48 protein-coding genes and 8 pseudogenes (2 of these 56 running past the window's edge) are annotated in these 55,782 nt (G+C 70.0%); 27 read left to right on the top strand and 29 right to left on the bottom strand.

The genetic code is table 11. The annotated features are described in order from the left end of the window. The 7 genes and pseudogenes from ACE1OC_RS36730 to ACE1OC_RS36760 all read right to left on the bottom strand — a co-directional run. Window positions 1-119 (bottom strand): annotated as a pseudogene (locus ACE1OC_RS36730) (NAD-dependent epimerase/dehydratase family protein) (it extends 995 nt beyond the left edge of the window). Between the two features lie 248 nt (window positions 120-367). Beyond that, window positions 368-2,590 (bottom strand): catalase, encoded by a 2,223-nt coding sequence (locus ACE1OC_RS36735; protein ID WP_407840634.1) that lies wholly within the window; start codon window positions 2,588-2,590, stop codon window positions 368-370. Between the two features lie 149 nt (window positions 2,591-2,739). Then, window positions 2,740-4,104, bottom strand: a complete 1,365-nt coding sequence (locus tag ACE1OC_RS36740) for an NAD(P)/FAD-dependent oxidoreductase (protein WP_407840635.1) — start codon at window positions 4,102-4,104, stop codon at window positions 2,740-2,742. Between the two features lie 75 nt (window positions 4,105-4,179). Beyond that, on the bottom strand, window positions 4,180-5,994 hold the full coding sequence (locus ACE1OC_RS36745) for a thiamine pyrophosphate-requiring protein (RefSeq protein ID WP_407840636.1): 1,815 nt from the start codon (window positions 5,992-5,994) through the stop codon (window positions 4,180-4,182). Window positions 5,995-6,034: 40 nt separating this feature from the next. Further along, window positions 6,035-7,324 (bottom strand): cytochrome P450, encoded by a 1,290-nt coding sequence (locus tag ACE1OC_RS36750; RefSeq protein ID WP_407840637.1) that lies wholly within the window; start codon window positions 7,322-7,324, stop codon window positions 6,035-6,037. 50 nt (window positions 7,325-7,374) lie between these two features. Continuing rightward, complete coding sequence (locus tag ACE1OC_RS36755; RefSeq protein WP_407841795.1) at window positions 7,375-8,352, bottom strand: DNA topoisomerase IB; 978 nt, start codon at window positions 8,350-8,352, stop codon at window positions 7,375-7,377. Window positions 8,353-8,406: 54 nt separating this feature from the next. Further along, window positions 8,407-8,598, bottom strand: a complete 192-nt coding sequence (locus ACE1OC_RS36760; protein ID WP_407840638.1) for a hypothetical protein — start codon at window positions 8,596-8,598, stop codon at window positions 8,407-8,409. 167 nt (window positions 8,599-8,765) lie between these two features. Between ACE1OC_RS36760 and ACE1OC_RS36765 the strand changes: the two genes are divergently transcribed. From ACE1OC_RS36765 to ACE1OC_RS36780, 4 genes and pseudogenes are all read left to right on the top strand, one after another. Further along, complete coding sequence (locus tag ACE1OC_RS36765; RefSeq protein WP_407840639.1) at window positions 8,766-9,332, top strand: hypothetical protein; 567 nt, start codon at window positions 8,766-8,768, stop codon at window positions 9,330-9,332. Between the two features lie 399 nt (window positions 9,333-9,731). Continuing rightward, window positions 9,732-10,070, top strand: a complete 339-nt coding sequence (locus ACE1OC_RS36770; RefSeq protein ID WP_407840640.1) for a hypothetical protein — start codon at window positions 9,732-9,734, stop codon at window positions 10,068-10,070. 353 nt (window positions 10,071-10,423) lie between these two features. After that, window positions 10,424-11,000, top strand: a pseudogene (locus ACE1OC_RS36775) (transposase family protein); the annotation flags it as partial. 130 nt (window positions 11,001-11,130) lie between these two features. Then, window positions 11,131-11,682 carry a hypothetical protein gene (locus ACE1OC_RS36780; protein WP_407840641.1) on the top strand — a complete coding sequence of 184 codons (552 nt, stop codon included), beginning with the start codon at window positions 11,131-11,133 and terminating at the stop codon, window positions 11,680-11,682. 421 nt (window positions 11,683-12,103) lie between these two features. Here the strand turns inward: ACE1OC_RS36780 and ACE1OC_RS36785 are convergent, their stop codons facing one another. Together ACE1OC_RS36785 and ACE1OC_RS36790 are read right to left on the bottom strand one after the other, a co-directional pair. Further along, window positions 12,104-12,442 carry an NHLP-related RiPP peptide gene (locus ACE1OC_RS36785; RefSeq protein WP_407840642.1) on the bottom strand — a complete coding sequence of 113 codons (339 nt, stop codon included), beginning with the start codon at window positions 12,440-12,442 and terminating at the stop codon, window positions 12,104-12,106. Between the two features lie 43 nt (window positions 12,443-12,485). Then, complete coding sequence (locus ACE1OC_RS36790; protein WP_407841796.1) at window positions 12,486-12,749, bottom strand: NHLP-related RiPP peptide; 264 nt, start codon at window positions 12,747-12,749, stop codon at window positions 12,486-12,488. Window positions 12,750-12,921: 172 nt separating this feature from the next. On the opposite strand from ACE1OC_RS36790, the gene ACE1OC_RS36795 reads away from it, so the two are divergent. Continuing rightward, entirely contained in the window at window positions 12,922-14,112 is a 1,191-nt protein-coding gene (locus ACE1OC_RS36795; RefSeq protein WP_407840643.1) for a putative peptide maturation dehydrogenase, read from the top strand. A gap of 509 nt (window positions 14,113-14,621) precedes the next feature. Here the strand turns inward: ACE1OC_RS36795 and ACE1OC_RS36800 are convergent. Then, on the bottom strand, window positions 14,622-14,918 hold the full coding sequence (locus ACE1OC_RS36800) for a hypothetical protein (RefSeq protein WP_407840644.1): 297 nt from the start codon (window positions 14,916-14,918) through the stop codon (window positions 14,622-14,624). Window positions 14,919-15,098: 180 nt separating this feature from the next. Between ACE1OC_RS36800 and ACE1OC_RS36805 the strand changes: the two genes are divergently transcribed. Then, window positions 15,099-15,242, top strand: a complete 144-nt coding sequence (locus ACE1OC_RS36805; RefSeq protein ID WP_407840645.1) for a hypothetical protein — start codon at window positions 15,099-15,101, stop codon at window positions 15,240-15,242. 175 nt (window positions 15,243-15,417) lie between these two features. After that, complete coding sequence (locus tag ACE1OC_RS36810) at window positions 15,418-15,669, top strand: hypothetical protein (RefSeq protein ID WP_407840646.1); 252 nt, start codon at window positions 15,418-15,420, stop codon at window positions 15,667-15,669. Between the two features lie 117 nt (window positions 15,670-15,786). Here the strand turns inward: ACE1OC_RS36810 and ACE1OC_RS36815 are convergent. Next, window positions 15,787-16,173, bottom strand: a pseudogene (locus ACE1OC_RS36815) (transposase); the annotation flags it as partial. A gap of 181 nt (window positions 16,174-16,354) precedes the next feature. After that, a pseudogene (locus ACE1OC_RS36820) lies at window positions 16,355-17,049 on the bottom strand (IS5 family transposase); the annotation flags it as partial. A 392-nt stretch (window positions 17,050-17,441) separates the two neighbouring features. On the opposite strand from ACE1OC_RS36820, the gene ACE1OC_RS36825 reads away from it, so the two are divergent. Beyond that, window positions 17,442-18,308 (top strand): helix-turn-helix domain-containing protein, encoded by an 867-nt coding sequence (locus ACE1OC_RS36825; protein ID WP_407840647.1) that lies wholly within the window; start codon window positions 17,442-17,444, stop codon window positions 18,306-18,308. Between the two features lie 37 nt (window positions 18,309-18,345). On the opposite strand, the gene ACE1OC_RS36830 is transcribed toward ACE1OC_RS36825, so the two are convergent. Continuing rightward, window positions 18,346-18,594 (bottom strand): hypothetical protein, encoded by a 249-nt coding sequence (locus ACE1OC_RS36830; protein ID WP_407840648.1) that lies wholly within the window; start codon window positions 18,592-18,594, stop codon window positions 18,346-18,348. Window positions 18,595-19,250: 656 nt separating this feature from the next. On the opposite strand from ACE1OC_RS36830, the gene ACE1OC_RS36835 reads away from it, so the two are divergent. Continuing rightward, the gene (locus tag ACE1OC_RS36835; protein WP_407840649.1) at window positions 19,251-20,705 is read left to right on the top strand and encodes an alpha/beta hydrolase domain-containing protein; all 1,455 of its coding nucleotides are present in this window, start codon (window positions 19,251-19,253) and stop codon (window positions 20,703-20,705) included. Between the two features lie 537 nt (window positions 20,706-21,242). Here the strand turns inward: ACE1OC_RS36835 and ACE1OC_RS36840 are convergent. Then, window positions 21,243-22,259: a hypothetical protein gene (locus tag ACE1OC_RS36840; RefSeq protein WP_407840650.1), complete on the bottom strand. Its 1,017-nt coding sequence runs from the start codon at window positions 22,257-22,259 to the stop codon at window positions 21,243-21,245. Between the two features lie 1,197 nt (window positions 22,260-23,456). Continuing rightward, window positions 23,457-24,032, bottom strand: coding sequence for a Gfo/Idh/MocA family protein (locus ACE1OC_RS36845; protein WP_407840651.1), 576 nt, complete (start codon window positions 24,030-24,032; stop codon window positions 23,457-23,459). A gap of 837 nt (window positions 24,033-24,869) precedes the next feature. Between ACE1OC_RS36845 and ACE1OC_RS36850 the strand changes: the two genes are divergently transcribed. Next, window positions 24,870-25,100 carry a hypothetical protein gene (locus ACE1OC_RS36850; RefSeq protein ID WP_407840652.1) on the top strand — a complete coding sequence of 77 codons (231 nt, stop codon included), beginning with the start codon at window positions 24,870-24,872 and terminating at the stop codon, window positions 25,098-25,100. 658 nt (window positions 25,101-25,758) lie between these two features. On the opposite strand, the pseudogene ACE1OC_RS36855 reads toward ACE1OC_RS36850, so the two are convergent. After that, window positions 25,759-25,953 (bottom strand): annotated as a pseudogene (locus ACE1OC_RS36855) (Na+/H+ antiporter); the annotation flags it as partial. A 223-nt stretch (window positions 25,954-26,176) separates the two neighbouring features. On the opposite strand from ACE1OC_RS36855, the gene ACE1OC_RS36860 reads away from it, so the two are divergent. The 3 genes from ACE1OC_RS36860 to ACE1OC_RS36870 all read left to right on the top strand — a co-directional run bounded on the left by ACE1OC_RS36860 (window position 26,177) and on the right by ACE1OC_RS36870 (window position 28,912). Continuing rightward, the gene (locus ACE1OC_RS36860) at window positions 26,177-27,085 is read left to right on the top strand and encodes a universal stress protein (protein ID WP_407840653.1); all 909 of its coding nucleotides are present in this window, start codon (window positions 26,177-26,179) and stop codon (window positions 27,083-27,085) included. After that, window positions 27,082-27,351: a hypothetical protein gene (locus ACE1OC_RS36865; protein WP_407840654.1), complete on the top strand. Its 270-nt coding sequence runs from the start codon at window positions 27,082-27,084 to the stop codon at window positions 27,349-27,351. The genes ACE1OC_RS36860 and ACE1OC_RS36865 overlap by 4 nt, the downstream gene beginning before the upstream one ends. A gap of 427 nt (window positions 27,352-27,778) precedes the next feature. After that, window positions 27,779-28,912: an MFS transporter gene (locus tag ACE1OC_RS36870; protein ID WP_407840655.1), complete on the top strand. Its 1,134-nt coding sequence runs from the start codon at window positions 27,779-27,781 to the stop codon at window positions 28,910-28,912. A 162-nt stretch (window positions 28,913-29,074) separates the two neighbouring features. Here ACE1OC_RS36870 and ACE1OC_RS36875 read toward each other — a convergent pair whose 3' ends face one another. Then, the gene (locus ACE1OC_RS36875; RefSeq protein ID WP_407840656.1) at window positions 29,075-29,986 is read right to left on the bottom strand and encodes a universal stress protein; all 912 of its coding nucleotides are present in this window, start codon (window positions 29,984-29,986) and stop codon (window positions 29,075-29,077) included. A 259-nt stretch (window positions 29,987-30,245) separates the two neighbouring features. Next, on the bottom strand, window positions 30,246-30,992 hold the full coding sequence (locus ACE1OC_RS36880; RefSeq protein ID WP_407840657.1) for a ribosome hibernation promotion factor: 747 nt from the start codon (window positions 30,990-30,992) through the stop codon (window positions 30,246-30,248). 284 nt (window positions 30,993-31,276) lie between these two features. Between ACE1OC_RS36880 and ACE1OC_RS36885 the strand changes: the two genes are divergently transcribed. Then, window positions 31,277-31,900 (top strand): hypothetical protein, encoded by a 624-nt coding sequence (locus ACE1OC_RS36885; RefSeq protein ID WP_407840658.1) that lies wholly within the window; start codon window positions 31,277-31,279, stop codon window positions 31,898-31,900. Window positions 31,901-32,174: 274 nt separating this feature from the next. Continuing rightward, window positions 32,175-33,050: a universal stress protein gene (locus ACE1OC_RS36890; protein ID WP_407840659.1), complete on the top strand. Its 876-nt coding sequence runs from the start codon at window positions 32,175-32,177 to the stop codon at window positions 33,048-33,050. A gap of 77 nt (window positions 33,051-33,127) precedes the next feature. Here ACE1OC_RS36890 and ACE1OC_RS36895 read toward each other — a convergent pair whose 3' ends face one another. Then, window positions 33,128-33,835: a response regulator gene (locus ACE1OC_RS36895; RefSeq protein ID WP_407840660.1), complete on the bottom strand. Its 708-nt coding sequence runs from the start codon at window positions 33,833-33,835 to the stop codon at window positions 33,128-33,130. 255 nt (window positions 33,836-34,090) lie between these two features. On the opposite strand from ACE1OC_RS36895, the gene ACE1OC_RS36900 reads away from it, so the two are divergent. After that, on the top strand, window positions 34,091-34,417 hold the full coding sequence (locus ACE1OC_RS36900) for an STAS domain-containing protein (protein WP_407840661.1): 327 nt from the start codon (window positions 34,091-34,093) through the stop codon (window positions 34,415-34,417). A gap of 124 nt (window positions 34,418-34,541) precedes the next feature. Beyond that, entirely contained in the window at window positions 34,542-35,036 is a 495-nt protein-coding gene (locus ACE1OC_RS36905) for a pyridoxamine 5'-phosphate oxidase family protein (protein WP_407840662.1), read from the top strand. Window positions 35,037-35,050: 14 nt separating this feature from the next. Here the strand turns inward: ACE1OC_RS36905 and ACE1OC_RS36910 are convergent, their stop codons facing one another. Beyond that, window positions 35,051-36,733, bottom strand: a complete 1,683-nt coding sequence (locus tag ACE1OC_RS36910) for a GAF domain-containing protein (protein WP_407840663.1) — start codon at window positions 36,731-36,733, stop codon at window positions 35,051-35,053. Between the two features lie 273 nt (window positions 36,734-37,006). Between ACE1OC_RS36910 and ppk2 the strand changes: the two genes are divergently transcribed. The 3 genes and pseudogenes from ppk2 (at window position 37,007) to ppdK (ending at window position 42,740) form a co-directional block, all read left to right on the top strand. Continuing rightward, complete coding sequence (ppk2, locus tag ACE1OC_RS36915) at window positions 37,007-37,801, top strand: polyphosphate kinase 2 (RefSeq protein ID WP_407840664.1); 795 nt, start codon at window positions 37,007-37,009, stop codon at window positions 37,799-37,801. A 52-nt stretch (window positions 37,802-37,853) separates the two neighbouring features. Continuing rightward, window positions 37,854-39,553 (top strand): annotated as a pseudogene (locus tag ACE1OC_RS36920) (SulP family inorganic anion transporter). A gap of 487 nt (window positions 39,554-40,040) precedes the next feature. Next, window positions 40,041-42,740: a pyruvate, phosphate dikinase gene (gene ppdK, locus ACE1OC_RS36925; protein ID WP_407840665.1), complete on the top strand. Its 2,700-nt coding sequence runs from the start codon at window positions 40,041-40,043 to the stop codon at window positions 42,738-42,740. 129 nt (window positions 42,741-42,869) lie between these two features. On the opposite strand, the gene ACE1OC_RS36930 is transcribed toward ppdK, so the two are convergent. Further along, window positions 42,870-43,109, bottom strand: coding sequence for an SHOCT domain-containing protein (locus ACE1OC_RS36930; protein WP_407840666.1), 240 nt, complete (start codon window positions 43,107-43,109; stop codon window positions 42,870-42,872). Between the two features lie 549 nt (window positions 43,110-43,658). On the opposite strand from ACE1OC_RS36930, the gene ACE1OC_RS36935 reads away from it, so the two are divergent. Next, window positions 43,659-44,297: a CBS domain-containing protein gene (locus ACE1OC_RS36935; RefSeq protein WP_407840667.1), complete on the top strand. Its 639-nt coding sequence runs from the start codon at window positions 43,659-43,661 to the stop codon at window positions 44,295-44,297. A gap of 93 nt (window positions 44,298-44,390) precedes the next feature. Beyond that, window positions 44,391-45,089: a response regulator gene (locus tag ACE1OC_RS36940; protein WP_407840668.1), complete on the top strand. Its 699-nt coding sequence runs from the start codon at window positions 44,391-44,393 to the stop codon at window positions 45,087-45,089. Window positions 45,090-45,105: 16 nt separating this feature from the next. Here ACE1OC_RS36940 and ACE1OC_RS36945 read toward each other — a convergent pair whose 3' ends face one another. The 7 genes and pseudogenes from ACE1OC_RS36945 to ACE1OC_RS36975 form a co-directional block, all read right to left on the bottom strand. After that, entirely contained in the window at window positions 45,106-46,836 is a 1,731-nt protein-coding gene (locus ACE1OC_RS36945) for a GAF domain-containing protein (RefSeq protein ID WP_407840669.1), read from the bottom strand. 79 nt (window positions 46,837-46,915) lie between these two features. Further along, window positions 46,916-47,194, bottom strand: coding sequence for a DUF1918 domain-containing protein (locus ACE1OC_RS36950; protein ID WP_407841797.1), 279 nt, complete (start codon window positions 47,192-47,194; stop codon window positions 46,916-46,918). A gap of 2 nt (window positions 47,195-47,196) precedes the next feature. Continuing rightward, window positions 47,197-47,937 carry a cation transporting ATPase C-terminal domain-containing protein gene (locus ACE1OC_RS36955; protein WP_407840670.1) on the bottom strand — a complete coding sequence of 247 codons (741 nt, stop codon included), beginning with the start codon at window positions 47,935-47,937 and terminating at the stop codon, window positions 47,197-47,199. Window positions 47,938-48,052: 115 nt separating this feature from the next. Then, window positions 48,053-49,126 (bottom strand): annotated as a pseudogene (locus ACE1OC_RS36960) (HAD-IC family P-type ATPase); the annotation flags it as partial. Between the two features lie 10 nt (window positions 49,127-49,136). Beyond that, window positions 49,137-49,298 (bottom strand): cation-transporting P-type ATPase, encoded by a 162-nt coding sequence (locus ACE1OC_RS36965; protein WP_407840671.1) that lies wholly within the window; start codon window positions 49,296-49,298, stop codon window positions 49,137-49,139. 7 nt (window positions 49,299-49,305) lie between these two features. Then, window positions 49,306-50,169: a universal stress protein gene (locus ACE1OC_RS36970; protein ID WP_407840672.1), complete on the bottom strand. Its 864-nt coding sequence runs from the start codon at window positions 50,167-50,169 to the stop codon at window positions 49,306-49,308. Next, the gene (locus ACE1OC_RS36975; RefSeq protein WP_407840673.1) at window positions 50,166-51,074 is read right to left on the bottom strand and encodes a universal stress protein; all 909 of its coding nucleotides are present in this window, start codon (window positions 51,072-51,074) and stop codon (window positions 50,166-50,168) included. The genes ACE1OC_RS36970 and ACE1OC_RS36975 overlap by 4 nt, the downstream gene beginning before the upstream one ends. Before the next feature lie 266 nt (window positions 51,075-51,340). On the opposite strand from ACE1OC_RS36975, the gene ACE1OC_RS36980 reads away from it, so the two are divergent. The 5 genes and pseudogenes from ACE1OC_RS36980 to ACE1OC_RS37000 all read left to right on the top strand — a co-directional run bounded on the left by ACE1OC_RS36980 (window position 51,341) and on the right by ACE1OC_RS37000 (window position 55,512). After that, window positions 51,341-52,009: a CBS domain-containing protein gene (locus ACE1OC_RS36980; protein ID WP_407840674.1), complete on the top strand. Its 669-nt coding sequence runs from the start codon at window positions 51,341-51,343 to the stop codon at window positions 52,007-52,009. Window positions 52,010-52,042: 33 nt separating this feature from the next. Then, complete coding sequence (locus ACE1OC_RS36985; RefSeq protein WP_407840675.1) at window positions 52,043-52,912, top strand: universal stress protein; 870 nt, start codon at window positions 52,043-52,045, stop codon at window positions 52,910-52,912. A gap of 109 nt (window positions 52,913-53,021) precedes the next feature. After that, window positions 53,022-53,654, top strand: a complete 633-nt coding sequence (locus ACE1OC_RS36990; protein WP_407840676.1) for a CBS domain-containing protein — start codon at window positions 53,022-53,024, stop codon at window positions 53,652-53,654. 13 nt (window positions 53,655-53,667) lie between these two features. Beyond that, a pseudogene (locus ACE1OC_RS36995) lies at window positions 53,668-54,105 on the top strand (CBS domain-containing protein); the annotation flags it as partial. 414 nt (window positions 54,106-54,519) lie between these two features. After that, on the top strand, window positions 54,520-55,512 hold the full coding sequence (locus ACE1OC_RS37000) for an Acg family FMN-binding oxidoreductase (protein WP_407840677.1): 993 nt from the start codon (window positions 54,520-54,522) through the stop codon (window positions 55,510-55,512). A gap of 259 nt (window positions 55,513-55,771) precedes the next feature. On the opposite strand, the gene ACE1OC_RS37005 is transcribed toward ACE1OC_RS37000, so the two are convergent. Next, window positions 55,772-55,782: the 3' portion of a dsRBD fold-containing protein gene (locus tag ACE1OC_RS37005; protein ID WP_407840678.1), read on the bottom strand. The gene runs 274 nt beyond the window's last position; the window shows 11 of its 285 coding nt (coding positions 275-285); its start codon lies off the right edge, out of view — the gene reads right to left on this strand; it ends in the stop codon at window positions 55,772-55,774.

The raw sequence follows: 55,782 nt of genomic DNA on the forward strand, positions 1-55,782 counted from the left end.
TACACCGCCGGGTCGTCGGACAATGCCTGCACGACGCTGGTACCCACGTTTCCGGTCGCCCCGACGACCACCACGCGCACCGCGCCCGTCTCACGCAAGGACTCCGGATGCCGTGTCATCTTCGGCTCCTCCCTTCACGGGGCCGAGCGCGCACGTCGGCTCGGCCCGGTTCGGTTCCACCCGGTCCGCAGGGCCGGCAGGAGTTCGCCCCGGCCCATTTCTACGCCGCGCCTGCCCGGCTCGGCTCACTTCATTCCGGTGGCGGGCCCGGCGTGGTCCGCCCGATCGCCGTAACGCAGCATGCTGATCCGCCCCCGTGCACCGTCATGACCAGCGCCGCGTTCCCGGCCGGGACAGCGGGCTGCGTTCAGATCGCGGTGGGGAACCTGTTCCAGGCGCGGTGTTCCGCGAGGGAGGCGGTGACGTGCTTGAGGGCAGCGGCGGGGGTGTCGGCCAGCGCCACGCCTGGATCGTCCTCCGCGATCCCGGCGGCTTCGAGAGCGGGGGCTGAGCCGTTCCATCCGCCGATGGCTTTGCCGTGGCGGTAGGCCTCGGCGAGTAGGAGCAGCACCCGGGGGTCGCAGTCACCCGGCTGGGGTGTGCCGGCCTTCGCGTCCCGGGTGCCGTGGGCATCGGCCGCGACCGCGCGGGTACCGGCGAGCAGAAGGGCGTCGAACTCGATGGAACGCGCGGCCGCGAACGTCCGCTGCACGGCGACCGGACTCTTGCCGGTACCGAGGGAGCCCCCGGTGGGAGCGATCACCAAGGGGACCATGCCGGCCTTCACGATGGCGGCCCGTAGGGATTTCACCCCCCTCAGGTCGGCGTCGGGGCCGGCGACGATGCCGATGACCCGCCCGTCGAGCGGCCAGGTACCGCGGATCTGGGTCAAGGCGGGGCTCGGGTCCGGTTCCGTGAGCGGTTGCGTGGCTGCCGGAGCGGTGAGCCCGAGTCCGGCGGCGACCTCTCCGCACAGGTGCGGGTCGATGTTGGCGAGGACCGCGAGGACGCGCTCCCTGACAACTTGCTCCTCGCACTTGCCGAGTTCGAAGGTGTAGGCGGCGATGATGTGTTCGCGCTCGACCACGGTCATGCTCAGCCAGAACAGACGGGGCTGGCTGAAGTGGTCGTCGAAGGAGGCGGAGGCGTCGCGGACCTTCGCGGCCGCGGGCAGCGCGACGGGCGCCTCGATGAACGCGCCGGTGTCGGCTCCGGCGAGGAAGGGGCAGCCGCCATCGAGGCTGTTGGGGCGGTAAGGGGCCGTCCCGGTGTGGACGGCGGTCTGGTGCATGCCGTCGCGGAGCATGTCGTTGACAGGGGCGTGCGGGCGGTTGATGGGGAGCTGGCCGAAGTTCGGGCCGCCGAGCCTGCTGATCTGCGTGTCGAGGTAGGAGAAGAGCCGTCCGGCGAGCAGCGGGTCGTCGGTGACGTCGATGCCGGGGACGAGGTGTCCGGGGTGAAAGGCGACTTGCTCGGTCTCGGCGAAGTAGTTGGCCGGGTTGGCGTTCAGTGTCATCAGTCCGATGGGCCGTACGGGGGCCAGTTCCTCCGGAACGATCTTGGTGGGGTCGAGGAGGTCGATCCCCTCGAAGGACTGCTCCGGGGTGTCGGGGAAGGTCTGGATGCCGAGCTCCCACTGGGGGTGCGCGCCCGCCTCGATCGCGTCGGCCAGGTCACGGCGGTGGAAGTCGGGGTCCATGCCGCCCGTGAGCTGGGCCTCCTCCCACACCATGGAGTGGACGCCGAGCTTCGGCTTCCAGTGGAACTTCACCAGCGTGGTGGCGCCCTTGGCGTTGACGAGGCGGAACGTGTGGACGCCGAAGCCCTCCATCATCCGGAAGGAGCGCGGGATCGCCCGGTCGGACATGTTCCACAGGGTGTGGTGGGTCGCTTCGGTGTGCAGGGACACGAAGTCCCAGAACGTGTCGTGGGCGCTCTGGGCCTGCGGGATCTCCCGGTCGGGGTGCGGCTTCCCGGCGTGGATGACGTCGGGGAACTTCACGGCGTCCTGGATGAAGAAGACCGGGATGTTGTTGCCGACCAGATCGAAGGTGCCTTCCCCGGTGTAGAACTTCGTGGCGAACCCGCGCGTGTCCCGCACCGTGTCCGCCGATCCCCGCGAGCCGAGGACGGTGGAGAACCGTACGAAGACCGGCGTTTCCACCCCCTTGGCCAGGAACGCGGCTTTGGTGATTTTTGCCGCTGTGCCGTAGCCCTGGAACACCCCGTGGGCGGCGGCCCCGCGCGCGTGGACGACCCGCTCGGGAATGCGCTCGTGGTCGAAGTGGGTGATCTTCTCCCGCAGGTGGTGGTCCTGCAGCAGCACCGGCCCCCGCGCCCCGGCCTTCAGCGAATGGTCGCTCTCGTACAGCCGGGCTCCCTGCGCCGTCGTGAAATAGGCGCCGGACTGCGCCACGGCGGCTCGGGGCGCGCCGGTGGGCCGGCCCGTCGGGGTGAGCGTTTCCGGGCCCTGCTGGTCCGGCTTCGCAGGAAGGGGCTCACGGGGTACGGCCGGCTCGGCAGCCTTACCGGCCCGCTTCTTCCCAGTGGCCTTCTTGGCCGCCGCTTTGGTCGCCTTCTTCTGAACCATCTCTGAAGTCTCCTCTTGACCGGACTTGGTGCCCTGCGCGATCTGCTGCTGAAACCGGGGGCGGCCCCTGAGGCCCCGGGTGCAACCCTTCCGTCCGTCGTCGGCAACGGCATCCTGGGTACGCCCATACCGGCTGCCCGCCGGAACCGTCAGGCTCCGTCCCCCGCCGTGCGGGCCCGCACCTGCTCCGCGGTGAGGTACTGGTCGGCGTACTCGAAGTCGCGCAGCGTCCCCGGCTTGTACGTCTGGAAGCCGGTCCGGACGAAGTCGTCGCCGGCCACGGCGTTCAGGAGCCAGTTCGTCATCACCCGGGTCTTCGCGGCGCCGGTGCGCAGCGCCGCCCAGTGGTAGCCGCGGGCGACGGCCTGGGCGGGCATGCCGCGCAGGTCGATGCCGAGCGGGCGGGAGACGCCATCGCGGCCGCCGAGGTCCACGACCAGTCCGAGGTCCTTGTGGACGTAGGAACGCAGCGGTGTGCCCCGCAGCGTGGCGACGACGTTGTCGGCGGCGACCTTGCCCTGGCGTTCGGCGTGCTGCGCGGTGGGCGGGCACACCGCACCGTCTCCGCCGCCGGCCAGGTCGGGCACGGCGGCGGCGTCGCCGAGTGCGAACGCGCCGTCGGCGCCCGGCACCCTCAGATCGGGAGTGACGACGAGGCGGCCGCTCTTGGCGGTCTCGGTGCCCAGCGTGGCGATGAGCGGGCTCGCGGCGACGCCGGCCGTCCAGACGAGGGTGCGGCAGGGCAGCACGCGCCCGTCGGTGAGCGTGACGTCTTCGGGGCCCGCCTTCGCGACGGAGACGCCGAGCGAGACTTCGATGCCGCGGTGGCGCAGCACGTCAAGGGCGGCCCGGCTCAGCCGGTCGCCGAGCTCGGGCATCAACTTCGGGGCCACGTCCACGAGGTGCCAGGTGATCTCGCGCCGTTCCAGGCGGGGGTAGCGGCTGACGGCGTTCTTGGTGAGCCGCTCCAGGGAGGCGGCCGTCTCGGTGCCCGCGTAGCCGCCGCCCACCACGACGAAGCCGAGCCGTGAGGCCCGCTCCGCCGAGTCCGGTGCGGCGGCGTCGGCCAGGTCGAGCTGGGCGGTGACGTGGTCGCGCAGGTGGGCCGCCTCGGCCAGCGTCTTCATGCCGCGGCCGTGCTCCGCCAGGCCCGGGATGTCGAAGGTGCGAGTGACGCTCCCCGGGGCGAGCACGAGGTGGTCGTACGGCTGGTCGAGCAGTTCCCCGGTGATCTTCCGGATGACGCAGACCTTGGCCCGGGTGTCGACGCCGACGGCCCCGCCGGGCACGATCCGGGTCCGGTGGCGGCGGCTGCGGCGCAGCGACACGGCCACGGACTGGGGGGTGAGCACCCCGGAGGCCACCTGCGGGAGCAGGGGGAGGTAGAGCTGGTAGGAGAACGGGGTGACCAGCAGGATCTCCGCCTCCCCGGGTGACAGCGTCCGCTCCAGGCGGCGTACGCAGGCGACGCCGGCGAAGCCCGCGCCGACGACCAGGATCCTCGGTCGTGTCATGGTGTCCGTCCCTTCTCAGGTGTACGGGTTTCCAGCGCGCGCCAGCGGTGAAGAAGCCCCCTGGCCCGGCGCCCTTCACGTTCCTTCGTCACCGTGCCGGGAGCGCCCGCGCCCCGGCAGGATCTCCTGGATCTTGGCCTTGAGGCCCTGGCGGACCATCCCGGCGCGGTCGCTGTCGCCCTTGAGGATCGAGGCGGCGGTCGCTTCGATCTGGTCGAGGTCGGCGTGCGGAGGGATCGGCGGGACGGCCGGGTCGGTGCGGAAGTCGATGACGAAGGGGCGGTCGGCCGCCAGGGCCTGCTTCCAGGCCGACTCCACGCCGCCCGGCTCCTCCACCCGTACGCCGCCCAGCCCGATCGACCGCGCGAAGTCCGCGTAGCGGACGTCGGGCAGGGCCTGCGAGGGCAGGAACTGGGGAGCACCCGACATGGCCCGCATCTCCCAGGTGACCTGGTTGAGGTCCTGGTTGTTGAGCACGGCCACGACCAGCCGCGGATCCTCCCAGTCCCGGCAGTACTTGGCGGCGGTGATGAGCTCGGCCATGCCGTTCATCTGCATGGCGCCGTCACCGACGATCGCCACCGCCGGCCGGTCGGGATGGGCGAACTTCGCGCCGATGGCGTACGGGACGCCCGGCCCCATGGTCGCCAGCGTGCCGGACAGCGAGCCGCGCATGGTTCCGCGCATCCGCAGGTGACGGGCGTACCAGTTGGCCGCCGAACCGGAGTCGGCCGAGAGCATCACGTCGTCGGGCAGCAGCGCGTCGAGGGCGTGCACGACGTACTCGGGATTGACCGGATGGGCGTCGACGTCCGCACGGCGCTCCATGACCTGCCACCACCGCACCACGTCCTTCTCGATCTTCTTGCGCCAGGAGCCGTGCTTCTTGCGCTTCAGCTGCGGCAGCAGCGCCTTCAGCGTCTCCCCGGCGTCCCCGACGAGGTTCACCTCGAAGGGGTAGCGCAGGCCGACCATGAAGGGGTCGATGTCGATCTGGACGGCGCGTGCCCGGTCGAAGTCCGGGAGGAACTGGCTGTACGGGAAGCTGGAACCCACCACGAGGAGGGTGTCGCAGTCGCGCATCATCTCGTAGGAGGGGCGGGTGCCCAGCAACCCGATGGAGCCGGTGACGTATGGCAGGTCGTCGGGCAGGGCGTCCTTGCCGAGGAGCGCCTTGGCCACCCCGGCGCCGAGGACGTCCGCCAGTGCCTCGACCTTGGCCCGGGCGTGGCGCGCGCCCTGGCCGATCAGTACGGCGACCTTCTCGCCCTCGTTCAGCACGGCGGCGGCCCGCGCGAGGTCGCCGGCGGCGGGGACCGGCGCGTAGGAGGGGCTGCCGAGACTGGAGGGGACCATCTTGAAGGCGTGCGCCGGCGGGGAGTAGCCCAGCTCCTGCACGTCGGCGGGGACGATGACGGCGGTCACGGTGCGCTTGGCGTACGCGGTGCGCATGGCCCGGTCGATGACGTTCGGCAGCTGCTCGGGGACGGTGACCATCTCGCAGTAGTCCGAGGCCACGTCCTTGTAGAGGCTGAGCAGGTCGACTTCCTGCTGGTAGGAGCCGCCCATGGCGCTGCGGTTGGTCTGGCCCACGATGGCGACGACCGGCACGTGGTCCAGTTTGGCGTCGTACAGGCCGTTGAGCAGGTGGATGGCGCCCGGGCCGGAGGTTGCCGCGCAGACACCGACGCGGCCGGAGAACTTGGCGTAGCCGACCGCTTGGAGCGCCGACATCTCCTCGTGGCGCGACTGGATGAACCGGGGTTCGTCGTCGGCCCGGCCCCAAGCGGCCAGCAGCCCGTTGATGCCGTCACCGGGGTAGGCGAAGACGTGTTCCACGTCCCACTCGCGCAGGCGCTGGAGGACGAAGTCGGACACCTTGATCGACATGGTGTTCCTTCCCGTAGGGGTACTAGCGGTCGGGCGCGGGCTACTTCCGGGGCGCGTCGGGGCTCGGCCTCAGCTCGAAGCCGCTGCGCGGGCGGGTCGGCATGCGGGAGAGGGGGATGGTCAGATCCTGCGCGGGGACGTCGTACTCCATCCGCGCCAGCTCCCCGGCGATGGTCGCGAGCGCGGTCACGGTGATGTCCTCGCCGGGGCAGCGGTGGCCGCTGGTGGGGTCCCCGCCGCCCTGCGGGACGAGGTGGACCAGCAGCGGGCTGTCGGGGCCTTCGGGGACGGAGAACCGCTGCGGGTCGAAACGGTCCGGATCGAAGCGGTACGGGTGCTCGAACAGGGTGGCGTCGTGGTTCTGGCCGTACAGGTCGAGCAGGACGAGGGTGTCCTTCGCGACGTCCTCGCCCCGCCAGGTCAGGTCCTGTGCCGCGAGTCCGGAGACGAAGGGGGCGAAGGGGTAGAAGCGCCGTACTTCGTGGGCGAACGCCGTGGCGTAGGTGTCGTCGGGGTCGGAGCGCAGCAGGTTCCGGTGGTGGGGCCAGCGGTGCAAGGCGTGGGCGGCGAAGGCCGCGAACCAGGCGACGGCGACGGTCGGCCTGATGATGTTCAGCAGTTCCACCGCCGCCGTGTGGACGTCCAGGAGGTTCCCGCCCGCCTCCCGGTGCCACGCCACCGTCTCCAGGGCCGTCTGCTTGGTCTCCGCCTCCGGGGCCCGGCGTATCTCGGTGATCAGCGCGGCCATGGCCACCTCCTGGCGGCGACGGGCCTGGCGGGCGCGCAGATGGCGCGGGCCCGGCGTCGCGAAGCCGTCGACCATGGCCGTGCAGTCCCGCGCCAGCCGGGCCACTCCCGCGTCGGAGAGCGGGACACCCGCCCAGTCGCAGACCGCCTGGGCGAGCACCCCGGCCGCCTCGTCGAAGAGCACCACGGAGTCGCCCCGCCGACGGGGCATCGCCTCGCGCCACCGCCAGCTGACGTGTCCGCCCAGAGTGGCGACGCCGGTGCCGTCCTGGAGGAGGGTGACGAACATGGCCTTGCGGATCCGGTGCCGGTCCCCGTCGAGGGTGTGCACGGCTCCCTGCCCGAACAGGGTGTCCAGGACGGGGTCGGGCAGGGCCCCGGCACGGACGACGTGCTTCTCGTCGTAGAAGAAGGCCACGGCCTCGGGCCCCCGCAGCGCGATGGTGGGGCGGCCGAGCAGCCGGGTTCTGACCGTGCCGTCGATCGTCCCGCGCATGCGGTTGGGGAGCCAGGCGTACCCGTGGGTCAGCAGGCCGAGCGTGCCGTCGCTCCACCGGGTCGCGGAATTCTTGGAGGGCGTCATGGTGCGCGGCTACCCGCTGCCGCCAAACGGACACATCCGGGCGGAATCCGTCAGGCGCGGCCGGGGCGCAGGAGTTCCAGGACGGCGGTTTCGACCCCGCCGTGCGTGGACGGCCACCCGAACAGGCCGTCCTCGCCCAGCTTGCCCAAGGCGGGAGCGATGGTTTCGCCGCCCTCGTAGAGCTCGATGACCCGGGGGTCGATGTAGGAGGCACGGCACACGGCCGGCGTGTTCCCGAGGTACTCGCTGACCTCGCGCACGGCGCGGGCCACGACCCGGGAACGCCGGGCGGGGGAGGCGTCGGCGGTGTTCTCGGAAACGGCCAGGGCGACCGCGGCCAGGACGGTGGCGTACCAGGTCCTGAAGTCCTTCGCTGTGACGTCCTGCCCCGACCGGTCCCGCAGGTACGCGTTCAGATCCTCGGCGTGGACCTCGTGCCAGGCCCCGTGCTCCCAGTGGGCGAAGAGCCTCGGCCCGGGGTCCTTGCGCCTGAGGAGCGCGCGGACCACGGCATGGGCCTGCTCGTCTATGAGCGTACGGGTCACGGTCCTGCCGGATTTGGCTGGGAAGTCGAGCCGGATCTCGCCGTTCCGGCAGGAGGCGTGTTCGCGCAGCAAGGTGGTGAGCCCGTAGCTCCCGTTGTCCCGGGCGTAACGCTCGCCCCCGATCCGCAGGAATCCCAGGTCCAGCAGCCGGGTCAGACAGGCCAGGACGCGGGTGCGGGTCAAGCCGCGGCCGTCGAGGTCGTCCGTTACGTGCTCGCGCAGTCGCGGCAGCGATCGGGCCACCAGGCGCACGTGCTCGTGTTTGGCGGTGTCCTGCTGCTCGCGGAAGGCCGGGTGGTAGAGGTACTGGCGCCGGCCCGCGGCGTCGGTTCCCACCGCCTGGATGTGCCCGTTGGGCCAAGGACAGATCCATACGTCCTGCCACGCCGGCGGGATCGCGAGGGCTCGGACCCGCCCCCGGTCCGCCGCGGACAGGCGCGTTCCGTACGCGTCCAGGTACCGGAATCCGCGGCCGTGGCGGATCCGGCTCCAGCCGGGCGCGTGGGGGGGCGCTGGTCCGCAGGCGCACGGCGGCCTTCAGCCGGTGTCGGGGTGGGCCTGCGTGCGCAGGGTCCAGGCCTGGCCGGAACAGTCGTACGGCAGGGGCGGGAACCGGTGCCCGCGCATGTCGGTGCTCTTGCTCCAGAGGTGCTCCTTGCCGCAGTCACAGGCGTATATGCCGCTCTGTGGAACGATTTCACCTGGTTTCCAGCGATTGATCCCGTTCATGTTGAGGGTCTACCCCCTCTGCGTGCTGCACACCCCCGGGCTCTACGTGCCACCCACCCCCGGGGCGGGCCGATCGAGGGGGAGGGCATCAGGCGTTTTGGCGGGAGCAAACGGGTCAGACGCCTGGCGTGCGGACCAGTGGTCCCCTTTCGGCGAAGGAGCGGTTTGTGGATACCGACGCGGTTCTGCCCCTGGACCTCGGAGCCCCGCGGGAGGTGCTCGGAAGGGTCACCCCGGACGGGAGCCTGCCGCAGGACCACACCCAGGCGATCCTGCAGACCACCAAACGGGTGGCCGCGCTCCTCAAGGCATCGGGTCTGCCGTTCGCCCTGGCCGGCAGCGTGGCTGCCTTCGCCCACGGGCTGCCGGCGAACTTCCAGCACGACACCGATTTCTGCGTGCGTCCCGAGGAGGCCGACGCGGCGATCGAGGCGCTGGAGGCCGGAGGGATCGCGATGCGGCGCGCCCCTGAGGACTGGCTGGTGAAGGGCCGTTCCGGAGGTGAGGAGATCGACCTGATCTTCGAGCTGGCCCGCCGCCCCGTCAGCGGTGAACTCCTGGAGCGGGCCGAGGCAAGGGTGGTCGACTCGGTATGGATGCCGGTGCTTGCCCCCACGGACCGCCCCCCCCCGCATCGCGCGATGACGAAGGGCCACCAGATCCGCTGGTGCACGCCGCCGCGCGAGCGAGCGGATCCGCTGGGAACGCAGAGTCGAAGGCAACTCCAGTCATAGTGTTAGCCGCTCTTGGAGGGGCCTTCGTGTGACCTGTCTGCATCGTCTTCGTCTGGCGCGGAGTCGAGTGACCGGATTGCCTCACCCAACCCCCACGGCGCGGATATCGATCCGTCCTCGTCCCATCCGTACTGTTGGAGCTGCTGTGCTGTGTCCTTCAGCCCTGCATGGCGCAGAGCGAAGGCCGCGTCCTCACGGGCGAAGGGCACACCAGCGGCGGAAGCTTTCTGGTACCAGTCCAGCGCTTCCTCGAGTTGGCCCTCTGATGCCAGCCGTTCTGCCGTCACTAGCAGTGCGCTGAAGTGGCCGTGGTCGGTGACACGTTCGTACATTGCCTTGGCTTCGGCCGGCCTGACGCCCCGCAGCGGTCAGATAGTCGGCAGCTGTCCACGGGGCGCTGTGATCGCCCTGCTTGAAGGCCCGCTCCAACCACTCGAGCGCCGTGTCCAGTTCGCCCAGAGCTGCGAGTTGTGCGCCAGCTACGGTCAGAGCATCGCGTTCGCCCTTCTCGGCCGCGAGCTCATACCAGTGCAGTGCCTCGTTCAGCCTTCCTCCGGCGACCAAGTGGTCCGCCGCGGCGTGCAGAGCTTGGCTATCGCCTCGGCCGGCAGCCAACTCGAACCATTCCAGTGCACGGTCCAGTTCTCCGTGAAAGGCAAGTTGTTCCGCTGCGCTGCGGGTAGCGCCCGCGTCGCCGCGTTCATCAGCTTGCTGGTACCACCGAAGTCCGTCTTCTAGCTGCCCGTCCCACATCAATGCATAGGCGCCGCACGACCATGCGCCGGTCTCTCCTCGCCTGCGCGCTTGTACCGCTGGAGGGCTCCTCCAGCTGGCCTGCGTGCATCAGGTGATCGGCTGCCCTGCATAGAGCCTGAGAGTAGCCGTCGGTCGACTGTGACGGCGACACGAGCGCTCGGCAGATCCAGGCGCTTCCTGCCGACGAAATCCGAACATGACGCCTTTGCCTCCAACGGCACCCAATGAGCCTTTTCCAACCTGCTGGGTGGGCTGGGCAGTTGGGCTGACAGGCGGGTGAAGCCCCTGGTAGATGAGTTTTCGACCAAGAGAACCATCTCCACCAGGGGCTTCATGTGCTTGTCTACCCGTCCGGTATTGACGTGTCCACATCGACCCTGCGCCTGCTGTCCGAGCAGCTGCGCGCTCGGCGCCACGAGCGCGGGACCCGATGGCGGCGCCTGACCGCTGGACGCCAGGCGCTGCTCGCCCTCGCCCATCTGCGGTGCGGGCACACCTACGCCCAACTCGCGGCCGGGTTCGGAGTCGGCACCACCACCGCCTACCGGTATGTGGTCGAGGCCGTCGAGCTGCTGGCTGCGCTCGCCCCCACCCTGGCCGAGGCGGTCCGCGCCGCGGCGAGGAAGGCGTACGTCATCCTCGACGGCACCTTGCTGCCGATCGACCGGATCGCCGCCGACCGGCCCTTCTACAGCGGCAAGCACAAGAAGCACGGCATGAACGTCCAAGCCCTCACCGATCCGTTCGGCCGCCTGCTGTGCGCCTCGGCCGCGCTGCCCGGCGCTATCCACGACATCAAGGCCGCCCGCACCCACGGGATCATCGACGCCCTGGCCAAGGTCGACCTGGCCTGCTGGGCTGACAAGGGCTACCAGGGCGCCGGCGGCACCGTACGGGTGCCCTTCCGCGGCAAGCACCGCAACCACCGCAGTCATCGCCCAGTACACCCGCGACTCCGAACTGCGGTGCAGATGCTCGTAGTCGCGTACCAGCCTGCGGTGCAGCATCAAGGATGCCTCTTCCAACCCCAGGCTGGCGCAAGGTGAAGCGCGAGGATGGCCTGGACGATGCCGGTGATGCGGGTGGTGCTGCAGCGGAGTTTCAGGCTTGGCGCCTCCTGCGGGATACTGCGCCGGTTGACCGGCGCGACCTCACCGGCCTGGCGCACCGCGTGAGTGGCGGGGAACGGACGCTCGGCGCGGTGCTGGTCCGGCTGGAGGAGCGGGAACGAGAGCTCAGCGAGCAGGCCGAGACGGTGCGGGAGCAGATCACGCGGCTGACCGCGCAGCTCGGCGAACTCGGCCGGGCCGCCGAGGAGGTACGTATCACCCGCAAGACCCTGTTGGGGCTGCCCGACCCGCAACCGCCCGCGCCGCCGACACCGAAGTTGGCGGACCATCCGGCCTACCAGCAGATCATGGCGGTGTTCGCCGAGGCCGACCATCCGCTGCGGGCGCGGCAGATCTGCGAGGCGATGGATCTGACGACCGCGTCCAACAACATCAACAACGTCCGCCTGAAACTCAAGCGGCTGACCGGCCGCGGAATCCTGGCCGAGACCGAGCCGGGCTTGTTCACCCAGCCGCGCCCATAGCCCACCGACGTCGCCACGACCTGCCCGCACCCTCAGGACGAAACGAAGAATCGGATATCAGCTCTCATACCGCCCTCTTAACTTCGTGGCATTGGCCGAGCATCTGCCGGTGGCAGTAGCTCTCCGGCCGACCGCCCTGGCTCTCCGGCCAGGGCGGCGCCGGCAACAACTCGCGCGCCACCTGTCACTCCCCGTCGCACACGTCCGACGGGGAGACCCGTTCCCGGTCGGGGTGGCCGACCGTGTTCCCGAACTCGTGACCGTGACCTCAGGGCCTCCTGGAACGCTCCTGGCTTCAGCAACCTCGAGCTACTCAGGAGGCCCTGCCTTCATGCGACCCGTCGGCCGAGATCGCCCGGCCAGGCTTCTCACTCGATCAGAACACCCTCGTGATCGACGGAACGGCTTCTCAGCGATACGTTCAGGCGAGGTGTCGATCCGGTTGGCTGGTGCGCAGCACCGTGTGGATCGAGTTGGCGTCCAGGAGGAATACGACGGTGTGCGTCCCGTCAGCCAACAGGTGGGCGCGCAGCTGGTCGCGGGCGTCGGCGATGGTCGCCTTGCTGGCCAGCCCCCACACGATCAGGCAGCTGAACGGCGAGCCCGCGCGCAGCTGCTCTTCAGACAGCTCGTAACCGGCCTGAACCAGGGCGGCATGGCGGTTGTGCTGGAACAGCTCGCGGAAGGCGTCGTCGGTGGCGAGAAGGTCGAGCAGCCGATCGACGACCTTCGGCGGGATCCGCAGCTTGGTGTCATGCACGGTTGATGACATGGTGTTCCCCCAGACAAGTAAGTGCGGCGCGTCAGTTCTGGCGCAGTACCGCGTGCATCGCCCCGCCTTCGAGGGCATGCGGGTTGGTGTGGCTGGCACTTGACGTCAGGTGCGCTTTGAGTGCTTCGCGTGCGGCGGCGATGTCGCTCCTGCTCGCCAGCTTGTCCACGGACAAACAGCTGAACGGCCGGGTCGCGCGCTGCTGCTCATCGGACAGCTTGCAACCGGCCTGGACCAAGGCCGCGTGGCGGTTGTGCGTGAACAGCGGGCGGAAGCGATCGTTTGTGCTCAGCAGATCAAGCGCCGATCGACGACGTCAGCTGGAAGGTGCAGCTTCTCGTTCCCCAGTGCCTGAGTCTGCATGGTAAAAAACCATAGCTGACCATCGTGTGGCACGGGAGCCTTTCCGTGGCGCCGCCGATACCGGGTCCCGCACTCTGGATCCGCCGTCTGCCGAACGGATCCCGATGCGTGTTCGCCGTTGTGCCGTGCTGTTTCTGGAGCCACGCGAAGATGTGGAATTCGACTTGGAATCGCTGCTGACCGGCGGTGCCGGTCTGAGTCGCACCCGGCGCTGGCTCGCCTTGGCCGCGCATCTCGACGCGGAGGTCGAGGTCGACGCGCCGCACCGCGAGTTGCTCGGCCGGCTGAGCCCCGGCGAATGGCATGAGACCGACTCACTGGACGCCGAAGAATCAGCCCTGGTGGCCGAGCTGATCGATAGCGGCCTGGTGATCGCCGACGACGAACGTCATACCGCTCATCGCGAACGCGACGACGTACTACGCGCCGGTCATTGGTGGCCGCCCGCAGCGATGTTCCACCGGCTCGCGCGATGGGAGGGCCTGGACAGCGTCAGCAGCATGGAAGCCAACGAGATGACCACCGCCGCAGATCTGCGGCGCAAGCTCGGCCCGCCGCCCACGCACGCGCTTGAGCGCAGGGACACCTCGGACCGGGTGCCGTTGCCGCGCGTCGAGGGCAACGAGTTCGATGCGATGCTGGCGCGGCGTGCGACCTGCCGCAACTTCGACGGCGAGCGGGCGTTGCCGCTGGCCTCGTGCGCGCACATGCTGCAACGCGTGTTCGCCGCACAGTCGCAGGTGCGAGTCGACGACGAGACCGTGTTCCTGAAGAAGCACACGCCTTCCGGAGGTGGTCTGCATCCGACGGAGGCCTACCTGATCGTGCAGAACGTCGACGGTATCGCGCCCGGGCTGTATCACTACCACGCGGTCGATCACGCTCTGGAGCGCTTGCCCGCCCCGGACGAACCACTGGAGCAGTTCGCGCGCCGTGCCCTGGCCGGTCAGCACTGGTTCTCCAACGCACCCGTGCTGGCGGTCCTGGCGCCGCGTTATGCGCGCAGCTTCTGGAAGTACCGTCAGCATGCCAAGGCCTACCGCGCCCTGGTGCTCGACAGCGGGCACCTGTCCCAGACCTTGTACCTGAGTGCGACCGAACTCGGCCTCGGCGCCTTCGTGACCTCGGCGATCAACGAGATCGACATCGAGCACGGCTTCGGCCTGGACCCGCTGGCCGAAGGCCCGCTGGCTATCTGCGGGTTCGGCTGGCGCGCACACAAGATGACCGCCAGCGAATTCGATCCAGCCCAGGAGGTCTGGCTGCGAACGGCGGACACAGCCGAAGACAGCTGAGTCCACCTGCCCACCCTTGAGGGAGCCGAAGCGGACCTCGCGCTGCTCGCCGAATTCGCCGACGCGCTCGACCGCGAGGCCGGCCCGCGGCCCCGGCTCGGAGTTCGAGGCGTTCACGGAGGCGCTGGGACGAACTCGGGAGAGTGCCCTACTACTCGTGGATGCCCGAGGATGACGAGGCCACCGTCGCCCGCTGCGTGCGGGCAGCACTTTCGACGGTCCTGCGTTCCTCCTTCGAGGGCCCGCGCGGCGCCGCCGACCACGAGACGCTGTCCAACGTGTTGCGTTACGCCGAGAGCTGGGAGAGCGTCGAGGCGGAGCAGGACGAGGAGGCGGCCAAGCGCCCGCTGTCAAGCATGGTGCGCACGGTGCCGACAAGGACAGCGCCGTCGTCAGCATCGCCTACGAGCGGCAACGGCGACCAGCGGCGCGAGAGTTCGACGCGCCCTCCCCCTCGCTGCCATCCTCATCTGGACCTGGACCTGGAGCGGAGGCGTTCGAAGGGTTGGTCAGGCCACCCCATGGACGACGAGCCGGTTCTGCTCTCCGCCAAAGACGCCGGCCAGGACGTCGGCCTCCTGCCGGTGCCCGCCGAAGAGACCCCGTTGGCCGCCGTACACGATCAGGATGTCGCGGCCGTCGATCACCTCAGAGACGCCCCGGATCTCGATCGTGTCCGACCACGCGTCCAGGTTCCTGCCGAACCACACCGGCGGCCCGCCCGGCTCGCTCACCGCGTCCCAGGAGTCGTTGAGTGTCTCAAGCAGCCAGGCGCGCAGGTCAACGATCAGCTCGCTGTCCGTCATCAGCCCGGTCGAAGAGACGGGCGGTAGGCGGCCTCATCCGCGATCTTGCCGGTCGGCGGGTACGGGTCGCCCCTGCCGGGGTTCCCGAGCGGAGAGGTAGCGTCCGCCGACGGAGTCGCCCTACTGTCGGAACGACGCAGTTCGTCCCGTCCGACCGGCCCCATCCAAGGAAGTGCACCGATGCGCAAGCTCCGTACCTCCCTCGCTCTATTCGCCCTCGGCGCCGCCCTTCTGATCGGCGCCGCCGCTCAGCTCGCATCCGGTCCGGCCGCCTCCTCGGGCACCGTGGTTGCGATGAACAAGGCGGACCTGGTCGGCGCCTAAGCCGTCACCTGGACAGGAACCCGGCAAGCTGAGCGCGGTACCCGGCCTGAGTGGCCGGGTACCGCGCTCCTTGTCGTGACGAGGGCGGGAGAAACCGTGGGAGGGCGGGCGCCGATCGGCGAGTGGGTGGCTGCTGTGATCCAGGGGCGATGAGGCTCGGGTAATCGCGAGCGAAATGCGGCCCCTCCTGGACCAGACCGCCCGTGCCGGCGCCACCACCTGGGCGCTGATCGGCAAGCGCCTGCCGGGGACGCCGGGGATGCACCGCGCCGACCAGTGCGTGATCTTGTGGCTGGTCGACGAGGACCGCCAGAAGGGTGAGCCTCTGTTGTCGGCGCTCGTCACGGTCGGGGACCGTCAGATGCACCCCAAGTTCCCGGCTGTCGCCGAACAGCTCGGAGAGCCTGCCGCCCGTGCTGACGCCTAGTAGGGCTTTGTTACGTGCTGTCGTAAGCCTGTCTTGGGGTGGGTTGTCGGCAGGTGGGGCAGGTGCCGGTCCAGGTGGCGATGAGGTGTTGGATGAGGTCCAGGGCCTGGTAGAGCGTCAGGCCCTGGCAGGGACTTTTGGGGTCCTCCGCTGTTCGGTGAGGAAGAGGTGGGCGGCGGTGACGAGGGTGACGTGGCGGTGCCAGCCGGTGAACGAGCGGCCTTCGAAGTGGTCCAGGCCCAGGGCGGTTTTCTGCTCGCGGTAATCGTGCTCGATCCGCCAGCGGGTCTTCGCGAGACGGACCAGATCCTTCGCCGGGATGTCGGCGGGCAGGTTGGAGATCCAGTACCTCACCGGCTCTGCCTCGCCCTCGGGCCACTGTGCGATCAGCCAGGTCAGGGGGATCGTCCCGTCAGCGGCGGGTTTGGGCCGGCGGCCCGCGAGGCGGACCCGCAGGAGTACGAAGTGCGAGCTCATCGCCGCTTTCGATCCCTTGCGCCAGGTCTTGGGGGATGAGTACGTTCATGTGACGACCAACATCAGCCCGGACGTTGACGGTGGGGCGATCGACTTCTTCTTCACGAACACGGTTGCTGCGGTGGTCGACCCTGCAACAGACACGGTGCTGCTCGAAATTGCATAGTCGGTCTGAACCTCCATCTGCGAGCCCACCCAGGCGACAACTTCAGGTTCGCATCCAGATCAAGAGGGACGCCGCAGTAACGCCCCCGAGGTAGACGTAGCCTCTCTTGTCATAGCGTGTGGCCACGGCTCTGAACTGTTTCAGCTTGTTCACGGCCTGCTCCACGGTGTTGCGCTTCTTGTACCGGGCTGTGTCGAAACCTGGCGGCCGCCCACCACGCGACCCTCTGCGTCGACGCGCCGATTGGCTGTCGCTCTTCTCCGGGATCACATGCCGAAGACCGCGCCGACGCAGGTAGGCGCGGATGATGCCGTTGCTGTATGCCTGGTCCGCGCTGACGCTGTCCGGGGCGCATCGGGGACGTCCGCTCCCGACGCGGGGTACGCGAACCTTGTCCATGACTGCCTCGAATTGAGTGCAGTCTGCCCGCTGGCCTGGAGTGATGACCAATGACAGCGGGCGGCACTTGCCGTCGGCCGCCAAGTGAATCTTCGTCGTCAGCCCGCCCCGGGAGCGGCCAAGGCCTTCGTCGGCGACTTCAGGTGCATGTGCGCGTGCACATGAACTGATCTTTGGCCGGCCCCCTTTGAGTGGTTCGGCGGCGCTTTCGGGGATCCTGCAGCATGGTGATGGGCGCGGACGGAGGTCGAGTCGACGTTGATGTCCCAGTCGATATCCCCTGCCTCGTCGGCGACAGCCTGAACGTGCTGGAGCAGTCTCTCCCATGTGCCGTCGGCTTCATCGTCAACGAAAGCGGCGTGGCCAACCCCGCCGGCTAGTGCTGCTCCGTGGAAGTTCGTGGGGGCAGGCGTGCCGACACGGGGCGAGTTGCTCAACCTGCTCGGGACGATGGCTGAAGCCGAGGCAGACCCGGCGCGGCGCGAGTTCGTGGAAGCGTTCCCAGAGCACTTCGGACTCCTTGAGGACACGAGCTTTTCGGGCAGATAGGTGGAAGGGCGTGGCGTCTGGGTGAACCCTGCCCTGGCTCTGCACGCAGGCCCGTCCGCGCAACGTGACACTCTCCAGCAGGGCCCGTTGATCATTACCTCACGGCGAATAGGTTCGCCCGGGCCCGGCCGCGGGCATTCCCGCGGTTGGTAGATGGTCCCGAGCCGGAGGTAGACCGCCCGTGGCGGTGAACGGAAACCCCACCGTCAGAAGACGCCGGCTGGGCGGGGAGCTGCGCTGGCTCCGCCAGGCCTGTGGCCTGACGAGTACGCAGGTGGCCGAGCAGCTGTTGATCTCCCAGCCCAAGATCAGCCTCTTGGAGAACGGCCGCCGCGCCATCAAGCCCCGTGATGTGCGGGACCTGTGCGGCCTGTACGGGGTCACCGACCCGCAGGTCGTCGACGCGTTGATGCGGCAGGCCAGGGAATCGGACCGGCAGGGCTGGTGGGTCGCCTTCGGCGAAGTCCCGTACGCCGTCTACATCGGCCTGGAGACGGAAGCCGCCTCCATCCGCTCCTACGAGCCCCTGGTGATCCCCGGCCTGCTGCAAACGCCCGCCTACGCCCGGGCCGTCATCGAGGAAACGATCCCTCTGGCCACGGCTGAACAGATCGCCACGCGCCTTGAGGTCCGGCTGCGCCGCCAGCACCGGGCCCACCACCCGGCCCGCCCGTTCCGCTTATGGGTCGTCCTGGACGAATCAGCACTGCGCCGCGTGGTCGGCACCCCAGAGATCATGCGCGAACAGCTTGCCTACCTGAACCACCTCGGCGCGCAGCCGCACATCACCGTGCAGGTGCTCCCGCATGACGTAGGAGCCCACCCGGGCGTCTCGGGACAGTTCTCGATCCTCCACTTCACGGCGGACGCCGCTGGGGCGGGGACGGTCTATCTGGAGCGGTTCACCAGTGACCTGTACCTGGAGAAACGATCCGACGTGCAGCACTACAGCGCCATGCACGACCACCTTCAGGCCCAGGCCCTGAACCCGGACAGCACCCGCCACTTCATCACCCGTGCCGCCGAGGAGCTCGCGGCCGCCACATAGCTGCCCGGCCGGCCGTGATCGCCGCGCCAGCCGCAGGTCACCGCGTCGCGTACAGCCGCTCGCGCAGATACAGCAGGGCGGCGGTGTCCGCGACGGCGGCCAGATCGGCAAGCAGGGTGCGGATCGCCGCGTCGTCGCCGTCGCGGACCGCCCGCACGATCTGCTCGACCGTCTCGCGTACGGACGGATCGATGCCTGCCGGACCGGCCGTGGCCCAACCCTGACCAGCCGGTCCGGCGGCCTCGCCCGGCCAGGCACCCGCTCGGGCGCCTGGCACTGCCGTCATGTCATCCCCAACGGATCGCACTGCTCACAGGTCACGACCGCCGCGAGGCCCGGACATGAGCCCGCGGGGGGCAGGCCGCCCGCCCGCACCCCGCGGCCCCGGCGTGGCCCGGCGGGCAGGGCCCGGCTTCAGTCCCTTCTCCCGCCGGAACGCGGTCGGCCGCGTAGTGCGGGCAGGACAGGCGGTGCCACGTCACCGTGAGGTGATCCCCGGTCGCGGCGATGGTGCGGGCCTGGCCGTCGGCCGGTCCTGCTGTGCAGTGGGGGCACACGAGGTAGTTGGAGGTGGGCACCGCGGTCGGCCGGGGAGAGGCAGCGGCCGAAGGGGGGTGCCGTTAACGAGCGACGAACCAGGTTCCAAGCAACTCGCGAGTAGGCGATTCGGCAGGTGGCGGAGCTCGTCATCCTCGGCGGGCCCGGTGAACTCCTTGCCGGCCGACGGGCCCGGGCGGCACCCTCGTCGCGTTCCTCGGCCGTGACCGGAGCGAGGAAGGCCATCAGGTGGGCGGGCGGCCGCGTCTGCTGGGACGCCCAGACGGGGGAGGCGCTTGCTCCGTTGAGCGAGGCCGTTAGGCCGGACCGGACCGGGAGTGGTCGGCTGGCTCCAGCGCCGGACCACCGGATGAGTGCTTCCCGGCGTACAAGGAGGAGCACCCGATGTTCTGGCAGTGGTTCCGATGCAACGGCCCGGTCGCCCTTCAACGAAGGTCACGACCCGACCTTTCGCCCGGTCATTCCCACCCCCTCCCGCAGCCGGGGCGCTTCCGCAGGACGCGGCTCGGGCTGTGGGCACTGCTGCTGGCGGCACTCATGCCGGCCCTGCCGGCAGCAGGCGCCCAGGCCGTCCCCCGTCACCCCACGTCGTCCGAGGCGCTCCACGACGCCGGGAACCCCCCGCAGGGCGGGACCGAAGACCGGCTCGGCCGTCCGACGACCACGCCTCTCGGGTCGTTCGGCGGCATCCGCTACGTCCAGTACGACGGTGTGTTCGAAGGTCGGACGTCCACTGGCCGGTTCCGGGTGCCCTACCGGATCAGCGCTCCGGCCGAACCGCACCGCTCCAACGGCACCGTGCTCGTGGAGCCGCCGCACTTCGGGGTGGGCCTCGGCGCGCTCAACGTCTACCTCGGCAGGGATTTCCTGTTCCGCCGCGGATTCGTACACGCCGGCGTCGGCTGGAGCACGCTCGGTAACCGCATCCTCGACCCGTCCGTCCCGGGCACGTTCATCGAGGGAGGAATCGAGGAGGATGGAGCGAGGGTCGACGACGAGATCATCACCGACTTCGCCAAGGCTCTCTCCTCCGGCGGCCGCTCGATGGTCGGAAAAGTGTCCCGGAAGTACGTCACGGGCTTTTCCGACAGCTCGTACCCGATCCTCCGCCTGGTCCATGCCGGTGCCGCCGCGGGCGTGTTCGACCTGGCCGTGCCGATCACCACGGAGGGCTTCGACCCGCAGGCCGACCTGGTGGCCGGCCGTTTCGACGGCAAGATCGTCATCGTGAACTCGGAAGCTGACGACTCCACGAACCTGACCGACCGAGGCGTCGCCCTGAACCGCTACCGCTTCTACGTCGTCGCGGGCAGTCCGCACGTCCCGGATCCGCTGGAGGCGCCGCTGGACGTGCCGTTCCCGGTGAGGCAGACGACACCGGCTTCCTTCGTACCCGCGCTGCGCGCGCATTTCCTCCAGGGGCACGACTGGGTCCGTAAGGGTTCGCAGCCGCCGACGAGCACGCAGCTGCGCACCCAGGACGGCATCATCGTCCGCGACCCCATCGGCAACGCGATCACCGAGGACCGCACCGGCCGCCCGGTGCCCCGGCTGCCGTTCGTCGAACTCGGCGAGGCGCGCTTCGTCTCCGGCTTCGTCGGCAGCTACGACAACGTGCGCACCGTGCAGCAGCTCGGCTTCAGCTCCCACGAGGCCTACGCCAAGGCCTTCGCCGTCGAAGTCCGCGAGTACCAGAAGGCTCGCTACATCCTGCCGGAGGACGCCGCCGACATGCGCCGGCGGGCACAGCTGTGCCCGCCGCTGACGTTCACCGAGACCTACCGCGACCACTACACCGAATTCGTCGCGATCCAGCCCTGCGCGGCCGCGGCCCAGTGAGCCCCGGCCGCGTTCCACCCGGCCGGTGATGCATACGGTGTCCGCCCGTCCGCCCACCGGCGCTCTACCGCCGCCCCCGTCTGTCCGCCAGGACCGTACGGGGGCGGCTGCCGTTTCCGTGCCGGGGAAGGGCGCGCCGCCAACTGCTTGGAGGGCCGGTAGGACACGGCCCCCGGTCGGCGACAGGGTGCTGTGTCGTCGCCATCCCGTCGTCAGCGCCCGGGCCACGGTGCGGGGTCCGGGAACTTCACCGGCTTGGAGGGCCCGCCAACACTTCAGGCATCTGCGACAGACCGGTGCTCTCCGCACCTAATGGGTTGTCCCGTAAAGGATCTCCAGTGGGCGAGCTCGGTCCGGGCGTGCCGTGCCCAGCGTGCGCGCTCTGCTCGTGGTTGTGCCGTTTCAGGCACGCCCGGGGAAGTCAGGCGTGTTCCGCGTAGGGCGAGGCGGGGTCAAGCAGGTCGCCGAATCGCCGTGGGTCGCCGTCGAACTGGCAGTCATCGCGGTCATCCGCCCGCAGGCGTACCCGTCGAGTGGCTACAGGCCCGGCGCTGGCCTCGGCTGCTCGGCAAGCCTGGTGAGGCCGTGGTCCAGGCGGCGAAAGTATGTTGCGCGGCTCAGGTGCAGGCGGTGCGCCACGCCCACGTGGTCAGACCGACGGCGCACGTGATAGGAGTCCAGGATCCGGCCCGCCTGAGTGGTTGGCGGGTGGTCGGAGGTGATCAGGCTGCCGATCGCGTCAAGCAGCGTTCTGTGCAGCTCCTGCGCGGTCGGGTTCGCGGCCCAGCCCAGCAGGGGGCTCCGGGCCAGGCGGGTGAGGTCGTGGAGGCAGTCCAGAGCCTTGCGGACCTCCCCCACGCACCATCGCAGATCCTGCGCGACAGACCCGGCCAGGCCGGTGGCGGCGATGCGGCCGAGCCACGCGGCCAGGCCGTCCGAGCTGGTGGACGCCAGTTCGTGGATCTCCGCGGACTGTCCGCCGTCGGACGGCTCGTGATGTGCCGCGCCGACGAAGCCGAAGCCGAGCCTGGGCATCAGTTGTTGATACTCCGGTGACGGAGTGGCCACCACCAGCCGCCGCTGCCCGATGCCGTCGAGCAGGATCCGGCGCAGCAGCGCGGCGTGCGCGTCAGGGTGTCCGTCCTCGCATGCCGCCATCCCGATGAACGCTCCGCCGGACCCGCCGGCTAGCCAGTTGGTGTGCTGGCGGGTCATCGGCTCGATCACGGCCACGGACCGGTCGGTGAGCAACGGTGTGTAGCTCATGCCGACCGGCCGGTCGTCCGGGTCACACACCACGCGGAATCCGTCAGGGGTGTTCCGGAGCCAGCCATCGAGCAGCAGGTTGGTGCGGGTAACGCTGTGGCCACCGCGGCGTGCCCATTGATGGGCCAGCGCGGCTATCCGTTCGTGGTCGTCGGGCCGGGCCTGCCGGACGGACGGCGCGTTCGGAAGGGGCGGAAACAGGGTGCGCCGGACGACCGGGTCGTCGGTCAGGAACAGCGAATGCTCCGCCAGCGCCCGCCGGCGGGTGTCGTCGGCGGTCGCGCCCAACAAGCGGAGGTTGCGGGAGGCAGCCAGTGAGATCGTGGCATGGTGGGCGATCGGCCGGTCGCCAGCGGTACCGGAGGTCCAGGAGAGTCCGGAACGGCTCGGCTACCGCCGGACCGCACTCGGTCACTGTGATCAGCGCACCGTCGCAGAGCGCTGCAAACCAGTCCGGTCCCTCCGGAGGCGCGACCAGTTCGGTCAGCAGTTCTTCGTCTCCCCGCCCCACGGCGGCCAGCGCATCCAGTACGTCGGACAAGTGGCGGTCGACCGGGACGTCGCCCAGGATCTCGCGCAGCGCCCGGTCGGCGACGGCTCCCGGCACATCCGGCGGTGTGGGCGCGAGCAGCGCCCGGCTCAGCCCGCCCGCGACCAGGGGCAATCCGCCGGCCAGCGCGACCACCAGGTCAAGCCCGGCCGTGACGCCGAGTGCGACCGCCAAGTCGCGGATCTCCAGGTCCGTCCATCTCGGAACGAGCACGGTGGACGTGTCGGGTAACGGGTTCCTGCTCGCCAGGACGACGTGCGCCTCTGCCCCGGCCCGGCGCAGTTCGTGCCGCAGGATCCCTCTGAACCCCGGCGTGTCGGCGTCGTCGATGTACACGACAGGTCGCGCGGTGTCGGAGGTCTGACGCAGGGCGGCCCTCAGGTCAACCCGTCGGGCGCTGACGACGGGCCGCCCGTCAGCGAGTCGGGCCAGGAGGGTGGTCTTCCCGGACCCGAGGGGTCCGACGACGTCGATGACGGTGGCCTGGTCCGCCATCGCGAGAAGCTCAAGTACTTGGTCTCGAACAGCCGCTTGCGCGGCGTTGGGTAACGCGGCCTCGGATGATGCTCTTCTCATGTTGCGATCCCCAGCCCCTGGTCACCTATACCGCGCCCACTGAGCTACTGGCCGAGGTCCGAGCGGACGATTATCTCGGTTGAGTGCCCCTGGCAAAAGACTGCCCCGGGAGAGCAGGAGATCTCCCGGGGCAGTCTTTCGATCGCAGATGCGTCAGTCACATATGTAGACGTGCACCACAGTCCCGTCGGAGTACCGGATCCACCCGCCGTACCGGCAGCCGCCCGCCTGAGCCGCCTGCGCAGCGTTCTGGTCGGCGGCCAGTACAACCTTCCCCGACGAAGTATCGGCCGACGCGGGCGCCGCCGAGGCCGGGACCGCCGCCAACAGCAACGCGCCCAGCCCCACCGCACTGCTGATCAGGCCATTACGAATCGATCGAACCATAATTCCCCCTCAATACCCTGTACATCCAGACGGGTTGACGTCTGATGCACGTCAGAGTCGGACGCCAACGACGTTACGACCGGGAACGCCCCCCGGAGTCTCACGAAAGTCTCAAAGCGACAGCCACGACCAGTCGCGGCGACGGTGATCAGGGACGGGGAACAACTCGCCGTACGCTGCCGCAGCACGTGGCGGCCGGCCTCGATCGCCTGCAGGGCCTGATCGTGATGACCGGAATGCGGCGACGCGATGTAGACGATGTCCACGTCGTCGTCGGCGAGAAGCTCCTCGTAGTTGCCGTAGGCCGCCGGGATGCCGTACCGGTCCGCGAAGGTGCGGGCCCGCTCGGCGTCGCGCGATCCGACCGCCACCACACGCTGCCGGTTGTAGGCTTGCAGCGCCTCGACGAAATGGCCCGCTATCCCTCCCGGGGCTACCACTCCCCGGTTCAGGGCTGGCGCTTCTTTGGGGGAAGGCGTCCGCGGCGCGGGCAGCAGGAGGGGTGCGCTCTCGTTCGAGCCGGCGGTGGGCTGATGAGTGTGGGACATAACGGTCCTGTCGATCTCGTAGGAATGCGTTGCACGCAAGATCTGAGGACGCCGCGCGTTTTGCTGGAATTCCGCAGGGACGGCGCGTTTCCCGCTCTGAGCCGGAGAAGTGGCGTCATCCGAACAGCTCGCTGCGCGACGCCGCAACGTGAAGCAGCGACGCGGAAAGTAGCATCGTGACGCACCAAACGAAGGCGGCGCTGCGGGCAGGGATCGCATATCGCGGGTGGCCCTCCGAGAACACCGCCACCTCAGGAGCGTGTCCGCTGGTCAAAGGGCGGTGTCCCGATGACCCCCACTCGTCGGCGTCGGACGGACCGGCGCAACGCTCATGAGTCATGAGCAGTTCCCGCCGACGGACGCGCCTTTTTGCCTGGGCTTGCGCTTCGCGCTCAGAGCGCCGTGAAAGCCCAGATCCGGTCCGCGGTTTCCTCATGCTTCCGCTGAATGAGGACCGATCCGGAGGCGGCCTTGCCGTTTCCGTCGAGGCGCCACGCAGGCCCGTAGTGCGGTTGGCCATCGTGAAGAGGCCGTCCCCTGCGGCTTCGATCGTCCACTGGTGGCTGGCGCCCCCGTTCCAGGCCGCTTGCTTCACGATAGAGTCAGCAGCTACACCCATGCTGACCAGGGGAAACGGCAGTTGGTGCCGTCCTCTGGCGGCGCCTGGTCCGGATATGGTCCGGATCTTGGTGCGGCCCGGTCTCCGCGATTCGCGAGGGCGGCCTGGACCCGCAGTGGAAGCCCCTCCTGAAGAACAACGCCGGTGTCAACGTCAGCCCGCGCTTTTCCGTCTACGTCTCCGGTCACGCCTCCTTCGGTGGCGCCTGGGCGGGAATCATGAAGCGCTACTTCGGCAGCGGCACCATCGCCTTCGACCTCACCGCCGACGGACTCAACGCACCGTTCAAGCAGCGCCACTTCACCAGCTTCGGCGCCGCGGCCAAGGAGGATGCCGACAGCCGCATCTGGCTCGGGGCCCACTACCCGTGGGACGCTACCGACGGCAATCCTCGGGGACCACGTCGCTGGCCAGGTCTTCACCTCCAAGCTACGCACCCTGTGAGGTGAAGTGATGTGAGGCCACGCGGCCCGGCCGGGGAGTGCCTGGCCGCACGGCCGCCGCCCCCCAAGGCGGTGGCCGTGCGCAGGGGGACGCGATAGCGCCGCTGTCGTGTCCCCGCAGGCGTCCTCCGCGTCTACGGGGCCGGTGACCGGCACTCCGTCTCGAACGCGCGCAGGACGGAGGTCGGAGCTCTGCGCGTCGGCGTTTTGCGAGAGGGCTCCGGCCCGGCCTGGGTAATCCGTTCCGGCTCGGGGACTGGGAGCCCGGGAAGGGCGGCACCTCGCGCGGGCTGCACCGCGCCGGGACCACTTCCCACTGGGAGAGTAGGACCAGGGCTCAAGGAGGGGAAGAACGACCGCTCCGCCGGCTGCGACAAGGTGAGGTCGGCTCAGCGGGAGGGCCTCGTTCTGCGCCGCCCGCGCCCTGTCGGCCCTGCGGGTGGCATTACCTGGGCGGCCCATCTCCAGGCGGGGATGAGAGTGGTGTCGAAGGTGGCGTCGGCGTTCTCGACCGCTAGCTGGGCGAGTCGAAGGTTGTGGGCGCGTGCGTAGGAGCGCAGGGCGACGAACGCGTCGTCCACGGAGCACTGTCAGCGCTCCGCGAGGATCCCCTTGGCCCGTTCGAGGATGATGCGGCTGGGCAGTCCGTACTGGAGCTGGGGGACACCGGCTTCCACACCGCGCGCAGCTCGCGCCAGGACATCTCCTCGGCGCTGGCGTACAGCAGGGGCGGCAGGGCTACGAGGCCGGCGACGACCGGCAACGAGGGTGCGGGTATGCGCCAGCGCCGAGCACCGGTCGCCACGTGAGTGGCGAGGACGACAAGAAACAAGACCGTACCGACGCTGCGCAAGTCCATGTGGGACTGGGCCTTCATCCGGTGCGGAGATGTCGCCGAGACCGGATGGGCAGCGCCAGCGCATGATGATCGGTTCAGTCGGTGATTGAGCAGCAGGGACTGTCGTCAGCGACTCATCGGCCGGGACCTTCGGCCCAGATGAGGTCCTGAGGGACCCTCTCCTGTCGGGCACCGCGGTGACAGCGTGGAGCCGTCCCCAAGGAGCAGTCAGCGTGGAGGAACCATGGAAAGCAACCGTGGCGGTCCGGTACTCGGATCGGTCATCGTCGGTGTCGACGGGTCCGAGCCGGCCCGATGGGCGGCGCTCTGGGCCTCGGACGAGGCCGCCCGGCGCAGGTGCCCCCTGCACATCGTGTTCGGGTCCGACATCGACGGCCGCGTCCTCGATCTCTCGGACGAGGACCTGGAACGGGTCAGTACCGAAGGTCGTGAACTGCTCGAAGGTACCGCGCAGGCTGCGCAGGCCCGGCATCCCGCGCTCTCCGTCACGACGGAGCTCAGCCGCAGCGGACCTGCCATGAGCCTGCGCCGGGCCGCAAGCAGCAGCGGCACCCTCGTCGTTGGCCATCGGGGTCCGGGCGGATTCAGCGCATTGACCCTGGGCTCGGTCGGGCTCAAGATCGCGGCGGAGGCCCGCACGCCAGTGGTCGTCGTCCGGGGGAGCGAGGAGGAGGCCGGGCACGACGTCGTGCTGGCCGGCGTCCGTGACGAGCGCGACCTCGATTGCGTGCGCCATGCGGCGCGGGCGGCCGAGCTGCGCAAGGCCACACTGCGACTGCTGCATGTCCGGAGCATCGTGCAGTCCGTCGGCTCGGCGGTGAGAGAACTCAAGGGCCTGAACGAGGGCGTCGGCCATCACGAGCAGTCGAGTCTGGCGTTCGTCGCGGAGCAGATCCGGAACGAATTCCCCTCTCTGACCGTACGGGCCGACTCCGAGGAGAGCGTGTCCGCGGCCGGGGTGCTGGTGGAGGCGTCCCGTCACGCGGATCTGCTGGTCATCGGCGGGCGCCGGAAGCCCGGATACATCGGCCGAACCCTGGGGCGCGTGACGCACAGCCTCGTGCACCATGCGCACTGCCCCGTCGAACTCATCCCCCGCCACGGCGACGAAAGCAGGAGTGAGGCGTCATGACGACGAGCGAAGTCGGTGAGATCCTCGTACGCATCGACCCTTCGGAGAACTGGTACGTGGTCTTGGCGCGGGCAGCCGCCGAGGCCGAGAAGCGCGGGCTCGGGCTTCGGCTCGTCCTGCCCGCAGCCCCTCAGGCGGATCCGCACCGTGCTGACGGGAGGCCGGGCGCCGACAGCAGCTGCCGGGGCCAGCGTCCCCGGAATGCGGATGGGTGGGGTGAGGAAGGCGCGCGCCGAGCCGAAGACGGCGAGGACTGCCTCCAGTAGCAGGCCGTATGCGTGGAGCCCGGCCGGGCTGCATCGCCTGGCCGGGCTGCATCCGCCTGGCCGCTGAGCGTTGCGACCGAGCAAGGGGCGGGTCCATTCTGCTGTGCGGAGTGGTGTGGGGGTGCTGGAGCGTGTTCGAGTTCCTGCGCCGAGATTTCGGTGGCAGTGACCGGACTTCCTGTTCCTTCTGTGTCGATCTTGGGGTGACGTCTTATCAACCAGGCCGTGTAGTCGTCCGTGTTCCCCGCGTGCTGTGTTGTCGCACGTGTCCGGGGGCGGACGTCGCGCTGGCCTGAGTTGCGTCACCCCTCCCCGCAGTTTTCCTTCCCGGGTGCAGCTCTGCCGTCTGCCCCGGGTTCCGTGTTTTCCGGCCCCGGTGCGGCTGTCGGCAAGGCTCCCCGATTCCTTTGGATCAGGAGTTCCCGTCTTGTCTTCCTCCGCGCTCGGCAACGAGCCAGAGCACATCACCACCCAGACCCTGACCCACCCATCACCTGGACCCTCGAAGATGACCATGGGGGCCTGGATCGCCCTCCGGGTGCTGCTGACCGCCGAGCTGATGAACATGCTCGACCAGTCGGTCGTCCTGACCGCGCTGCCGGCCATCCAGGAGTCGACCGGTGCCGGACCGGTCGCGGTGCAGTGGCTGACCACCGCCTATTCCCTGCCCATCGCCGTCGGACTGATCACCGGCGGACGGCTAGGTGACATCTACGGCCGCCGCAGGATCCTGCTCATCGGCACCGTCGTGTTCACCGCCGCCTCGCTGCTGTCCGGCCTGGCCATCGTCCTGATCCTCTTCCCGCTCACCGAGGGCCACGCCCAGGGGAGGCCGCCGTGGTGCTTCGTCATGCTCGCCGTCGGAGTCCTGGTCCTCGGTGTCTGCCTGCGCCACCAGCGGCGCAGGCAGGGCAACGCCCCGATGGTGACCCTGTCCCTCTTCCGGGTCAGGCAGTTCTCCGGGGGCATGGCCGCGGACCTGACGCACGGCCTGCTGTGCGGCCTGTTCTTCATGACCTGGACGCTGTACCTGCAGCGCGGACTGGGACTGAGCCCGCTGGAGGCGGCCGTGGCCTTCGTGCTGCTCTCCGTGGGAGAACTGGGCGGCGCGACCGTCGCGGCGAAGACCGCCGGACGTTTCGCCCGCCGTCTGCCGCAGGCCGGAGCCCTCATCGCGACCGCTGCGATGGTCACCTACGGGCTCCAGATCGGCAGCCACCAGGCCGACCTGACCCTGCTGGCGATGACCCCTCCGGTGGTGCTGATCGGCTTCGGCCTGGGCATGGTCTCCGGCCCGCTCGCCGATCTGTCGCTGGCCAGGGTCCCGCCCGAGGACGCAGGCTCGGCCTCGGGCTTGTTCAACACCGCCATTCACCTGGGCATCGCGCTGGGCACCGCGCTCACCTCCGTGGTGTTCTTCGCCGTCACCGGCGGCTCTCCCGACGGCGCGGTCAACCGCAACGCTTTCGTCGCCGTGCTGTGGTGGGTCGGCGGCCTCCTCGCCCTGATGTGGGCCCTGATGTTCTGCCTGCCCAAGCAGGCCGACAACCAGGCCGACTGAGCCACCCCCAGGTCCCGGCCGGCACGTCGGCCGGGACCTGGGCCCTCAGCCGTCCTCGACGTTCCCGCCCTCGGCGGCATCGGGATCGGGGAACGGGCGCAGCTGAACCTGGCAGACCCCGTGCCACCCGCATCACTGCGGATGCTGCCTGTTTCCCGGGACTCAGGGGTGCGGTACGACCGCGACCGGGGCCGTGGAGTGGTGGAGCACGGCGTGGGCGACCGGGCCGAGGTGGGTGCCGATGGCCGAGCGGCGGATCCGTCGGCCGACGACGACCAGCGAGGCGTCCGCCGAAGCCTCGATGAGATGTCCGGCGGCCTGCCCCACGGAGCATTCCTCTTCGACGCGAACCTGGGGGTACTTGCCGCGCCAAGGCCGCAGTGCGTCGCCGAGCGCGGTTGCCGTGCCGGCCGCCATGCCGTCCCGCACCTCGGGGGCGAACAGCGCCGGGTCGAAGGAGAAGGCGGGCGGCGTGTTCCAACTGTGGATCACACGCAGCGGGGCTCGCCGCGAGGACGCTGCGTCGAAGGCGTAGTCGAGGAGGTTATCGCACGGGCGGGAGAGGTCCAGCCCGAGCACAACCGGCCGGTAGGCGCCTTCCTGTGGCCCGTTGCCGACGGGTATCGGCAGATAGGCGGTGTCCGTCCAGGCGCCGGGCCGCACGACCACAACGGGGCGCTCGGCGTGGGCGAGTACGGCCTGGGACACGGATCCGACGAGGAAACCCGCCATCGCCGCCAGCCCGCGCGAGCCCAGTACCAAGAGTTCGGCCTCCTGCGCGGCAGCGGCCAGGACGGTCAGGGGCCGGCCGTCCACTTGCTCCGTGGTGATCTCCAGATCGGGGTGCCGCCCGGCCAACTCCTGCGCCACCTCCCGCGGAATGCGCTCGCCCCAGTACTGAGGGGACGGCGTGGCTGCGGTCTGCGACGCGTAGCCGTACGACGGGATCCACTCCTCCACCGCGTGCAGCAGCTTGAGCGGGAGCCGGCGACGCCGGGCCTCGCGGGCGGCCCACTCGGCGGCTGCCAGGGATGCGGGGGACCCGTCGAGGCCCGCGATGACCGTACGTGACATGGTGTCTCCTCCAGAAGCGTGAAGGGCAGGGCGACGACCGCCGTCGGCGGTGTGTGTCCCACCCTTCCGCGTCGGGCCGTATGGGGGGATGGTCCAGGTGGCCCGTTGGCCGGGCCGAACGGCCCTCTGTCGCCCGGCCTGCCGGAGCCCCTCACGCGAAGTCGCCGGCGCTCCCAAGAGGTAACGCGGGCAACGGCACTTGCGCGAACCGGGGCAGTCACTTGTGCGGGATGGCGGCCACGGCATCGGGGCCCGTGTTCTACGGTGCAGGGGAGATCAGGCCGTAGTGGCCGTCGTGCCTCTGGTAGAGGACGCATCCTCGTTTCGTGGCCGAGTCGACGAAGAACACGAAGGCGAGCCCCGCGATACGCATGCGGTCGACGGCCGCGTCGACGCCGCACTCAGGGGCGGCGGCCGAACTCACGCTCAACAGGGGACCGGCCTCGTACTGCTGACTGTCTCCGCCGGCAGAGGCCACGCGGTACCCGCCGGTCTGCCCCTGGCGGTAGACGACGCAATCGGCTCCCGATGTCATGTCGGTGAACAGCCAGAAGTCGTAGTCCATGGACTCCATGTCGATGACGGCGTCTTCGGGAGTCTGTCGTCCCAGGCCGAATGACTTCTGGCGCACGATCTGGGGTTCGTCAATCGGCGGCGGCTGGTGGTGGTCGGGACGGTGCTCCCGTCCGCCGTGCTGCCGGGGACTGGCGAGGCGCGCGGCCAGTCGCTCCTGCAGGAGATCGACCGCCTCGAACATGGTGTCCGCAGCACAGTGGGCACGCACCGGGCGGCCGTTCACGTTCACCACGGCCTGGGCGATGGCGGGACGGCTCGCCGATGGGTTGGCCGCCTGCGTGAGCTTGGCGCGGACGGCAAGGATCGGCGGCCCCACGTGTGCGATCGCTGCCAGCATCTTCGCTTGGACGTACTCGGACGCGCCCTCGGGCACTGGCCCTCGCTTGTTCACCAGGACGCCAACCCGTGGACGGGACTTGAGATGGCTCATGTGAATTCCTCCTCCGTCGGCATCAGCCTCGCTTCGGTCAACCTCCTCCGGCCAGTGCCAACCGGCCCGGCTTGGGGGCCGTCCGTACCCGGGCGCGAAACCGACAGGACCTGGCAGCCGGATCCAAGGTCTCCTTCGGTGCGCGGCCGTGCTGAACTCCGTTGCTGTGCAGGACGTTTGGCTACTTGGTGCGGGCCGTTCGCCCCCGGGGCACGCCGCTCTCCGAGCGGGGACATTGGCGATGGGCAGGCGCACGGCCTGCTGTGAGGAAAGGGTTCTACGTCATGGCTCTGCACCAGCACCGTCAGCCCGGGATGTCCCTCTCAGGGTGGCGAAAGGCCGCCTGGGCCACAACAACGTCCGACAGCACGCTTGATGAGCTCGCCGCACCCGTGGCCGTAGCGCGCATCGCGGCTACGACCCGCCTGCTGACCTCGTTCACGTTCCTCTGGGCCTTCGGTGACAAGGCGTTCGGCTGGGGGTACGCGACTCCGGCGGGCAAGGGGTGGATCGACGGCGGTTCTCCCACCAAGGGCTTCTTGAGCCATGTCGCCGCCGGGCCGTTGGAGGGCACCTTCCACGCCTGGGCCGGGGCGGCCTGGGCCGACTGGGCTTTCATGCTGGGGCTGCTCGGCATCGGCATCGCTCTGGCGAGCGGTGTCGCCCTGAGGGCCGCTGCTGTCGCGGGTACCGCGATGATGGCGCTCATGTGGGCTGCCGAGTGGCCTCCGGCCCGGCACCTTTCGGACGGCAGCCTCAGCATGTCGACGAACCCTCTGGTGGACTATCACGTCCTGTACGCGGCTGTCCTGGTGATGCTGGCGGTGATCGGAGCCGGGCGCTTCTGGGGGCTGGGCACCGCTTGGCGGAGCCTGCCCGTAGTCCGCCGCAACCGGTGGCTCCTGTAGCGGAAGCGTCGGTCCGGGGCCGAAGCTGCCCAGCACCTGCACCGCCCGCAAGGCCACTGGCTGGAACCGCGACAGGACCCCTCGTCCGGCGAGGCGGCCGCCGACCGAGCGGGCGTCGGGAAGGGAGGACCGGCCCTGGGGGAGGGACTGTTGGCCCCTGTATGTCAAGGCGTCAAGCGGCGAAGGTGAGTTCAGCGGCGCCGGTTCCCCCGGCCGGCGCCGCTCCCCTGCCGACCGACCCCGATGCTCCGGCATCAGTACGGAGGACAGACCTGTGAAGCGCACGCTCGTTGTCGGAGTGGATGGATCCCCTCAGAGCCGGGCCGCGGCGGACTGGGCCGCACGGGAGGCCGTACGGCGTGACTTGCCCTTGCACGTGGTCCACGCCTGGCTGTGGCAGCCGCTCGCAGCACCGATCGTCCAGGACCGCGACACCGAAGCCGGCCGGGCCGATGACCTCCTGAAGGAAGTCGAGGGCGAGCTCACCCACCGGTACCCGGGACTGGCCCTCACCGCGGAAGTGCTCTCGGACGTGCCGGTGCCGGCCCTCCTGCGCGCCGCCAAGGAAGCGGAGTTGCTGGTGCTCGGCACTCGCGGGCACGGAGCCCTGGTCGGGTTCCTGCTGGGCTCCTACGGTCGGCAGGTGATCGCCGCCGCAGAGTGCCCCGTCGTCTCCGTACGCTCCGCGCACGGCAGGCCGGTGGCCGCACCGGAGGAGGGGGAGGTCGTCGTCGGGCAGCAGGGCGGCGTTCAGGAGTCCGCCGAGGTACTGCGCGTCGCCTTCGAGGCCGCCGCGGCGAGGAAGGTACCGCTGCGTGCCGTCCGCGCCTGGAGCCTGCCCCCGGTCTACGGCTACAGCCCCGGGTCGATGTGGATCGCCGACCAGTTCGGCGGCCTGGAGCCGTACGAGAGGGCCGCGCTGGAGCAGGCGCTGGAGCCGTGGCGGCTGAAGTACCCGGAGGTCGAAGTCGTCGCGCACGTGGAGCAGGGCAGTGGCGGCCACGTGCTGCTGACCGCGGCGTCGGACGCGCAGCTGCTCGTCGTCGGCCGCCGGGTCCGCGAGTCGGCGCTGGGGGCGCACATCGGCTCCGTGGCTCATGCCGTCCTGCACCACGCGGTCTGTCCTGTCGCCGTGGTCCCGCACGCCTGACCCGGCCCGGGTCAGGAAGGGAGGCCGGGCACGCGACTGTACGGCGTGCCCGGCCCTCCCACGTGCCGGGCCGCCGGCTATTCGGCGGCCCGCGCGGGGTGCTGGCTCGGCGGGATCAGCGTGTGGCTGGCGATCACCGCTGCCTGGACGCGACGCTCCACGCCGAGCTTGGTGAGCAGCCGCGAGACGATGTTCTTGACGGTCTTCTCGGCGAGGTAGAGCCGGTTGCCGATCTCCCGGTTGGTGAGCCCTTCGCTGACCATGACGAGGATCTCCTTCTCCCGGTCGGTGAAGCCGGGCAGGCCCGGGACCTGGTCCTCCTTGGGCACGTCGCCGCGCATGCGAGCCATCAGCCGGGTCGTGGCTCCGGGATCGAGCATGGACTGGCCGGCCGCGACCGTACGGACGGCGGTGACCAGGTCGGTGCCGGTGATCTGCTTCAGCACGTAACCGGAGGCGCCCGCCATCACCGCGTCCAGCAGGGCTTCCTCGTCGTCGAAGGAGGTGAGCATCAGGCAGGCCAGTTCGGGCATCTTCGAGCGCAGCTCGCGGCACACGCTCACTCCGTCGCCGTCCTGGAGCCGTACGTCGAGGATGGCGACCTGGGGGCGCAGCGCGGGGATGCGGATCAGGGCCTGTTCCGCCGTGCCCGCCTCACCGATCACGTTCAGGTCGGGCTCCGCGTCCAGCAGGTCGTGCACCCCGCGGCGTACGACTTCGTGGTCGTCGAGGAGGAAGACCGTGATCGGCGGCTTGGTGGGGGAGGGGGCACCGCTGTCGGTCATGACGCAACTCCTTCGCCTGGGTTCGTGCGGGGCGCCCGAACTCCAGCATCCTGCCTGTCCCAGGGGCCGAACGGACAGGGCCGATAGGCCCTCATCCGGCGGCCTCCCCGAGTAGTGGGCCTTCGGGGAAAGGGACCTTCGGCCCTGGGTCGGGGGCATGTGGACCTTCCCGGCGCCTGTTCGCGTGCGGTGAGCTGGTGCCGCACGGGGAAAGGCGCGGCTCGTCCGCAGGGCCGCACGCAGCGTGGAGGTTCCATGACGACCACCTTGATCGACCTGAAGGCCGCGGTGAGGAACGAAGGCGACGTGCGCGTCACGTTGGCCGGAGAACTCGATTTCCATACGGCGGGGCTGGTGGAACCGCGCCTCACCGACCTCGCCGCATCCGGTCACCGCAGCCTCGTCCTGGACCTGTCCGGGATCTCCTTCTGTGACAGCTCGGGCATCGGCCTGTTCTTGCGTGTCGACCACCGCTGCCGCTGGGCCGGAACCCGGCTCCGGCTGTGCGGCGTGCCACCTCTGGTGGCCAAGTCGATGCGCGTCCTCGGTGCCGACCGGGTGTTGCGCATCGTGGCGGCCTGAGCGCGGTGGCATCCGAGACTGGTGCCCTGGTCGGGACCATTTGGCCCTGGTTCCCGTGGTGATCGCGAGGGAGGCTGGTGACGCGGAAGCCGCGAACGATCGATACCGGATGAAGGTGCGGATCATGGACCAGGACGGCATAGGACGCGTCGGCGGTCGCACGGGCGATACGACGACCGGCCGGCGCATGCGGGAGCTGGACAGGGCCGAGGCGCTCAGGCTTCTGGGGACGGTGTCCCTGGGGCGCATCGTCTTCACGCAGTCCGCGCTGCCCGCCGTCCGCCCGGTCAACCACCTGGTCGAAGGCGAGGACGTCATCGTGCGGATCCACGACGACGGGGCGCTCGCCTCCCTCGTTGCCCCGGCCGATACCCCCGGTGTGGTTGTCGCCTACGAAGCGGACGCCATCGATCCCGTCACCCACCTCGGCTGGAGCGTCGTTGTCACCGGATACGCGTGCCCGGTGGCCGACGCCGACGAGGCGGCACGGTTCGCGGCTCTGCTGCGTCCCTGGGTGGGAGACTCCATGACCGGAGCCCTGCGGATCCGCCCCGACCTCGTCACCGGGTTCCGGCTGGAGGCGGAGCGGACGCTGCCCGAGTCGGCTGTCCTGGGCTGATCGCGTCGAGGCCGTCAGCTCCCGGTGGGGAGCGGCGCCCGCCAGACGAGCCGGCTGCCCCCCTCGTCGGGGGTGTCTACTGTGAAGGATCCGCCCAGGCTCTGTGCCCGGTCGTCGAGGTTGCGCAGACCGCTTCGGCGGCCCTGGGCCGGGATGCCGCGGCCGTTGTCGGAGACCGTCAGCACGATCTCGCCCGGTTCGGCCTTGAGGGCCACGGCGACCCTGGTCGCCCCCGCGTGGCGCGCGGCGTTGCTCAGGAGCTCGCTCAGCGCCGCCATGGCGTGGTCGGCGACCTCGGACGGGACGTCCGTATCGAGCAGGCCCTCCATGCTCAGACGCGGTGGATGGCCGAGGGTGGTGGCCGCTTCGCCGACGGCCCGGGCCGCGCGGGCCCGCAGACCCGGTCCGCTCTCGCGGTCCTTGGTGCGCAGACCGAAGATCGTCGAGCGAATGATCTTGATGGTTTCGTCCAGATCCTCGACGGCGCGGCTGACGCGCTCGGCGGCCCCTTCGTGCTCGACGAGCCGTGCGGCGCTCTGCAGGGTCATGCCGGTGGCGAAGAGCCGCTGGATGGCCAGGTCGTGCAGGTCCCGTGCGATCCGGTCTCGCTCCTCCAGCAGTGCTATCTGTTCCGCGTCCCGGCGCCGCTCCGCCAGCTCCAAGGCGATCGCTGCCTGACCCGCGAACGCGACGAGCGGCTCGAGCTCGTTCTCGCCGAAGGCGGGCTCTCCGGCCGCGCGCGCGAGCAGCAGTACGCCCCTGCTCTCCCGGCCGGCGGTGCCCAGCGGGACCGCGACGGCGGGACCCAGCCCGCCCTGTGTCTGCGCGTCGGCCGGGTAGCGGTCGTCGTCCGAGGCGTGGAGGACCGTGACGGGTTGCCCGGTCCGGTGCGCGGTCCCAGAGAGGGTTCCCGCGTAGGGGACGACGAGCCCCTGCCTGGCCTTGCTGTCCGCACCGGCCGCGAACTCCACGAACAACCCCTCCGCGCCGGGCACCGGCATGGAGATGTCCGCGATCCGGGCCCCCGTGATCTCCTGGGCCCGCTGCGCGATGAGCTCCAGCACCGCCGGACGGGGACTGCCCGACAGCAGGCTCTCGGTGATCTCCGCATTGGCCTTGAGCCACAGCTGCTGGCGCTGGGACCCCTCGTAGAGCCGGGCGTTGTCGATCGCCACGCCCGCCGCCACCGAGAGGGTGGAGATCACCGTCTCGTCCTCGGTGTCGAAATCGACCCCGCCCCGCTTGTCGGTCAGGTAGAGATTCCCGAACACCTCGTCCCGCACCCGGATCGGTACGCCGAGGAACGTGCGCATGGGCGGGTGGTGCGGGGGAAACCCGTACGAGGAGGAGTGGGCGCCGAGATCGGTGAGACGCAGGGGCTCCGGGTGGTGGATGACCTCCCCGAGCAGGCCGTGACCGGCCGGCAGGGGACCGATTTCGGCGATGGCCTCCTCGTCGAGCCCCACGGTCAGGAACTGCGACAGGGTGCGGCCGTCGGGGCCGATGACCCCGAGCGCCCCGTAGTCGGCGTCGACGAGCAGGGCCGCGGCCTCCACGATCCGCCGCAGCACCTGGGCCAGATCCAGTTCCCGGCCCACCGAGACGACGGCCTCCAGCAGGCTGTGCACCCGGTCCCGGGTGCCGCGCACGGCGTCGATGCGTACTTGGAGCTCGTCGAGCAGCTCGTCCAGCCGCATCCGAGGCACTTGCGTCGACGGATCCCCCACACTCACGTGATTCCCCTTCGCCGCCCGCCCCGTCCGGAGCCAGCGTATCGGCACGGCCGGGCCCGATGGGGCATCCACCTGCGGTCACTGCGGACGGGGAGCGCACGCCCGGTGAGAGCTGACGGTGAGAGCCGTGCAGTCGCCTCGACACACCTGTGCGAAGCGCGACGCATCCTTGCGCGGAGGCGCGTGCCGTGACCGACTTGACCGCACCACTGGACGGCGAGAGAGACGGACACGGCGATGGGTCTCAAGAAGGCACCCTACGAGAGAGAGCTGCTGCGGCTCCAGACCGAGCTGGTCAAGCTCCAGGAGTGGACGCGCGCGGAAGGCGCCCGCCTGGTCATCGTCTTCGAGGGACGTGACGCCGCGGGCAAGGGAGGAACGATCAAGCGCGTCGCCGAGCACTTGAACCCCCGCGTCGCGCGCATCGCGGCCCTGCCCACGCCGACGGAGCGGGAGCGTTCGCAGTGGTACTTCCAGCGGTACGTCGAGCATCTGCCCGCCGCCGGCGAGATCGTCCTCTTCGACCGCAGCTGGTACAACCGCGCCGGAGTGGAGCACGTCATGGGGTTCTGCACGCCCGCCGAGCACCAGCGCTTCCTGCGCCAGTGCCCGGTGTTCGAACGGATGCTGGCCGAGGACGGGATCCTGCTCCGCAAGTACTGGTTCTCCGTCAGCGACGCGGTGCAGGAGGAGCGGTTCCGGCGCCGCGCGGAGGACCCGCTGCGCCGGTGGAAACTCTCCCCGATGGACCTGGAGTCCCTCACCCGCTGGGAGGCGTACTCGAGGGCCAAGGACGAGATGCTCGTCCACACGGACACGACCGACGCCCCGTGGTACGTGGTCGAGAGCGACGACAAGCGCAGCGCACGGCTCAACATGATGGCCCACCTGCTGGCCTCGGTTCCCTACGAGGACGTGGCCGTACCGTCGCTGACCTTGCCACCGAGGCCGCCGTCCACGGGCTACGAGCGTCCGTCCAAGGAGCTGCAGACCGCCGTACCCGACCACGCGGCCACCCTCGGGAAGGACTGAACCGCGCCGGAGACCGGAGCGCAATGCCGAGCGGATCGTCAGAAGGAGCGCGATGTCCGCAACTGGAAGGCCGGCCCCGGTACCCGCGGGTCTCCGGGGGTACCGCCGCTCCTGGCTCGGGCGGGACGCGTTGGCGGGTGTCACCGTCGCCGCCTACCTGGTGCCGCAGGTCATGGCGTACGCGGGTGTGGCCGGGCTGCCGCCGGTCGCCGGGCTCTGGGCGGTCCTGCCGGCCATGGTCCTCTACGCGCTGATCGGTTCTTCGCGGCTGCTGTCGGTCGGGCCCGAGTCGACCACGGCGCTGATGACCGCCGTTGCCGTGGGACCGCTCGCCGCCGGCGATCCGGGCCGGTACGCGGTGCTCGCAGCGGCCCTCGCCGTGGTCGTCGGCCTGGTCTCGTTGGCCGCTTGGGCCGTACGGCTCGGGTTCCTCGCCGACCTGCTCTCTCGGCCCGTGCTCGTCGGCTACCTCGCCGGCGTCGCACTGATCATGATCATTGATCAGCTGCCCCGACTCACCGGAGTGCGCACGACCAGTTCGGGCTCCTTCCCGCAGCTGTACTCCTTCGTCCTGCACGTCCCGGACGTCGACTGGCCGACCGTCGGGGTGGCCGGTGCTGCTCTCGCGCTGCTCCTGGTGGCGCCGAAGCACTGGCGCACGGTGCCGCGCCCCTTGGTGGCCCTCGTCCTCGCCACGTCAGTCGTGGCGGCATTCGGGCTGGACGACCGGTACGGGATTTCCGTGATCGGATCCGTGCCCTCCGGCCTGCCGGTGCCCTCGCTGCCACCGCTCGGCGACCTGCCCCGGCTGCTCGTCCCGGCGCTGGGTGTGCTGCTCGTCGGCTACTCGGACGTGATCCTGACCGCCCGAGCCTTCGCCGATCGCGGCGATCCGGTCCCGCTGGACCCCAACCGTGAACTCCTGGCCCTGGGGGCGGCGAACCTGGGGGCGGGTGTCCTGCACGGGTTCCCGGTCAGCAGCAGCGCGAGCCGCACCGCCCTGGCGCAGTCGTCGAAGGCGCGGAGCCAGGCGTACTCATTGTTCGCCGCGGTCGCCGTCCTGATGGTCCTGCTCTTCCTGGGCCCCCTGCTGGCCCACACGCCGAGCGCCGTCCTCGGCGCCATCGTCGTCTACGCCGCCGTCCGCCTGGTCGAGGTGGCCGAATTCCGGCGCCTCGCCGCCTTCCGGCGCCGCGAACTCCTTCTGGCCCTGGGCTGTCTCCTGGGCGTCCTGGCGCTCGACATCCTGTACGGCGTTCTCGTCGCCGTGGCCCTGTCGGTCATCGAGCTCCTCGCTCGAGTGGCCCGTCCACATGACGCGGTGGAAGGCCTGGTACCAGGGCTCGCCGGCATGCATGACGTGGACGACTACCCGACGGCGCAGACCGTTCCCGGTTTGGTCATCTACCGGTACGACTCACCACTGTTCTTCGCCAACGCGGAGACTTCCGCCGACGCGCCCTGGCGGCGGTCGACGAACAGAGCCGTCCGGTCCGCTGGTTCGTCCTCAACGCGGAGGCGAACGTCGAAGTGGACATCACGGCCCTTGACGCCGTCGATGGACTCCGTCGGGAACTCGTGCACCGCGGCATCGTCTTCGCGCTGGCCCGCGTCAAGCAGGAACTCCGTGAAGACCTCGATGCGTTCGGCCTGACGGCCTCGGTGGGGGCCGAACAGATCTACCCGACCCTGCCCACGGCCCTGGAGGCCTACCGGGCATGGAGCCGGGAGAAGGGGCTCGCGGAAGAATGAGCAGGAACTACCGGTCCACGTCCGCCCCGCCGTGCACGTGACGCAGTACCTTCCGGGCACCGATCCAGCTGCGGCACGCGACGAGGCCCACGTCGTTGCCCGCGATGCACCCGCAGGGCATCCGGCTCGCCGCCTGCGGTGCGTACGCCCTCCCGGCAGCCGCCGTGGACAGCCTGCGCTCCGTTGGAAGTGATGGCGCCGACGGCCAGCAAGCCCGTCATGTCATTCACCGACTTTCGTGTCATGCCCGGATCCGCATCTCCGTGCTCGCCCCGACTGTCCCGGATACCGGGAGTGGTCGAGCAGGTACCCAACGTCCCTTCGCAGAGTCCAATGGCCCCTCCGCTGGTGGCCGCGCGCTCGGCCAGGGCACAGGCAGAGGGCCCGTCCGGCCCCACGAAGGGCCGTCCGGCCCCTCTCGGAACCGGTGCGGGACAAGCCAGTGTGAGAGATGAGCGAGATATCGCCGAGGAGGCTGGTGGCAGTCATGGGTTCCTATGTGTACGACTTCGCCGAGGGTGGCCGGGACATGGCCGATCTGCTCGGAGGCAAGGGCGCGAACCTCGCGGAGATGGCGCGCATGGGCCTGCCCGTGCCGCCTGGTTTCACCATCACGACGGAGGCCTGCCGCGTCTTCCTGGCTACAGGTGAGCTGCCCGCGGGCCTGGACCGCGAGGTCGTCGAGCACCTGGCGGCGCTCGAGCGGGCTGCCGGCAAACGGTTGGGACAGGTGGACGACCCGCTGCTCCTCTCGGTCAGGTCGGGGGCGCGGTTCTCCATGCCGGGCATGATGGAGACCATCCTGGACATCGGTCTGAACGACCTCTCGGTGCTCGGCCTGGCCAAGATTCCCGACCGGGAGCGGTTCGCGTGGGATTCCTATCGCCGCCTCGTGCAGATGTTCGGGAGCACGGTCATGGGTGTCGACGGCTCGCTCTTCGAAGACGTGCTCCGCCGGGTCAAGGACCAGCACCGCGTCGAGGACGACTCCCACCTGGATGTCTGCGACCTCATGCGGATCGTCGAAATGTTCAAGGACCTCATCCTCGAACGTACGGGTAGTGCGTTTCCGCAAGACCCGACCGAGCAGCTGCGGCAGGCGATCCTCGCCGTCTTCGCGTCGTGGAACGGTGAGCGCGCCCGCCTCTACCGTCGCCGCGAGCACATTCCGGACGGCCTCGGGACAGCGGTCAACATCCAGTGCATGGTCTTCGGGAACCTCGGCTCCGATTCCGGCAGTGGCGTCGCGTTCACGCGCGACCCGGCCACCGGGCGCCCCGGCTTGTACGGGGACTACCTTCCCAATGCCCAGGGCGAGGACGTCGTCTCCGGTGTCCGCGACGCCGTACCGCTGCAGGAGCTGGCCACGCTCGACCCGGTCTCGTTCGCCCGGTTGCGCGGCTACATGGGGCAGCTCGAAACGCACTACCGAGACTTGTGCGACATCGAGTTCACGATCGAGCACGGCGTCCTGTGGATGCTGCAGACCCGAGTCGGGAAGCGCACCGCGCAGGCGGCCTTCAGCATCGCTTCGCAACTGGCCGACGAAGGCCTCATCTCCACTGACGAAGCGCTTGCCCGCGTCGACGGCGACATGCTGGCGCGGCTGATGTTCCCCCGGTTCGACACAGGCGTCGCGGCTCCCGTGCTCACACGCGGCATCCCGGCCTCGCCGGGTGCGGCCGTGGGCGTGGTCGTCTTCGACTCCGGGGAGGCGGTTCGTCGGGCCGCCGCCGGAGAGGAAGTCGTGCTCGTACGGCAGGAGACCACGCCCGACGACCTCCCGGGCATGATCGCGGCCCAGGCGGTGCTCACGAGCCGGGGCGGCAAGACCAGCCATGCGGCGGTGGTGGCGCGCGGTATGGGCAAGGTCTGCGTCTGCGGCGCCGACGCGCTCGCCATCGACCTGGGGGCACGCCGATTCTCCGTCGGCGATGTCGTCGTCTCCGAGGGCGAGACCATCTCCGTGGACGGCTTCGAAGGCTTCGTCAGACTCGGCGCGGTACCGCTGGTCGACTCCGCGGTCATGAGCTACTTCGAGGCGGGCTCACCCGCACCGGACGCCGCCGTGCAGGAGGGCGTACCCGAGGTGCACCGCCTCATGGAGCACGCCGATGCCACCCGACGCCTGGGGGTACGGGCGAACGCCGACACACCGCAGGACGCGGCCCGAGCACGCCGGTTCGGCGCAGAGGGCATCGGGCTGTGCCGTACGGAACACATGTTCCTCGGGGCCCGCCGTCCACTGGTGGAAGCCATGATCCTCGCGCCCACGGAGAACGACCGCGAGGTCGCGCTGGCCGCGCTCCTGCCCTTGCAGCGCGAGGACTTCACCGGAATCCTCGCCGCCATGGACGGCCTGCCCGTGACCATCCGGCTCCTCGACCCGCCCCTGCACGAGTTCCTGCCCGACCGGACGGACCTGGCCGTACGCCTTGCCCGGGACGAAGCATTGGGCCGGACACAGGATCCTCGCGACACCGAGCTGTTGGCCGCAGTCACGCGCATGCACGAGGAGAACCCGATGCTCGGCCTGCGGGGCGTCCGACTGGGTCTCGTGAAACGGGGCCTGGTGGCCATGCAGGTGCGTGCCATCGCAGAGGCCGTCGTTGCCCGCAAGCGGGCGGGAGGTGATCCGCGTGCCGAGATCATGGTCCCGCTCGTGGGCGCGGTCGAGGAGCTTCACCTCGTCCGGCAAGAGGTGGAGGAGGTGCTGTCCACGGTCGCGCGCGAGACGGGAGTCCCGGTGACCTGTCCGATCGGAACCATGATCGAGTTGCCCAGAGCAGCCCTGACCGCCGGCCGTATCGCGAGCCGGGCGGAGTTCTTCTCCTTCGGAACGAACGACCTGACGCAGACCACATGGGGCTTCTCCCGCGACGACGTCGAGGCGGAGTTCTTCGCTGCCTACCTCGACAAGGGAATCTTCGAGACCTCCCCGTTCGAGACGATCGACCGGGAAGGAGTCGGACGCCTGGTGGAGATCGCGGTCCGTGAAGGGCGTGCGGCCCGACCCGACCTCAATATCGGCGTGTGCGGGGAACACGGCGGTGACCCCTCCTCCGTGCACTTCTTCCACGAGGCCGGACTCGACTACGTGTCCTGCTCGCCGTTCCGCGTCCCCGTCGCCCGCCTGGAGGCCGGCCGTGCGGCCCTGTCGGCACGGTCTGCGGACGCGACGAAGTGACACGCTCACCGACCCTGCCGGGGCCGGTGCGAGCGGGCGGAGGGCTCCAAGGAGGTGAAGCGCGCGAGTGGGCCGTCCGCTACGCGCTGCTCTCACACAGGCGGAAGACGGTGACCAGGTCGGGCTTGCTCAAAGGGACGTCGGCCCAGGGGCATGGGCTCGCAGTACCGCGAGCCGCCGGCGGTATTCCTCGTCGTCGATCTCGCCTCTGGCGAATCGCTCCGCGAGAAGCTTCTCGGCCCCCTTGTCGGGGGTCGGGTGCGGCGCGGGCACTGTGGGCCCGTCCGCACCGTCCCGTCTGAGGGCGCGGACCACGAGGATGGCCGCGGCGACGATCAGGGTCCAGATGATCAGTGTGGTGAGGGACATGGCGAACCATCCCCAGGCCCCCATGCCATGGCCATTCCAGTACATTGCGCACCTACCAGGTGGACGGGGTCGACGGTCGCGAGCCGGCCATCTGCTGCCAGGATCTCCGGCTGCACCGAGCCCCGGCATGGGCCGGTCGGCCCACAGTCGGGGCCACAGGGCCCATGCCCGGGACCGGCGGGACCACCAAGACTGAAGACGGACTCGAACAGGAGGCCGTTCATGACCACCCCGTCACCCACCCACCCGCTCCGCCGTCATCGATAGCCTCGGTGCCGGTCAGCTGGTGGGCTGCTCGTGGCTCTTCAAGCCCTAGTCCTGGCGCCTTGGCGCCGAGGTGATGACGCCCGTAGGCGCGTACGAGTTCGACGCGGCTAGCGTGCGGGCGCTGATGGACGCCGACACGGCCTTCGGCTCTGCCGACAGGCCCTAGGTCGGGTAGGTCCTGGCCAACCGGCTGCAGGCCGCCCGAGTGCGCCTTCTCGACCTGTACGCGCCTTACGGCAGCGGCAGCTTCCTCTGATCGTCCGTATGCCGAAGGAGCCGGTCATGCCCGCATCCCGCTACACCGTCAGTGACGTCATGACGCACACCGCCATCGCCATCGGCCGTGGGGCGTCCTACAAGGAGATCGTCGAGCTGATGCACCAGTGGAAGGTCAGCGCGGTCCCCGTCCTGGAAGGCGAAGGCCGGGTCGTCGGCGTGGTCTCCGAGGCGGACCTGCTGCCGAAGGAAGAGTTCCGGCGTACGGACCCCGCGCTGCCCGAGCAGCTGGAGGAAGCGTCGAAGGCCGGGGCGGTGCTGGCCGCGGAGCTCATGTCGAGCCCGGCGATCACCGTCCACCCCGACGCGCCCGTCGCCGAAGCCGCCCGGATCATGGCCCGCAGGCACGTCAAGCGCCTGCCCGTCGTGAACGCGCTCGGCATGCTGGAAGGCGTGGTCAGCCGCAGCGACCTCCTCAAGGTGTTCCTGCGGCCCGACGAGGAGCTCGAGGAGGAGATCCGCCAGGCCGTGCTCACCGAACTGGCACCCGGTGTGACCTTGGACTTCGCCGTACGGGACGGCGTCGTCACCCTGCGCGGCCCGCTGCGGGACCGGGCCTTGGTCCCCCTGTTCGCACGGGCGATCCGCGCGGTCGAAGGTGTCGTGGACGTCCGTATGGAGCAGGACGGCACCATCGCTGCCTAGCTCCGGTTCTCGTCGGCCACAGGGTGCGTTGCGCGTCTTCCTGCGACAATTCGGATGGAAACGCACAGCGCGTGGGCCGAGTCAGGGGCGATCATGTCCGAGGATCCGAACGCCTCCGCAGAGGCGCCGATCAAGGTGTTCCTCCTCGATGACCACGAGGTGGTCCGGCGTGGGCTGCACGACCTCCTGGATGCAGAGCCGGACATCACCGTCGTGGGTGAAGCCGGTACGGCCGAGCAGGCGCTGACCCGCGGGCCGGCGCTCCGTCCGGATGTCGCCGTACTCGATGTGAGGCTGCCCGACAGCGACGGCATCACCGTCTGCCGCGAGCTGCGCTCCCGCATGCCGGGGCTGGCCTGTCTGATGCTGACCTCGTTCGACGACGAGGACGCCTTGCTGGACGCGATCATGGCGGGGGCCGCCGGGTACGTGCTGAAGCAGATCAAGGGTGCTGACCTGGTCTCGGCCGTACGCACGGTCGCCACCGGCCAGTCCATGCTGGACCCCGCGACCACCGCCCGTCTGATGCACTCCCTGCGCGACCCGGAACCGGCGAAGACACCGGAGGACGCCCGCCTGGCAGCTCTGTCCGAACGGGAGCGGGCTGTGCTGGAGCTCATCGGCGAGGGCCTCACCAACCGGCAGATCGCCAAGCGGCTCTACCTGTCCGAGAAGACGGTCAAGAACCACATCTCGCGGTTGCTGGGCAAGCTCGGCGTGGAGCGGCGGGTCCAGGCGGCTGTGATCGCCGCCCAGGTCCACGAGCACGAGGCCGGAACGGTGAAGCGGTAGCAACGTCTGGTGACGGTCACCGCGCGGGCGGGACCAGAGGTACCTGCCACTCCAGGCTAGTGCCCCGCTCCCCGTTTCCCGGCGCGGCAATCTCCATCTGGCCGCTGAGCCTTTCGGCACGCTCCGCCAGGTTCCGCAGTCCGCTGCGCCGACCGCCGGCGGGCAGGCCCACTCCGTTGTCGGTCACCGTGATCGTCAGCTTCCCGTCGGCCGCGACGATCGAGACCTCCACCCGCGTGGCCCCGGCATGGCGGGCGACGTTGGTGAGAGCTTCCCCCACCACGGCGATGACCTCGTCGGCGACGGCGGACGGTACGTCGGTGTCGATCAGTCCTTCCATCCGCAGGGCAGGGGCGAAGCCTAGGGCTGCGGCCGCCTCGTCCAGGGCCTTGACGGCGCGGGAGCGCAGCTTGGAGGCCGCACCGGGGGTTTCGTGCTCGCGGAGTCCGAAGATGGTCGATCGGATGATCTTGATGGTGGCGTCGAGGTCGTCCACGGCGCGCGCGATGCGTTCCGATGCCTGGGGATGGTCAATGAACCGCTGGGCGCTCTGGAGGGTCATGCCAGTGGCGAAGAGGCGCTGGATGGCCAGGTCGTGCAGGTCGCGGGCGATGCGGTCGTGGTCCTCCAAGAGGCTCATCTGCTCGGTGTCGCGGCGCCGGTCGGCGAGCTCCAGGGCGAGGGCGGCCTGGCTCGCGAACCCCGGAAGTGGGGCGACCTCCGTGGTGGCGAACACGGGGCGACCGTGCCGCCGGGCCAGCATGAGGACGCCGCTCAGGCTTTCCTTGGTGCCGACGGTGACGGCGACCGCCGGGCCGAAGCCCGTCCACCGCTCGGGGTGCACGGTGACGTGTTCGTCGGTCGCCACGTCGGGGACCGTGATGAGGCCGTTGTGGGCCAGTGCGGCCTCGGCGAGGGTTCCCTGGGTACTGGGCAGGACGATCCCGCGGTGTGCCTCGGCACCCTCCCCGAGGGCGAGGGAGCCTCGCAGTTCACCGGCGGAGCCGAGAAGGTAGAAGACGCCCATGTCGGCGCGGGTGATGTCCTTGGCCTGCTCCAGCATGCCCTCGAGGACTTCGTTCTCGGGCGCTCCGGAGAGCAGGGCGCTGGTGATGTCGGAGCTGGCCTCCAGCCAGCGCTCGCGCAGCCGGACCTCCTCGAAGAGCCGGGCGTTCTCGATGGCGATGCCGGCCGCGACGGCGAGGGTGGACAGGACCGCTTCGTCCTCGGCGTCGAAGTCGGCTCCGCCGCGCTTCTCGGTCAGATAGAGGTTGCCGAAGACCTCCTCGCGGACCCGGATCGGGACACCGAGGAACGAGTGCATCGGCGGGTGGTGGTCGGGGAACCCGTACGAGGCCGGGTGCTCGGACAGCTCCGACAGCCGCAGTGGTTCGGGGTGGCGGATCAGCTCGCCGAGGATGCCGTGGCCGGAGGGCAGGTCTCCGATCTGTGCGCGGAGGGCGTCGCTGATGCCGACGGGAAGGAACTCGGCCAGTTTCTTGTCGTTCCCGATGACTCCGAGGGCCCCGTATTCGGCGTCCACGAGCACTACGGCGGCCTCGACGATGCCTTGCAGGACCTGCGGCAAGTCGAGTTCCCGGCCCACGGACATGACGGCTTCGAGTAGACCGTTCAGCCGGTCCCGCGTGCCTCTGACCTCGTCGATCCGTACCTGGAGTTCATCCAGCAGTTCGTCGAGCCGCAGTCGAGGAACACCGCTCCGGGTGGGCTGTTCCCCTGTGCTCATGCCCGCCTCCGGCAGGAAGGGATGGCGAGACGGCCATCCGTTCCACGGTATCTCCGGTCGGGGCGCCCGGCCCTTCCACTCAACGGGAGGCCGCTGCCCCTTCCGGCTTCTCCTCGTGTCGCGGCGTACCGGTTTCGTCGTGCAGGTGGCGGACGTGGGCGTCCGGGCCGGGGAAGATCACGGTGGTACGGCCGGTGTCGGACCAGCGCACGTCGTACGGCGGGGTGCCGTCCTCGTGGTGCAGGGCGATGACTTCGCCGTCACGGCCTGTCGTTCCGGCGGTGGGGCCGCCCACGATGATCTGGTCGCCGACCTCGGCGTGGATCCCGTCTTCGTGGGCAAGCGGATTCGCGTTCATGATCATGCCTTTCTGTGGAATGCGCCGCGCAGGAGCCGGGCGGCGGCGAATGCCGCGAGGGCTGCCGCGGCGGCGAGCCCTATGCCGGCCCGGCCCACCGGTTGGGCGTCCAGCAGCGACTGCAGAGCGGGAAGGTGCAGGGCAGCCATCGCAAGGAGGGCGGAGGCCGCCACAGCGGCTGGGAGGGAGAGGTTCTGGGTGGTGAGCAGCCGGGCCCTCAGTCCCAGGGCCACGCCCAGCTGGGCTCCGAGCAGGGACAGGAAGAGCACGCTCTGCCAGGGCAGGCCCATGGAGCGCGCGCCGATGCCGGCGATCAAGCTGAAAGCCGTCACGGCCGCAGCGAGGATGAGGAGGCGTTGCCACACGCCTGCGGCCAGGATGTGCTGTCCGGGCGGCCGGGGTGGGCGCCGCATGGCCTCTGGCGAGGCCGGTTCGGCCCCCATGGCCACGCCGGTCAGGCCGTGGGTGAGGAGGTTGATCCACAGGATCTGGCCCGCCCAAGAGGGAGGGCAAGGCCGAGCAAGGGGCCTGCCAGCCAAAGTGGTGGCGGCGGTCGCTTTCGGCGGATCGCTGATGGCGATCAGGCCGAGAAGGCTCAGTCCGTTTTCCGCCTCGGCGGCGGGCAGACTCCACTGGAGCCGTTCGGCGCCTGCCACCGCCAGGACTCTGAATCCGTGCACGGCCAGCTGGGCAGCTTGCAGGCGAGCCTGGTCCAGGACCTCGGGCGGCTCGGAGAGCACCATGGGAGCCAGGACGCTCTCCGGCGCCCCCTTGAGGCAGACCAGGACGTTGCCGTCGGGGCAGGTGGTGCAGGGTGGTCATCCGCTTACGCGAACTGTCGAACGGTGCTTCTCCGATCCGGGGGCAGTCCCGGTGCAGCTCGGCGGGGTCGGGGCAGCCTGCCTTGGCAGCGGCGGCCAGCAGTGCGGCCTCCATGGGGTCGCCCACGGCCGTCCATGCTGCGGAGTCGCTCCGGGGCGGTTTCAGACTTGCGTCGTTGCACAGGGCTGCCGTGGTGAGCAGTTCCTGCACGGGGCGGAGCTGCTCGGGCGTCAGGGAGCGTCCGGCCCGGGTCAGGTCTCCTTGAGGTTCGTATCCGCTGCCGGACACGTCCGCGGCTCCGGACGGCGTCCACAGGTGCTGGACGACCACGCGGCCCTCGGTGAGGGTGCCGGTCTTGTCCGTGGCCAGCACGCTCACCGAGCCCAGTGTCTCCACGGCCGGCAGGCGCCGGACCAGGGCGCCGCGGGCCGCCATACGGCGGGCTCCGAGGGCGAGGGCGAGGGTGACCACGGCGGGCAGGGACTCGGGCACCGCGGCGACGGCCAGGCTGATGGCGGTGACCGCAATCGTGCTCACGCCGAGGCCGCGTAGGAGGCCCAGGGCGAAGAACAGCACGCACAGGGCGAGGGTGACGGCGGCAAGGACGCGGCCGAGGGAGGCGAGGCGGCGCTGGAGCGGTGTCGGCTCGTGGTCCCCGTCGAGGAGGGCTGCGATCCGGCCGAGGGCGCTGGCGGATCCGGTGGCCGTGGCCGTCGCCACACCCCGCCCGCGCACCACGACGGTGCCGGCGCTGACCACGTCACCCGTGGATTTGGCGACGGGTTCGGATTCGCCGGTGAGCATCGACTCGTCCATCAGGAGAGCGGATGCCTCGGTGAGATCGGCGTCCGCGGCGACGATGTCACCCTCGCCCAGCAGCAGGCTGTCACCCGGCACCACGAGCGCTGCCGACACTTCGTAGGCGGCCCCGTCGCGCAGCACCCGGGCGTGCGGGGCAGAGAGAGCGGAGAGCGCGGCGACCGCGCGGTCCGCCCGGACCTCCTGGGCCACTCCCACGGTCGTGTTGAAGACGACCACCAGGCCGATGACGACGGCGTCCGGGTGGTCGCCGATCGCGATGGTCAGGAGTGCGGCACCGAGCAGCACCATGATCAGCGGATCACGCAGCTGCGCCAGTACCCGGCGGCGGAGGAGGTGTGGGTCGCGGAGGTGCAACCTCGTTGCGTCCGTAGCGGGCCAGCCGGCGTTCGGCCTCGGCCCGTGTCAGCCCTGTCGGGGCCGAGGAGGCGACGGACGGCGTTTCGATCGCGCGGCTGGTCACGGCGGGCTCAGCCGGTGGGGACGGTGATCACGGGGCAGTGCGCGCGGTGCAGGAGGCCGTGGACGACGGATCCGATGCGCATGCCGGTGTATCCGCCGCGGCCGCGGCGGCCCACGACGACGGCCAGGGCGTGCTCGGCGGCCCGGGCGAGTTCCTCGACGGGGTGGCCGGTGAGGACTTCGTGCGTCACGTGCACGTCCGGGTACTTGTCCGACAGGCCGGCGGTGGCCTCGGAGAGCAGGGTGCGCCGGGCGTGCAGTGCCACCTCTTCGTCGTTCAGCATGATGAGCGGCGGCTGCCATACGCAGACGACCCGCAGCGCCGCCCCCCGGAGGTCGGCCTCGTCGAAGGCGAAGTCCAGCGCGGCAGTGGCGGACGCGCTGCCGTCGATACCGGCGACGACGTAGGGCGGCTGCTGGCTGATGTGTTCGGCGTCGCCCACGACGACGACCGGGCAATGGGCCTGGGCGGTGACGGGGACCACGAGCGAGCCGGCGCTGAAGAACTCGGCGGTGCGGCTCAGGTGCCGGGAGCCGAGGACGATCATGCGTGCGTCTCGCGCCGCGCCGCCCAGGACGGGGACGGGGAAGCCGCCGAGCAGATCGCCGGTGACGGCCACCTCGGGGTGGCGGGCACGCACCCAGTTGCACGCTTGGCCGAGCCTGTCGGATGCGGCCTGCCGCAGGGCCGTCTGACCGGGGTCGTCGTCGACGTGATGGGTGTCGTGCTGGGGCGGTACCGCGAGCACCAGGCGCAGCGGGAGCCGGCGCCGTTGTGCCTCGTCGGCGGCCCAGGCGAGGGAAAGGTGCCAGTCCCTGTCCGGGTCGATGCCCACGACGATGTCATGGCTTCCTGTCGGGTGGATGGTCATGACCGGCTCCCGAAGTCGCTGCCGGTCCGGGGGATGAGGAGGACGGGGCAGTGGGCGTGGTGCAGCAGGCTGTGCGTGGCCTTGCCCAGGCTGGGGGCGAGTCCGAGGGCCCCCGGGATCCGGCGGCCGCCCATGACGAGCAGGTCGGCGTGCCGGGACGCCTCGACCAGGACACCGGCCACGGAGATGCTCTTCTCCGCATCGGCCCGAACCTCCAGGTCGGGGAACTCGCCGCGGACCACGTCCGTGACGGCCCGAAGGGTCTCTGCGTGGCCGCCGGCGATCTCGTTGACACCGTCGAGCATGCTGACCACCTCACCTACGGACTGGAGCACGTTCCACACGTGCAGGAGCCGCAGGGAGGCCTTGTGCAGCTCGGCTTCCCGGGCGGCGTACCGGGCGATCAGGAGGTCGTGCTCATCGCGGATCGCCGCGAGGACCGTGCCGGTCTCCTCGGCCCCGTCGATGCCCCGGACGACGATGACGGGCGTCATGGCGATGGCCGCGGTGCCCAGCCCGACCGAGCCGAGCATGAGGGAGTTGAAACCGCCCAGGCCGCGGTTGCCCACCACGACCGTGCCGTGGAGCCCGCCGGCCCGGTGAAGGCTGTCGATGGCGCTCGCGCGGCTGAACTCGGTGGTCACGTTCAACCCGGGGTACTCGGCCGACACGGCCTTCGCCGTGTCGTCAAGGATGGTCCGGCCGTTGACACGGATACGGTCGATGGTCTCCGCCGACACGTACAAGGCCCTGCCGTCCGTGTCGGAGCCGTAGACGATGTGGAGGGGACGGTCACGGCGTGCGGCCTCCTTGGCCGCCCACAGGGCAGCGACGCGTGCCGACTGTGAGCCGTCCACGCCGACGGTGACCGAGCTGGTGTCCGGGGTGCGGAATGCGCTTTCCACGGTTCCTCCCAACCGAGAAGCCGATGAGGGACACCACCCACGGTGGCACCGCCGGCGTTTCGGCAAGAGGGCCGCCCGGGACCGCAGACGGGACCAAAGGTCCCCATCGTCGTCGACCGGACACCTCGGGCCCTTGCGGCCCCCCGGACGGGACCGTTCGGCCCTCGATCGCCGGCGGCCTTCGACGGATGGTGGGGGCACACCCCACACCCCACACCCCACACCGGACATCAGCCCCGCGTGACACGGCGGAGCAGGAGGGCCTCATGAAGCATCTCAAGGTGGCGGACCTGATGACCGACGAGGTCGTGTCCGTGGCCCCGGGCACCGGTTTCAAGGACGTCGCGAAGCTCCTCGCCCAGTACGACATCTCGGGAGTCCCTGTCCTGGACGACGAGGACCGCGTGGTGGGCGTCGTCTCGCAGACGGACCTGCTGGCCTACACGGTGCCAGGCTCCCATCTCTCTGAGCAGAGCCCCCCGGCGCCTGGTCCGCCCACCGCGGGCGAGGTCATGTCCGCGCCGGCGGTCACCGTTCACGCCGAGGAGACAGTGGCTGACGCCGCCCGGCTGATGACCCGTCGCGGCATCGAACGACTCCCCGTCGTGGACGTGGAGGACCGGCTCGTCGGCATCGTCACCCGCCGGGACCTGCTCCGCCTGTTCCTGCGCCCGGACTCCGAGATGCGCCGGCGTATCACCGACGAGGTCCTCACGGAGGTGCTCGGTGTGCCGGCCGGTGACGTCGACGTCCATGTGGTCGACGGCATCGTCACTCTGGAAGGCCATGTCGAGCGCCGGAGTCAGCTCCCTGCGCTTCTCGGCCTCGTCGAACAACTCGACGGGGTCGTCGCCGTGGCATCACGCGTCACCGCCCGCACCGACGACACGGCAAGCATGCACGGGGACCATGCCCGGCACGCCATGCCGTGGTGATGAGCGCCGGACCGTACGAAGGGAATCGAAGTCATGAAGAACCACGTGACCGTCGGAGTCGACGGCTCCCCTGAGAGCCGGGCAGCAGCACGCTGGGCCGCGCACGAGGCCGTCCTGCGGCAGGTGCCGCTACGCCTCGTGCACGCCGTCGACTGGCCCCTGGACCCGGTGTTCCCCGGACTGGGCCGCCAGGACGTGGACCGCTGGGCGGACCAGGCTCTGGCCGAGGCCGCGACGGAGCTGCACGGGCGCCACCCGCACCTGGAGATCACGACCCGCTGCCTGACGGCACGGCCGGCAGCCGCTCTCGCGGCCGAGGCCGCCGACGCCGGGCTGCTGGTCCTGGGATCGCGCGGTCTGGGCGGCCTGGTCGGTTTCGTCGTCGGCTCGGTGGCGATGTCCACCGTGGTCGCGACCGACACCCCGGTCGTCATGGTTCGCATCGCCGACGACCCGGACGGCCCGGGCACCGGCTCCGGAGCCGAGGTCGTCGTTGGGGTCGACATCCACGAAGCGTGCGACCGGGTACTGGCCTTCGCCTTCGAAGAGGCAGCCCGGCGCGACTGTACATTGCGGGCCGTGCACGGCTGGAAGATGCCGGCCGCCTACAGTTACGTCCCCTTCTTCGACCCGGACAACGAACGGGACATCGGCAGGAGCGTCACACACATGGTGGACGACATGCTGCTGCCCTGGCAGCGCAAGTTCCCCGACGTGAACGTCAGCCACAACGTGTTCATGGGATCCGCGGGCGAGCATCTCGTCCGGGCCTCGCAAGGAGCGGGACTCGTCGTCGTGGGGCGCCATCTTCGCCGCTCCGCCCTCGGGGCGCACCTGGGCTCGGTCGCCCACGCGGTCCTGCACCACGCGGCAGCCCCCGTAGCCGTCATCGCCCACGACTGAAGGAGCGGCACCGGTGGCCAGGCCACTTCAAAGCCCCGGACGGCCCTACCCACGGACGGTCGCCCCTCACACCATCACGAGCACGGCCGTCCCACTGAGGAGGAAGACCATGAAGCACCTGCGCACCGTCGAGGACGTCATGACACACGCCGTGATCTCCGTCGACCGAGGAACCGCGTTCAAGGACATCGTGGAACAACTGCGGATGTGGAACATCAGCGCGCTCCCCGTCCTGGCCCAGGACGGACAGGTGGCCGGCGTCGTCTCCGAAGCCGACCTGCTGCTCAAGACCCAAGGCACCGACACGACCCACGACACCGCGGCCGAGCAGTTGATGACCCGCCCGGCCGTTACCGTCACGAAGGACGCCACCATCCCCACCGCGGCGCGTCTGATGGCCCGCAGGCACCTTAAGCGCCTTCCCGTCGTCGACGGCGACGGCCGACTCGCCGGCGTCGTCAGCCGCGGCGACCTGCTCAAGGTCTTCCTGCGCCCGGACGAGGACATCGGCGCCGAGATCCGCGAGCTGATCATGTACCAGCTACTCCCGCAAGTTCCCACCGAAAGGCACGTCCACGTGCACGGTCCCGTCGAGGTACACGTCCACGTCGCCGACGGCATCGCCTACCTCAACGGTTCGCTGCCGGACCCCGCGATGGAAGACATCGTCGTACGCGCCGCCAGTACCGTACCGGGCGTCGTCGACGTCAAGGCGGACTTCACCGCCCCCGTCTCCGCCTGAAGGCACCACCGCCATGAGGCACCGCAGTGCCGCGGACCTGATGACGCACACCGCCGTCACCGTCCGCCGCACGACCACGTTCAAGGAGATCGCTCGACTCCTGAAGGAGTTCGACATCACCGCAATGCCCGTCGTCGACGAAACCGGGCACCCGAGGAGCTTGATGACCAGCCCGGCCGTCACACCCCGACCCGAGTGGAGCGTGGTCCGCGCGGCCCGCATCGTGCAGCGGCATCAGGTCAAGCGGCTGCCGGTCGTCGACGTCGAAGGCCGCGTGGTCGGCGTACTCAGCCGCAGCGATCTGGTCCAGCTCTTCCTCCGCCGCGACCAAGCGATACAGGAAGAGATCCTCGAGGACGTCCTCACCCGGACACTCCGCCTAGCTCCCTCGGCCATCACCGTCGAAGTCGACGACGGCCTGGTGACGCTCAGCGGCACCGTGCCGCAGCCGAACGGGGCTGAGCTGGCGAGCAGGGCCGGTCGGTCCCCGGTTGGGCCGCTCGGTCCTTCCCAGAGGCCCCGCAAGCGGAAGAGCCTGGAAGCGGCGGTTCTTCGACCCAGGAGGAACATCATGTCGAACCGGATCACGGTAGGTCTGGACGGATCGAGCGCCAGCAGCGCCGCAGCCGACCGGGCCGCCACCGAAGCCGAACTGCGCGGCGCGGCTCTGGTCGCCGGGTTCATCGTTGGATCGACCGCCTCGGCGACCCTTCCCGAGACCGACACCCCCGTAGTCGGCCGTCGCATCTGCCGTCTGGTACTCGGCGCCCGCATAGGCCCCATCACCCACGCGGTGATGCACCACGCCACCTCACCGGTCGCCGTCGTGGCGCACGACTGAGGCCGCACAGAGAGGAACAGTCCCGTGACCGCAACATACTTCGACCCCGATACCGTCATGCGGCTCGTCGGCGACGCCGTCACCGCCCCGTCCATGCACAACGCCCAGCCGTGGAGGTTCGTGTTCCATGTAGGCAGCGGTGAGCTTGCTCTGTACGGCGATCCGGAACGCGCCATGAACCGAACCGACCCGAACCACCGTGGCCTCCACCTCGGTTGCGCCGCGGCACTGTTCAACCTGCGCGTGTCCGCGGCCTGGATCGGTCTTCCGGTTCGTGTGCAGCTCCTGCCCGACGACTCCGAACCATGGCTGCTCGCCACGGTGACCATCGACGAAACGGCGGGCACGGACCGCGAGCTGGGCTCCTTGCACGACGCCATCCGGCGTCGGCACACCAGTCGGTACCCCTTCGGCGAGGAGCCAGTGCCGACTCCACTGCTGGACGGTCTGTGGGCTGCGGCCCGCTTGGAGGGCTGCCAACTCACTGTTCCGGACACCTGGCACATCGACACCGTGCTCGGCCTGGTACGGGACGCGGAACACCGCGAGGAAATCGATCCGCTCGCCCGGGCGGAGACCACGGGCTGGACCTCCCACCCGCAGAGCGCTACGGGCACACGCCGCGACGGCATTCCCGCCGCCGCATTCGGACCCAAGGCTTCCGGCGGTCCCACCCCCGTGCGCGACTTCGGCTGGGCCAACCCGATACCGGATCGCGGCTGGGCCGTGTTCGAGAAGCGGCCGCAGCTGGCTCTGCTCAGCACAGAAGGGGACACGAGAGCTGACTGGCTGCGTGCCGGCCAGGCGATGGAGCGCGTCCTTCTGCAGGCCACCGCTGATGGCCTTGCCACTTCGATGACATCCCATCCCCTGGAATGGCCGGAGCTGCGGTGGACGCTGCGCGACCCGGTGGCGGCCATGGGGCACGTGCAGATGGTCTTCCGCCTCGGCTACGGCCCCGCAGGCCCCGACACGCCTCGCCGCCCGTTGGCCGAGGTCATGGAAATCCGGGAGTAGAAGCCGGCGGAACGCCGCGTAGACGCTCGATCCCGAGCTGGGGCCAGAGTACGCCGCCTTCGGCCAGGGCGTCGCCCGGGGCGTAGTAGTGGAAGGGGCTGAGGGCCCGAGGAAGCCGAACACCTCACCCGGTCGAACTGTGAGGCTCAGGCTGTCGACTCCCATCACCGGCCCGTACCTCTTGGTCAGCCCGGTCAGCTCGATGGCCGGCCCGTCACCCATGGGTCCAGTCTGAGTCTGCTGCTGGAGACCTGCCTGTTCACCCAAGGT

The sequence above is a fragment of the Streptomyces stoeckheimensis genome, assembly GCF_045822005.1.
GTDB classification, from domain to species: Bacteria; Actinomycetota; Actinomycetes; order Streptomycetales; family Streptomycetaceae; genus Streptomyces; species Streptomyces stoeckheimensis.

What these genes read in the sequence shown, in the direction of transcription:
- ACE1OC_RS36735 (WP_407840634.1), bottom strand. Translation starts at nt 2,590, where the DNA reads ATGGTTCAGAAGAAGGCGACCAAAGCGGCGGCCAAGAAGGCCACTGGG.
- ACE1OC_RS36740 (WP_407840635.1), bottom strand. Translation starts at nt 4,104, where the DNA reads ATGACACGACCGAGGATCCTGGTCGTCGGCGCGGGCTTCGCCGGCGTC.
- ACE1OC_RS36745 (WP_407840636.1), bottom strand. Translation starts at nt 5,994, where the DNA reads ATGTCGATCAAGGTGTCCGACTTCGTCCTCCAGCGCCTGCGCGAGTGG.
- ACE1OC_RS36750 (WP_407840637.1), bottom strand. Translation starts at nt 7,324, where the DNA reads ATGACGCCCTCCAAGAATTCCGCGACCCGGTGGAGCGACGGCACGCTC.
- ACE1OC_RS36760 (WP_407840638.1), bottom strand. Translation starts at nt 8,598, where the DNA reads ATGAACGGGATCAATCGCTGGAAACCAGGTGAAATCGTTCCACAGAGC.
- ACE1OC_RS36795 (WP_407840643.1), top strand. Translation starts at nt 12,922, where the DNA reads ATGCGTGTTCGCCGTTGTGCCGTGCTGTTTCTGGAGCCACGCGAAGAT.
- ACE1OC_RS36800 (WP_407840644.1), bottom strand. Translation starts at nt 14,918, where the DNA reads ATGACGGACAGCGAGCTGATCGTTGACCTGCGCGCCTGGCTGCTTGAG.
- ACE1OC_RS36805 (WP_407840645.1), top strand. Translation starts at nt 15,099, where the DNA reads ATGCGCAAGCTCCGTACCTCCCTCGCTCTATTCGCCCTCGGCGCCGCC.
- ACE1OC_RS36810 (WP_407840646.1), top strand. Translation starts at nt 15,418, where the DNA reads ATGCGGCCCCTCCTGGACCAGACCGCCCGTGCCGGCGCCACCACCTGG.
- ACE1OC_RS36830 (WP_407840648.1), bottom strand. Translation starts at nt 18,594, where the DNA reads ATGACGGCAGTGCCAGGCGCCCGAGCGGGTGCCTGGCCGGGCGAGGCC.
- ACE1OC_RS36835 (WP_407840649.1), top strand. Translation starts at nt 19,251, where the DNA reads ATGTTCTGGCAGTGGTTCCGATGCAACGGCCCGGTCGCCCTTCAACGA.
- ACE1OC_RS36845 (WP_407840651.1), bottom strand. Translation starts at nt 24,032, where the DNA reads ATGTCCCACACTCATCAGCCCACCGCCGGCTCGAACGAGAGCGCACCC.
- ACE1OC_RS36850 (WP_407840652.1), top strand. Translation starts at nt 24,870, where the DNA reads ATGAAGCGCTACTTCGGCAGCGGCACCATCGCCTTCGACCTCACCGCC.
- ACE1OC_RS36860 (WP_407840653.1), top strand. Translation starts at nt 26,177, where the DNA reads ATGGAAAGCAACCGTGGCGGTCCGGTACTCGGATCGGTCATCGTCGGT.
- ACE1OC_RS36865 (WP_407840654.1), top strand. Translation starts at nt 27,082, where the DNA reads ATGACGACGAGCGAAGTCGGTGAGATCCTCGTACGCATCGACCCTTCG.
- ACE1OC_RS36875 (WP_407840656.1), bottom strand. Translation starts at nt 29,986, where the DNA reads ATGTCACGTACGGTCATCGCGGGCCTCGACGGGTCCCCCGCATCCCTG.
- ACE1OC_RS36880 (WP_407840657.1), bottom strand. Translation starts at nt 30,992, where the DNA reads ATGAGCCATCTCAAGTCCCGTCCACGGGTTGGCGTCCTGGTGAACAAG.
- ACE1OC_RS36885 (WP_407840658.1), top strand. Translation starts at nt 31,277, where the DNA reads ATGGCTCTGCACCAGCACCGTCAGCCCGGGATGTCCCTCTCAGGGTGG.
- ACE1OC_RS36895 (WP_407840660.1), bottom strand. Translation starts at nt 33,835, where the DNA reads ATGACCGACAGCGGTGCCCCCTCCCCCACCAAGCCGCCGATCACGGTC.
- ACE1OC_RS36900 (WP_407840661.1), top strand. Translation starts at nt 34,091, where the DNA reads ATGACGACCACCTTGATCGACCTGAAGGCCGCGGTGAGGAACGAAGGC.
- ACE1OC_RS36905 (WP_407840662.1), top strand. Translation starts at nt 34,542, where the DNA reads ATGGACCAGGACGGCATAGGACGCGTCGGCGGTCGCACGGGCGATACG.
- ACE1OC_RS36910 (WP_407840663.1), bottom strand. Translation starts at nt 36,733, where the DNA reads ATGCGGCTGGACGAGCTGCTCGACGAGCTCCAAGTACGCATCGACGCC.
- ppk2 (WP_407840664.1), top strand. Translation starts at nt 37,007, where the DNA reads ATGGGTCTCAAGAAGGCACCCTACGAGAGAGAGCTGCTGCGGCTCCAG.
- ppdK (WP_407840665.1), top strand. Translation starts at nt 40,041, where the DNA reads ATGGGTTCCTATGTGTACGACTTCGCCGAGGGTGGCCGGGACATGGCC.
- ACE1OC_RS36930 (WP_407840666.1), bottom strand. Translation starts at nt 43,109, where the DNA reads ATGTCCCTCACCACACTGATCATCTGGACCCTGATCGTCGCCGCGGCC.
- ACE1OC_RS36935 (WP_407840667.1), top strand. Translation starts at nt 43,659, where the DNA reads ATGCCCGCATCCCGCTACACCGTCAGTGACGTCATGACGCACACCGCC.
- ACE1OC_RS36940 (WP_407840668.1), top strand. Translation starts at nt 44,391, where the DNA reads ATGTCCGAGGATCCGAACGCCTCCGCAGAGGCGCCGATCAAGGTGTTC.
- ACE1OC_RS36945 (WP_407840669.1), bottom strand. Translation starts at nt 46,836, where the DNA reads ATGAGCACAGGGGAACAGCCCACCCGGAGCGGTGTTCCTCGACTGCGG.
- ACE1OC_RS36950 (WP_407841797.1), bottom strand. Translation starts at nt 47,194, where the DNA reads ATGAACGCGAATCCGCTTGCCCACGAAGACGGGATCCACGCCGAGGTC.
- ACE1OC_RS36955 (WP_407840670.1), bottom strand. Translation starts at nt 47,937, where the DNA reads ATGGTGCTCTCCGAGCCGCCCGAGGTCCTGGACCAGGCTCGCCTGCAA.
- ACE1OC_RS36970 (WP_407840672.1), bottom strand. Translation starts at nt 50,169, where the DNA reads ATGACCATCCACCCGACAGGAAGCCATGACATCGTCGTGGGCATCGAC.
- ACE1OC_RS36980 (WP_407840674.1), top strand. Translation starts at nt 51,341, where the DNA reads ATGAAGCATCTCAAGGTGGCGGACCTGATGACCGACGAGGTCGTGTCC.
- ACE1OC_RS36985 (WP_407840675.1), top strand. Translation starts at nt 52,043, where the DNA reads ATGAAGAACCACGTGACCGTCGGAGTCGACGGCTCCCCTGAGAGCCGG.
- ACE1OC_RS36990 (WP_407840676.1), top strand. Translation starts at nt 53,022, where the DNA reads ATGAAGCACCTGCGCACCGTCGAGGACGTCATGACACACGCCGTGATC.